General features: G+C 67.0%; 41 protein-coding genes and 3 pseudogenes. 18 read left to right on the top strand and 26 right to left on the bottom strand.

What is annotated here, in order from left to right; all coding sequences use genetic code 11:
- Window positions 1-88: 88 nt before the first annotated feature.
- The 3 genes from ABZV91_RS24385 to ABZV91_RS24375 form a co-directional block, all read right to left on the bottom strand.
- A complete protein-coding gene (locus ABZV91_RS24385) occupies window positions 89-1,579 on the bottom strand; it encodes a class I SAM-dependent DNA methyltransferase (protein ID WP_355245933.1) in 1,491 nt (496 codons plus the stop codon).
- A 167-nt stretch (window positions 1,580-1,746) separates the two neighbouring features.
- Window positions 1,747-2,076 carry a hypothetical protein gene (locus tag ABZV91_RS24380; RefSeq protein ID WP_355245931.1) on the bottom strand — a complete coding sequence of 110 codons (330 nt, stop codon included), beginning with the start codon at window positions 2,074-2,076 and terminating at the stop codon, window positions 1,747-1,749.
- A 159-nt stretch (window positions 2,077-2,235) separates the two neighbouring features.
- A complete protein-coding gene (locus ABZV91_RS24375) occupies window positions 2,236-2,523 on the bottom strand; it encodes a hypothetical protein (protein ID WP_355245928.1) in 288 nt (95 codons plus the stop codon).
- 32 nt (window positions 2,524-2,555) lie between these two features.
- Between ABZV91_RS24375 and ABZV91_RS24370 the strand changes: the two genes are divergently transcribed.
- The 4 genes from ABZV91_RS24370 (at window position 2,556) to ABZV91_RS24355 (ending at window position 5,253) form a co-directional block, all read left to right on the top strand.
- Window positions 2,556-3,434 carry a helix-turn-helix transcriptional regulator gene (locus ABZV91_RS24370; protein WP_355245925.1) on the top strand — a complete coding sequence of 293 codons (879 nt, stop codon included), beginning with the start codon at window positions 2,556-2,558 and terminating at the stop codon, window positions 3,432-3,434.
- A gap of 2 nt (window positions 3,435-3,436) precedes the next feature.
- Window positions 3,437-3,640 (top strand): DUF397 domain-containing protein, encoded by a 204-nt coding sequence (locus tag ABZV91_RS24365; protein ID WP_355245922.1) that lies wholly within the window; start codon window positions 3,437-3,439, stop codon window positions 3,638-3,640.
- Window positions 3,641-3,789: 149 nt separating this feature from the next.
- Entirely contained in the window at window positions 3,790-4,344 is a 555-nt protein-coding gene (locus ABZV91_RS24360; protein WP_355245919.1) for a hypothetical protein, read from the top strand.
- Between the two features lie 234 nt (window positions 4,345-4,578).
- Entirely contained in the window at window positions 4,579-5,253 is a 675-nt protein-coding gene (locus tag ABZV91_RS24355; RefSeq protein WP_355245916.1) for a hypothetical protein, read from the top strand.
- 19 nt (window positions 5,254-5,272) lie between these two features.
- On the opposite strand, the gene ABZV91_RS24350 is transcribed toward ABZV91_RS24355, so the two are convergent.
- Together ABZV91_RS24350 and ABZV91_RS24345 are read right to left on the bottom strand one after the other, a co-directional pair.
- Window positions 5,273-6,541: a restriction endonuclease subunit S gene (locus ABZV91_RS24350; RefSeq protein ID WP_355245913.1), complete on the bottom strand. Its 1,269-nt coding sequence runs from the start codon at window positions 6,539-6,541 to the stop codon at window positions 5,273-5,275.
- Window positions 6,538-9,294 (bottom strand): DEAD/DEAH box helicase family protein, encoded by a 2,757-nt coding sequence (locus ABZV91_RS24345; protein ID WP_355245910.1) that lies wholly within the window; start codon window positions 9,292-9,294, stop codon window positions 6,538-6,540. Before ABZV91_RS24345 ends, ABZV91_RS24350 begins: the two co-directional genes overlap by 4 nt.
- A 344-nt stretch (window positions 9,295-9,638) precedes the next feature.
- Here ABZV91_RS24345 and ABZV91_RS24340 point away from each other — a divergent pair, with 344 nt between their 5' ends.
- The gene (locus ABZV91_RS24340) at window positions 9,639-10,214 is read left to right on the top strand and encodes a Uma2 family endonuclease (protein WP_355245907.1); all 576 of its coding nucleotides are present in this window, start codon (window positions 9,639-9,641) and stop codon (window positions 10,212-10,214) included.
- 102 nt (window positions 10,215-10,316) lie between these two features.
- On the opposite strand, the pseudogene ABZV91_RS24335 reads toward ABZV91_RS24340, so the two are convergent.
- Window positions 10,317-11,938: pseudogene (locus tag ABZV91_RS24335) on the bottom strand (FAD-binding protein).
- Window positions 11,939-12,041: 103 nt separating this feature from the next.
- On the opposite strand from ABZV91_RS24335, the gene kstD reads away from it, so the two are divergent.
- Both kstD and ABZV91_RS24325 read left to right on the top strand, forming a co-directional pair.
- Window positions 12,042-13,730: a 3-oxosteroid 1-dehydrogenase gene (gene kstD, locus ABZV91_RS24330; RefSeq protein ID WP_355245904.1), complete on the top strand. Its 1,689-nt coding sequence runs from the start codon at window positions 12,042-12,044 to the stop codon at window positions 13,728-13,730.
- Window positions 13,731-13,751: 21 nt separating this feature from the next.
- Window positions 13,752-14,615 carry a MaoC/PaaZ C-terminal domain-containing protein gene (locus ABZV91_RS24325; protein WP_355245901.1) on the top strand — a complete coding sequence of 288 codons (864 nt, stop codon included), beginning with the start codon at window positions 13,752-13,754 and terminating at the stop codon, window positions 14,613-14,615.
- Between the two features lie 98 nt (window positions 14,616-14,713).
- On the opposite strand, the gene ABZV91_RS24320 is transcribed toward ABZV91_RS24325, so the two are convergent.
- The 3 genes from ABZV91_RS24320 to ABZV91_RS24310 form a co-directional block, all read right to left on the bottom strand.
- Window positions 14,714-14,842, bottom strand: a complete 129-nt coding sequence (locus tag ABZV91_RS24320) for a hypothetical protein (protein WP_355245898.1) — start codon at window positions 14,840-14,842, stop codon at window positions 14,714-14,716.
- A gap of 62 nt (window positions 14,843-14,904) precedes the next feature.
- Window positions 14,905-15,660, bottom strand: a complete 756-nt coding sequence (locus ABZV91_RS24315) for an alpha/beta fold hydrolase (RefSeq protein ID WP_355245894.1) — start codon at window positions 15,658-15,660, stop codon at window positions 14,905-14,907.
- Between the two features lie 182 nt (window positions 15,661-15,842).
- Window positions 15,843-16,784: a MerR family transcriptional regulator gene (locus tag ABZV91_RS24310; RefSeq protein ID WP_355245891.1), complete on the bottom strand. Its 942-nt coding sequence runs from the start codon at window positions 16,782-16,784 to the stop codon at window positions 15,843-15,845.
- 158 nt (window positions 16,785-16,942) lie between these two features.
- Between ABZV91_RS24310 and ABZV91_RS24305 the strand changes: the two genes are divergently transcribed.
- The 3 genes and pseudogenes from ABZV91_RS24305 to ABZV91_RS24295 all read left to right on the top strand — a co-directional run bounded on the left by ABZV91_RS24305 (window position 16,943) and on the right by ABZV91_RS24295 (window position 18,108).
- A complete protein-coding gene (locus ABZV91_RS24305) occupies window positions 16,943-17,323 on the top strand; it encodes an inorganic diphosphatase (protein WP_355245888.1) in 381 nt (126 codons plus the stop codon).
- Window positions 17,324-17,411: 88 nt separating this feature from the next.
- Window positions 17,412-17,882, top strand: a pseudogene (locus ABZV91_RS24300) (MBL fold metallo-hydrolase); the annotation flags it as partial.
- A gap of 82 nt (window positions 17,883-17,964) precedes the next feature.
- Window positions 17,965-18,108, top strand: a complete 144-nt coding sequence (locus tag ABZV91_RS24295) for a hypothetical protein (RefSeq protein WP_355245935.1) — start codon at window positions 17,965-17,967, stop codon at window positions 18,106-18,108.
- Between the two features lie 43 nt (window positions 18,109-18,151).
- Here ABZV91_RS24295 and ABZV91_RS24290 read toward each other — a convergent pair whose 3' ends face one another.
- The gene (locus ABZV91_RS24290; RefSeq protein WP_355245886.1) at window positions 18,152-19,345 is read right to left on the bottom strand and encodes a hypothetical protein; all 1,194 of its coding nucleotides are present in this window, start codon (window positions 19,343-19,345) and stop codon (window positions 18,152-18,154) included.
- A 104-nt stretch (window positions 19,346-19,449) separates the two neighbouring features.
- Here ABZV91_RS24290 and ABZV91_RS24285 point away from each other — a divergent pair, with 104 nt between their 5' ends.
- Window positions 19,450-20,109, top strand: coding sequence for a class I SAM-dependent methyltransferase (locus tag ABZV91_RS24285; protein ID WP_355245883.1), 660 nt, complete (start codon window positions 19,450-19,452; stop codon window positions 20,107-20,109).
- A gap of 36 nt (window positions 20,110-20,145) precedes the next feature.
- On the opposite strand, the gene ABZV91_RS24280 is transcribed toward ABZV91_RS24285, so the two are convergent.
- The 4 genes and pseudogenes from ABZV91_RS24280 to ABZV91_RS24265 all read right to left on the bottom strand — a co-directional run.
- On the bottom strand, window positions 20,146-20,748 hold the full coding sequence (locus tag ABZV91_RS24280) for a 2'-5' RNA ligase family protein (protein WP_355245880.1): 603 nt from the start codon (window positions 20,746-20,748) through the stop codon (window positions 20,146-20,148).
- A gap of 201 nt (window positions 20,749-20,949) precedes the next feature.
- Window positions 20,950-21,534, bottom strand: a complete 585-nt coding sequence (locus ABZV91_RS24275; protein ID WP_355245877.1) for a flavin reductase family protein — start codon at window positions 21,532-21,534, stop codon at window positions 20,950-20,952.
- On the bottom strand, window positions 21,531-22,490 hold the full coding sequence (locus ABZV91_RS24270; protein WP_355245874.1) for a hypothetical protein: 960 nt from the start codon (window positions 22,488-22,490) through the stop codon (window positions 21,531-21,533). Before ABZV91_RS24270 ends, ABZV91_RS24275 begins: the two co-directional genes overlap by 4 nt.
- Window positions 22,491-22,568: 78 nt before the next feature.
- Window positions 22,569-22,733 (bottom strand): annotated as a pseudogene (locus tag ABZV91_RS24265) (helix-turn-helix transcriptional regulator); the annotation flags it as partial.
- 206 nt (window positions 22,734-22,939) lie between these two features.
- Between ABZV91_RS24265 and ABZV91_RS24260 the strand changes: the two are divergent.
- Window positions 22,940-23,176: a hypothetical protein gene (locus ABZV91_RS24260; RefSeq protein ID WP_355245871.1), complete on the top strand. Its 237-nt coding sequence runs from the start codon at window positions 22,940-22,942 to the stop codon at window positions 23,174-23,176.
- Window positions 23,177-23,643: 467 nt separating this feature from the next.
- Here ABZV91_RS24260 and ABZV91_RS24255 read toward each other — a convergent pair whose 3' ends face one another.
- The 12 genes from ABZV91_RS24255 to ABZV91_RS24200 form a co-directional block, all read right to left on the bottom strand.
- Window positions 23,644-25,254, bottom strand: a complete 1,611-nt coding sequence (locus ABZV91_RS24255) for an FAD-dependent monooxygenase (RefSeq protein ID WP_355245868.1) — start codon at window positions 25,252-25,254, stop codon at window positions 23,644-23,646.
- Between the two features lie 259 nt (window positions 25,255-25,513).
- Window positions 25,514-25,990 (bottom strand): hypothetical protein, encoded by a 477-nt coding sequence (locus ABZV91_RS24250; RefSeq protein WP_355245865.1) that lies wholly within the window; start codon window positions 25,988-25,990, stop codon window positions 25,514-25,516.
- Window positions 25,987-27,261 carry a DUF58 domain-containing protein gene (locus tag ABZV91_RS24245; RefSeq protein ID WP_355245863.1) on the bottom strand — a complete coding sequence of 425 codons (1,275 nt, stop codon included), beginning with the start codon at window positions 27,259-27,261 and terminating at the stop codon, window positions 25,987-25,989. The genes ABZV91_RS24250 and ABZV91_RS24245 overlap by 4 nt, the downstream gene beginning before the upstream one ends.
- Complete coding sequence (locus ABZV91_RS24240; protein WP_355245860.1) at window positions 27,258-28,220, bottom strand: MoxR family ATPase; 963 nt, start codon at window positions 28,218-28,220, stop codon at window positions 27,258-27,260. Before ABZV91_RS24240 ends, ABZV91_RS24245 begins: the two co-directional genes overlap by 4 nt.
- A 27-nt stretch (window positions 28,221-28,247) precedes the next feature.
- The gene (locus ABZV91_RS24235) at window positions 28,248-28,742 is read right to left on the bottom strand and encodes a hypothetical protein (RefSeq protein ID WP_355245858.1); all 495 of its coding nucleotides are present in this window, start codon (window positions 28,740-28,742) and stop codon (window positions 28,248-28,250) included.
- The gene (locus tag ABZV91_RS24230; protein WP_355245855.1) at window positions 28,739-29,773 is read right to left on the bottom strand and encodes a DUF4129 domain-containing protein; all 1,035 of its coding nucleotides are present in this window, start codon (window positions 29,771-29,773) and stop codon (window positions 28,739-28,741) included. The genes ABZV91_RS24235 and ABZV91_RS24230 overlap by 4 nt, the downstream gene beginning before the upstream one ends.
- 333 nt (window positions 29,774-30,106) lie before the next feature.
- A complete protein-coding gene (locus tag ABZV91_RS24225) occupies window positions 30,107-31,300 on the bottom strand; it encodes a lipid-transfer protein (protein ID WP_355245852.1) in 1,194 nt (397 codons plus the stop codon).
- Between the two features lie 49 nt (window positions 31,301-31,349).
- Window positions 31,350-31,775, bottom strand: coding sequence for a MaoC family dehydratase (locus tag ABZV91_RS24220; protein WP_355245849.1), 426 nt, complete (start codon window positions 31,773-31,775; stop codon window positions 31,350-31,352).
- The gene (locus ABZV91_RS24215; RefSeq protein ID WP_355245846.1) at window positions 31,772-32,710 is read right to left on the bottom strand and encodes an OB-fold domain-containing protein; all 939 of its coding nucleotides are present in this window, start codon (window positions 32,708-32,710) and stop codon (window positions 31,772-31,774) included. The genes ABZV91_RS24220 and ABZV91_RS24215 overlap by 4 nt, the downstream gene beginning before the upstream one ends.
- A gap of 240 nt (window positions 32,711-32,950) precedes the next feature.
- The gene (locus ABZV91_RS24210; protein ID WP_355245844.1) at window positions 32,951-34,120 is read right to left on the bottom strand and encodes an acyl-CoA dehydrogenase family protein; all 1,170 of its coding nucleotides are present in this window, start codon (window positions 34,118-34,120) and stop codon (window positions 32,951-32,953) included.
- Window positions 34,111-35,169 (bottom strand): acyl-CoA dehydrogenase family protein, encoded by a 1,059-nt coding sequence (locus ABZV91_RS24205; protein WP_355245841.1) that lies wholly within the window; start codon window positions 35,167-35,169, stop codon window positions 34,111-34,113. Before ABZV91_RS24205 ends, ABZV91_RS24210 begins: the two co-directional genes overlap by 10 nt.
- A gap of 26 nt (window positions 35,170-35,195) precedes the next feature.
- The gene (locus ABZV91_RS24200; RefSeq protein WP_355245839.1) at window positions 35,196-37,373 is read right to left on the bottom strand and encodes an acyl-CoA dehydrogenase family protein; all 2,178 of its coding nucleotides are present in this window, start codon (window positions 37,371-37,373) and stop codon (window positions 35,196-35,198) included.
- A gap of 141 nt (window positions 37,374-37,514) precedes the next feature.
- Here ABZV91_RS24200 and kstR point away from each other — a divergent pair, with 141 nt between their 5' ends.
- The 6 genes from kstR (at window position 37,515) to ABZV91_RS24170 (ending at window position 45,472) form a co-directional block, all read left to right on the top strand.
- Window positions 37,515-38,159 carry a cholesterol catabolism transcriptional regulator KstR gene (gene kstR / locus ABZV91_RS24195; RefSeq protein WP_030524112.1) on the top strand — a complete coding sequence of 215 codons (645 nt, stop codon included), beginning with the start codon at window positions 37,515-37,517 and terminating at the stop codon, window positions 38,157-38,159.
- Window positions 38,160-38,457: 298 nt separating this feature from the next.
- The gene (gene otsB / locus ABZV91_RS24190; protein WP_355245835.1) at window positions 38,458-41,010 is read left to right on the top strand and encodes a trehalose-phosphatase; all 2,553 of its coding nucleotides are present in this window, start codon (window positions 38,458-38,460) and stop codon (window positions 41,008-41,010) included.
- 451 nt (window positions 41,011-41,461) lie between these two features.
- On the top strand, window positions 41,462-42,352 hold the full coding sequence (locus ABZV91_RS24185) for a zinc ABC transporter substrate-binding protein (protein WP_355245831.1): 891 nt from the start codon (window positions 41,462-41,464) through the stop codon (window positions 42,350-42,352).
- 27 nt (window positions 42,353-42,379) lie between these two features.
- Window positions 42,380-43,354, top strand: coding sequence for a metal ABC transporter ATP-binding protein (locus ABZV91_RS24180; protein WP_355245828.1), 975 nt, complete (start codon window positions 42,380-42,382; stop codon window positions 43,352-43,354).
- The gene (locus ABZV91_RS24175) at window positions 43,355-44,221 is read left to right on the top strand and encodes a metal ABC transporter permease (protein ID WP_355245825.1); all 867 of its coding nucleotides are present in this window, start codon (window positions 43,355-43,357) and stop codon (window positions 44,219-44,221) included. It abuts the gene before it with no gap.
- 81 nt (window positions 44,222-44,302) lie between these two features.
- Window positions 44,303-45,472, top strand: coding sequence for an acyl-CoA dehydrogenase (locus ABZV91_RS24170; RefSeq protein ID WP_355245822.1), 1,170 nt, complete (start codon window positions 44,303-44,305; stop codon window positions 45,470-45,472).
- Window positions 45,473-45,620 lie beyond the last annotated feature (148 nt).

Below are 45,620 nucleotides of genomic sequence, written 5' to 3'. Positions count from 1 at the left end.
TACGAACGGCGCGCCGACATCCACCAAGCACTACTGAGCCTGGCCTGCTCGGTCATATGCCTCCGGAAGCTCATTCTGAACTGATCTTTTAGTCCGACGCCCTGGGCGCCGCGGCCTGCTCCAACGCTGCCGCCACCGCTTCGAACTCCGCCAGCGCGGCGGTCAGATCTTCGACGATCTCGCGGGCGATGATCTCGGGCGCGGGCAGGTTATCGGTATCTTCGAGCGACTCGTCCCGCAAAAATGTGATGTCGAGGTTGGTCTTGTCCCGGGCGATGAGCTCGTCGTAGGTATACGACTTCCAGCGCTCGGACTCGACCCGTTCGGCACGGTCGCCGCCGGACAGGTAGGCGGCGACGAACTCGTCCAGGTGGCGACGGCGCAACGGGTTCTGCTTGAGGGTGAAGTGCTGGTTGGTCCGCAGGTCGTACACCCACAGCTTGCTCGTCCAGGTCTGCTCCGACGCGGGCTTCTTGTCGAAGAACAGCACATTGGCCTTCACGCCCTGGGCGTAGAAGATGCCGGTGGGCAGCCGGAGAAGAGTGTGCAGATCGAAGTCGTCCAGGAGCTTGCGCCGCAGGGTTTCGCCGGCCCCGCCCTCGAAGAGCACATTGTCGGGCAGTACCACCGCCGCGCGACCGTTCATATCGAGGATCGTCATGATGTGCTGCAGGAAGTTGAGCTGCTTGTTACTGGTGGTGACGACGAAGTCGGTGCGTTCGATCTCCCGGTCCTCACGCACCTCACGCCCGTCCGCGCCGACCATCGTGAGTGACGATTTCCGCCCGAACGGCGGGTTGGAGAGAACGACGCTCCACCGCTGCCCGGGATCGGCGGTGAGCGCATCCCGGACCTCGATGAGCGAATCGCCGTTCGGGGTGCCGATGCCGTGCAGCAACAGATTCATCGCCGCGAGGCGGGCCGTACCGTCGACCAGCTCGAAGCCGGTGGCGTAGTCGTCGCGCAGATGGGCCCGCTGGGCGGGAGTGAGGTTTTCGGCGCCCCGCGCGGCGTGCTCATGCGCTACCAGCAAGAAGCCGCCGGTCCCGCAGGCCGGGTCCACAACGGTGTCACCGGGCTTCGGGTCGATCACGTCGACAATGCCCGTGATCAACTCCCGTGGGGTGAAGTACTGCCCGGCACCCGACCCTTTATCGGAAGCGCCCTTGGAAAGCAGCTCCTCATACGCGTCACCTTTGAGATCGGTACCGGACGCCGACCAGTTCTCCTTGTCGATGAGGTCCACGATGAGCCGCTTCAGCTTGGCCGGGTCCTGGATACGGTTCTGCGCTTTCCGGAAGATCGTGCCGAGGGTGCCGGACTGCCCTCCCAGTCCGACCAGGATCTTCGTGTACTCGACCTCGAGGTCAGTGCCTTCCGCGTCGAGCAACTTCTGCCACGAGTACTCCGCGGGAACAATGCGCTGGGGGTTGAGCCGGCGCGTCTCCCGCTCGTGCGCCATCTTCAGGAACAGCAGGTAGGTGAGCTGTTCGGTGTACTCGATAACCCCCACGCCGTCGTCCCGGAGGACGTGGCAGTAGGACCACAGTTTGTCTACGAGGCGGCGCGAGTCGGTCACGATCGGAAAGTCTCGCACGAGCCACCGACCCCGAATCCCGGTACCGCTGTATTCGGTGGCCTCCGCCGCGAAAGGTATCGCCTACGGGTCCTTCAGTGGTCGGCACAACGCGATCGTGAGACCGACCAGGCCGGCCACCAGCAGTACCAGCACCAGGTCGTCACACATCAAGTTCTCCCCCGTTCGGGATCCGCGCCGGGCCATCGATACCCGCGCGGGTAGAGCTGGACCGGCGTGATGAGCGCGGCGTTCTCGGTGATGAGGTGGCGGAGGTCGTCGGCGTGCTCGAAGTTCGGCACCACGACCGCTTCGGCTCCGGCCTCGGCCGCATGCCGGGCCAGCGCGTGTATGGCGAGCCGGGCGACCGTATCCGTCCTGACCGTGTACACCAGCCGGTATCCGTGTCTGTCGGCGAGTTCGTGCAGATCGATAGGGATAATCGGGAGGTTCAGCCGGATCAGGGCGACCGCCGACGGCAGCGGGCCCCGGTCAGACACGGCGCTCCTCGGCTACCTCCGCCCACCGCCGCATCACCTTCACTAGATGCTCCAAATGAACGAGCGTCGGTACCGCCCATACGGCCCCATCCGGAATATCGGTCTCACCGCGAACTCTGGTCGGCAGCCCTGTCGCACACATGATTCCCCGCTCCTGGATCAATTTCTGGTATGCACCCGGCGCAGGGTCCGCTGAGGGGTTATGGTGTCGGTGCGCCCTTTACCCAATCGAATTGACCACCAGTCTTCGGCAACTCCTGGCGTCGAACTGGTGTCTCCCAGGTGGCTCTGGGAGTGGCCTGCACCGGGTGCCCCCTCAGTAGAACTCTGCGGCAGCGGAATTGAGAAGCCGTACAGCAGTAAAAACGAGGGGAAGTTCTGGAATTCCTGCACAACCATTGCAACATTGCGTTTTCCGGGACTCGGCTTCCACATGGAGGCTTCCATATTGCAAGCATCCGATTAACAAAGGTAACTACATGGCAAACGGATCCACGCTTCCGCGCCGTGCTCTGGGCCGGCAGCTGCGGAAACTCCGTGAAAGAGCTGGTCTCACGCAGTCCGCTGCATCCCGGGTGGCCGAGGTATCGCCGCAGTCCTACGGACGGATCGAAGACGGCCGACAGACGAAAGTCACCGATCTCGGACTCAATGCGCTGGCGAATGCCTACAACGCCACGGACGAAGAGCGGAAGCTCCTGCTCGACCTCGCCCGGGAGATTCGAGAGGCAAGCGCTTCGGGTGGGGGATGGTGGAGGGCTTACGCCGATGCCATCGCCGCCGGGTTCGATCATTACCTCGCGTTGGAAGAAGCTGCGAACTGGGTGACCACCTGGCAGACCACAGTGGTTCCAGGTCTGCTCCAGACACGCGACTACCGGCAGGCGATCACCTGGGCCACCAACCCAGATCAATCGCCGGAGGAGGTCAACCGGACACTGGACTTTGCCGCACGACGCCAAGACCTTTTGGAACGTTCAGAATTCCGATTCGAAGCCCTGCTCTCCGAGGCGGTCCTTCGTTACAACGTCGGCAACTCGACCGTGATGGCCGAGCAAGTGAAGCATCTGCTGGAACGTTCCGATGCGCCGGGTGTTGAGATACGGCTCGTTCCCAACAGCGAGACTCGACCTGTCGGCTTGGTATCCCGTTCGTTTCACCTGTTCAGCTTTCCTCCGCTGCCCACTTCCAAGCTCCAGGAGCCTCCCGTGGCCTTCATGGAGGGATTCACCGGCTACCTCTATGTAGAGCGCGACATAGAGGTCACCAAGTTCTCCCGTGAAGCTGAGCGCATCCGGCATGTAGCGTTGTCGGTGTCGGCATCCAGGGACCTGATGCTGCGGATCTTGAAGGAGTAGAAATGACCGACCTTTCTCGGGCCGCATGGTTCAAGAGCAGCCGTAGCCATGGGGGGAGCGAATGCGTCGAAGCTGCCCACCTGGATAACGGCCATGTCGGTGTGCGGGACTCCAAGAACCCCACCGGCCCGGCCCTGATCTTCACCCCCGGCGAGTGGGACACCTTCCTGGCCGGCGCCAAAGACGGCGAGTTCGATCACCTCTGACCAGATGCAGAGAACCCCGACTTCATCTGGCGAGAGGTCGGGGGCTCTCTTCCACTTGGCTTGAGGATGGCGGAGAGCGCACAGGGAACTGGGGTCTGGGTACGCTGCGATAACCAAGTTCGATCAGCGGCAAGGGGAAGGATCGACCAGTGGATTTCGATGAAGCCGCCCAGCAGCACTCAGCGTGGGTGGAGTGGTCACGCCCGCAGCGAATCGCCGAGGCAATAGACCATCTGTTCACCGACACCCTCCCGGCAGTGCCCACGGACTGGAGGACTCACTCCGGTAAAGCTTTGGGCCCCATGCCTCAGGGCGTGGACCGGTACAGCAATGAGATGGCGGGCAATTGGCTCAGCGAAGCGTTCCGCTACTTCTTCCCCGATGACGATGCCCTGACGGAGTCGGACAATGCCGAACTCGTGAACCAATTCATCTGCTACATCGGTGATTACTTCGTTCGACACTGCGACGGCCGATGGGTCAATGATCCCGAGGCGAAGGTACTTCACGAATTCGGTCCGGCGATTTGTTACGACTGGACCACTGACATCGACTACCCGGTCAACCTGTTGTTCGATGCCGCCGAAACAGATGGGTTCATCTGCGTGACCCTGGAGTGGTACTCGCGCACAGTTGAATACGCGAAGGCGCATGGCCTACCCCACGAACAGCTCGAACTGGAGCGGAACCACGGCCTCGGCTGACAGGGGTCCGGGGGGATGGTCAGTGATGACGAGCTTCGCCGACGAGGTATCGAGCAGGCTCGTAGAGAACAGCGAGAAGCGTCCAAGCGGGCTCGGGATTCGAACGAACGTGGACGTTGGTTCCATCGAGGAATGGCGGAGCTACGCGGCGAAACACGCGACCACGGTTGGCGCCATGAGCAGCCCTTGAAGTTGCGACCAGGACTCACACGAGTCCACGACACCGCCCGGTCCGTGAACGAACTCGGCGGCCGCGACTTCACCGAATACAAATGGGGCGAGAACGTCGGCGGCGATCTCACTATGGCGCAGCTCGCCAAAGACCGCGAAGCCCTCCGGCAGGACCCGAATGCTCGTGGTACCTGGGTGCTCGTACAAGGGGCAGCCGATCCGGCAACCCGTCGCGAGCTCGATGCCCTGGCCCAGGACTTTCCCGGGCGCTTTCATATCGAGGAGATCACCCAGCAGCAAGCAGTCAAGGCATTGCGGCTTGGGCGAGAACTCGAGCGCACTCGCGACCAACTGGAGCTGGTCGACTCTTCCAAACTGCGTAGCCAGCAGCGAGCACGAGAGCGATACGAAAAGGCACAGGAGAAGGAACGCACCCGGGAATCGGCTCGGCGTGCGGTGGAGCAGCAGCAACGCGCACGCCGAGAGCGAGAAGCCGTCGAACTGGCCCGGCAGAAGCAGCGCGAAGCCCTCGAACGCCTGAAGGGGAGCGCCCGCCGGAACCAGGAAGCCATCGCACGTGGCGAGACTCCGCCGATGACCGCACGGGAAGCAGCGGACATACTCGCCGTCTCTCGGCCCACTCCGGGAGTGATGTCGCCATTCCGGGAACCTCCACGGCCGACTCGCAGTAGCCGCGACGGACCTACCAGGGAGCGCGGGTTGGAGCGGGACCGTTGACTCGGGCCTACTATGCCAATCAGGCAGGTACCAGATCCGCTTCCAGCAAAGTTGGGTTCGCGGCATCTTCGGTCAGTCGGCCAGAGAAGGCTGCGGCCAGGAGCGAGCGACGGAGCCCCTGTGACCGTTTAAGTTGACTTTCGATTTCTCCCTTGAGTACGTGGACGGCCTCGATCAACTCACGGCATGAACTTACGATTGACAACTGTACATCCGGGGAAGGAATCTCGATTTGAATCGACGCGAGGCGTGCCCGACCGAGGTGGTTTATACCGACACCGCGCGCGGCCGGCATAAACCGGCCAGCTCGCGCCTCCGCTAGCAAAAATTTCTGAACGAACTCCGGGTCCGCCGAGTGGCACCGGACACGGAGCAAAGTATTCTGGAAACAGACATCTGCGGGTATTCCGGAATAAAGCGCAGACTTCCCGACCTCGGCGGCACTGCCCGACGCTTCGGTCAGCAGGATATCTCCGGAAATAAGGCGATAGGTCTGCTCCTCGGTCTCGGTAAAATGCATCTCCTTGACATCGTCCAGTCGCAGACTGTCCCAGTCGACATTCGCGGCACGTAGATAAGGACGCATTCGGTCGCCACTGTGGTTTTTGGGTGATCGCTGACGGCCGAGACGGACTTCCGCAATTCCCTGCAGTTCGACCCGCTCCGCGTTACTCAGACCATGTGTTAGATTCCAGAGCCCGGCAGTGAGGAGCGCTTCGCTACGTGCAAGCGCAAGCCGAAGATTTCTATCAGCAGCATCGAGGCGGGAGAGGTGGTCTTCGAGGATTTCGACAATGCGACGTTGTTCGTCGAGTCCGGGAAGAACCAGCGGGATAGATCGCACATCAGCACCCGCGACTCCGGACTGGCCAGCGGTTGTGCGTATCCGTGGTTCTAGATGCCTGCGAACAGCCGGGGACTGCAATTGATAGTTAACGAAGCGTGGGTCGGCGCGGCGGTCGTCCAGGACGACCCGAATCAGTTTGTCAGGGTGAATCACATACTGAGCATGTGCTGGCACGACCCCGGCAGTACCAACCAGTGCGCGGCTGCCGTTGTACCGGGTTATCAGCAGGTCACCGGGCGCAATCGAGAACTTTTCGATTTGCTCGGGCGTGAGTCCCTCAACGAAACGTGAATCGTCCAGATTGACTCGCCCCGCCCGGACGGCCGAGATTCGCAGTATGTGTGAACTGGAGTCGCTCGCCTCGTCGGTCGGACGCTTGGCGAAGATTCCATTCCGGACGCTCAGCGCAATCTCTCCAAGCGAAGTTGTCGGCCAGCTCACGCAGTCAACTCCGTATTCAGTTCGTCGATGAGGTCGGCGGTACGGTCACCGAGGTCGCGGAGGGCACCGTCCGTACCGCCGCGTTCGGTGAAGGGGGAATCGTCCAGGTCTTCGGGTCCTATCCCCGCCGACGCCGCGATGACCGAGACCATGCGGTCGAGCCACCACCTTTCCGTTTCGCTGAATACGACTCCCGCCTGCTCCTGCTGGGCGAGCCATCCGGCGTACCGCTGCCGGACCCGATCAGCGTAAGGGACCAGTTCATCGTCCACACCGACGGTGTACCGGACCAGCGACACCAGATCCGTCAGCGTGCGGTGGTTGTTCAGCACCGAACCGCCCACGTGCACTTCGAGAGCGGAGTAAGCGTTCCAGATGATGTCCGGTGTCCAGTTGTGCGGTGGGCGGGCGATGCGCTCGGCGAGTTCCTGGATATCGCGGAAGCTCGCGCGGCGATCCCGGGCTTCGGAGAGAAGCTGGATCGCGGTGATCTCGTCGCGGTGTTCCTCCAGGTATGCACTCCAGGACTCGACCACCGAGCGAGCCCGGGACGTATCGACCACACCGTGCGCGTCGAGTAGAACATCCTGGCTGACCTGATCGATGATGCGATCGTGCGTGCGCCGGAGCTCGAGAATGCGATTGCGCAGTTCGGGGTTGGCGGCGATCGGCTCGATCGCACGGTCCAGGAGATCGGATACCGTCGTGCCGTTCTTCACCGCTTCGGCTTGAACGTCAGGGTTCACGGCGTCTACGAGGCCGCGGACGATATCGCGCACCGGTGTGCCGGCGACCTGGTCGAGTTCGACACGTTCGGGATCGGTGAGGTCGATTTCGAGTTTCGCCAGGCGAGCGGCGAGGGTGGCGGTCTCGTCCTCGGTGAGGTTCAGTGCGGCGGCTTTGTCCAGGAGTTTCTTCAGCGAAGCCTTGCGTTCGCGGTTCAGCGGCGGATCGACGAAGTCGTGCTCGGTGACGCCGATGGCGTCCACGATCACGAATTGGGTCTTCTTCTCGGCATCCGGCGTCACCGACTGGTAGTCGGCGGGTGAGATGGTCCGGGCGCCACGGCCCTTCATCTGCTCGAAGTACTGGGCCGAACGCACATCACGCATGAAGAAGACGCACTCCAGCGGTTTGACGTCGGTGCCGGTGGCGATCATGTCCACCGTGACGGCGATACGCAGGGTGGGGCTGGTACGGAATGCCTTGAGATGCCCTTTCGCGTCCCGGGCACTGTAGGTGATCTTCGCGGCGAAATCGTTTCCTTTCCCGAAGACGGCCCGCACGGTGGTGACGATTTCCTCCGCGTGCGCGTCGTCCTTGGCGAAGATCAGCGTTTTCGGCACGGTGGTCCGGCCCGGGAATATCTCGGTGAACAATCTGTCGCGGAACGTCTCCAGGACGGTCCGGATCTGCGAGGTGCTGGTCACCGCGCGGTCTAGTTGACCGGAGGTGTACTGCACGTCGTCATCCAGCATTTCGAGCCGTTCGGCCCGGGTCCGACGATCGACCTTCGGTACCACGGTACCGGCCTCGATCAGCGAACCGTTCGCACTGATCTCGGTGCGAATCCGGTAGATCTCGAAGTCGACATTCACGCAGTCGGCGACCGACTGCGGATAGGTGTACTCCGACACCATGTTGCGGCCGAAGAAGCCGAAGGTCTGTTTACCGGGAGTCGCCGTCAAGCCGACGATATGTGCGTCGAAGTACCGCAGCACGTCCTGCCAGACACCGTAGATCGAGCGGTGCGCTTCATCTACGATGACCAGGTCGAACGTCTCCGGCGGCAACTCCGGGTTATAGGCGACACTGACCGGCACATCGGGAACGTAGGCGTCCAGGTCCGGATCGTCGGTATCGGCGACCTCTTCACCTTGCAGCGATTTGAACACGCGTTGGATCGTCGAGATCACCACATTGGACGACCCGAGCAACCCGGCCTTGGTGAGCTTGTCGACGTTGTAGATCTCGGTGAACCGACGGCCGTCGTCGGGCGTGCGGTAGTTCTGGAACTCCGCGAGGGTCTGATCCGCCAGGTTGTTGCGGTCGACCAGGAAGAGGATGCGCGAGAATCCGGCGTACTTCAGTAGCCGGTAGGACTGGGTGACCGCGGTATAGGTTTTGCCCGCGCCGGTCGCCATCTGCACCAGGCTGCGGTCGTGTTCCTGTTCGCGCAGGCTCTTCTCGACCCCACGGATCGCATCGATCTGCGCCGGACGCAGCCGTGCGGTATCCAGTTCGGGCAGCGAGCGGATCTTCGCGCGCCAGGTGGGGGCCTGGGGGTTCAGCTCGGCATCGCGGAGAATCCGCGCCAGGGTCGCCGCTTTCGGGAAATGGAAGAGCCTGCGGGAACGGGGTTCCGGGTCGAATCCGTTGGTGAACTTCAGTTCGGTGCCGCTCGCCTCGAATACGAACGGCAGGCGACCGTCGACCGTCAACGCCTTCAACCGAACATCGGCGGGCAGCCCTTCCGCGTACATCGACGACTGCCACTCCACGCCCGAAAGTGGGGTGCCCATCGGTTTGGCCTCGATCACGCCGACTACCTTTTTGTCGACGTAGAGCAGGTAGTCGGCGCGGCCGTGTCCCGGTGCCATCGTCACCTCACGCACCACGACCCCCTGCGCGGCGAACAGGTTCAGCTCACGCTTGTCCTGCACCACCCAACCGGCAGCGGCGAGTTGGGAGTCGATCAGCACTCTGGCCCGCTGCTCTGCGGCAAGACGCTGGTCCGCAGGTCTGTTGCTCATATCAATCGAAGATATCGGAGGACAACCACTTTCACGGCGCGATCCGCGCACCGCACCTTTCGGCTCGTCGACCATCAGGCCGCCGACTGCACGGATTGGTCAGGCTTGGTCCGATCGAAACGTTCACCCAGGGGCTGCCCGCCTGCTTGTGGTCACGGCGGAAGCGCGGGATGTCGGCTCGGGTCGGATGGACCGGCTCGATCGCCGGCCCCACCCGGTCGGTGCGGCCGGTCGGACAGGCGGACAGTCACGCGGAGCTCATCTCCTCTTCCGGACGAATCCGCAGGTTAGAATCATGACAACACTGCGGTGAATGCGGTCTCGATCAGGCTGGAGGTGGTCCGATGGCAATGCCCGCTCCGGGACTGGACCGGTGGACTGCGGCGGATCTCGACCGTATGCCGGCAGACGGATTGCGATATGAGGTGTTGAATGGCCAACTCGTCGTGAACGCTGCTCCCAAACCCCGCCACCAGTGGCTGATCCGTCGGCTCGGCAGAGCACTCGACGATGCGGTACCCCCGGACTGGGTGGTGCTCGAAGGTGTGGGAGTGCTGATCGGCGATGACGAGCCGATCCCGGACCTCATCGTGGCCACCGGACCGATTCCCTGGGATGGCCGCGGGGTGCCGGTGGAGCAGGTGCGGCTCGCGGTCGAAGTGGTCTCCGGCTCCACCACCTTGGCCGACCGGATGACGAAACCGGTGCTCTATGCCGCCGCCGGAATACCCCACTACTGGCGATTCGAGATCAATTCCTTCCGGGGCCGTCTACCCGCCGAGGATCTGCCGGTCCTCTTCGCGCACTCTCTGGGGTCTGCCGAGAGCTACGAACTCACCAACCGCGCGTCGGCGGGCGATGTGGTGACGCTGAAGGCCCCGTTCGACATCACGCTCGACCCTGCGACTTTGCTGCCCTGACCGGTGCCGGGGTTCTCAACGCTCCGGGCACAGGGCAGCCGTGAAATATCGCCCGGCTCGCCCTCGTATTTGTGACCACCGAGCATGGTGCCGGGACCTGCGCTAACTCGCGCGGACACCTTTCCCACTGTCGCCTTCCGCTACCGGCACCTCACCCGCCGCGCTCCGCCCCGCCCGCCGGCCGGAGAAAATGCAGTCCGACAGCGAAAGCCCGCTGACGTAGGGTTCACACAGATACCCGCGGCCGTCCGGCCCGCCGCGTAAAGGCCCGGGATCTCGCCGCCGTGGGTATCGCGGACCGCCCCGGTCTCCTCGTCGACCGCCAGCCCGCCGACGGTGAACATCGGGCAGGGGTTGGTCAGGCTCGGTTCGATCGAGACGTTCAGCATCCAGTACGGGCCGGCGCCCACCGGGCGCACGTATTCGGCCGGTTTGCCCACCGGGTCGGGGGCGCCGGTCGCGTAGGCGCTGTTGTGCGCGGCGACGGTGTCCCGTAACCCCGCCGGATCGACACCCGCGGCGGCGGCGACCTCGTCGAGGGTTTTTCCGCGTTTGGCCTTCCGGCGCATCACCTCGAACTGCATCCGCTGGAACCAGGCGGCCTGTGGTCCGATCTGGGAGATGGCGGTACGCATGAGCGCGTCGTCGGCGAGCAGCCAGCCGATACCGTCGTGCCGGTTGATCAGGGCGTCGCCGACGGCCGCGCCGTAGCGGGTCTCGTCGATGACCCGCTGTCCCTTTCCGTCGACCAGCATCGCGCCGGCGAACGAACTCGGTGGCAGCAGGAATCGCCAGGCCGAGACATTGCCCATTCGGTCGGTCGCGGCGCCTACGCTGCGGCCCAGTTCGATCCCGCTGCCGTCGTCGCCGGAACTGCCGAGGGCCAGCCCGTTCTTGTAGGCGGGCGCGTGGGCGTGCAGCATCTCGCGGTTGGCGATGAAACCGCCCGCGGTCAGCACCACGCCGCGCCGGGCCAGCACTCGGAGCGTGGTCGCGTACCTGCGGTCCAGCCGGGCCAGTCGTTTCTCCAGTGCCCGGCGCAGCGGCGGGTAGTAGATACCGGGTTTGGCGGCGATCGCGGCCAGCCGCGCGTAACGAGCCTTGACGCGCCCGGGCGCATCGCGCAGGCTCCGGCATTCGACTCCGACGACCGCGCCGGTGTCATCGGTGACCAGGGCGGTAGCGGTGGTCAGTGTTTCCACCCGCACGCCGCGCTGCTCCGCCGACCGGGCCAGCGGCGCGAACAGCTTCTTGCCGGAGGTGCCCCAGCCTTTGACCCGGTGGCCGCGCTGAGCGGGGGTGATATCGGCGAACGCGCCGGAGATCTCGCTGCCGGAGTAGTAGAGGTAGTAGTCGTTGTTCGGGTAAGAGGTCTTGTACGGGCACAGCGATGCCTCGAACGGCACCCCGTGCCCGGTGAGCCAGTCGATCATGGCGGGACTGTCGTCGACGAAACGCCGCAGTGTCGCCGGGGAGACCGCGTCACCGACCTCGCGTTCGAGGTAGGCCAGCATGAGTTCCGGGGTGTCCTCGACACCACCCGCGCGCTGCACCCAGGTGCCCCCACCGGCGTAGATGATGCCGCCGGAGAGCGCGGTCGCGCCCCCTCCGGTGAAGCGGTCCAGCACGAGTACCTGCGCACCGTCCTCGGTGGCCTGCAAGGCCGTCGCCGCGCCGTATCCCACGACCACCACGTCCGCGGCCAGGTCCCATTCGTGCGCCATCTACCAACTCCACCACAAACTGAAACGAGTTTCCCTGCTGTTTACGCTGCAGAACAAGTCTTCTGCCAGACAACATAGACCAACAGCGCCATCATTCTATAACGTGTTCTACATGAACGATCGGGAATGCGATGTGGTGGTGGTCGGCAGCGGCGCCGCCGGGATGACCGCCGCCCTCACCGCCGCGCACAACGGGCTGAGTGTGGTGATCCTGGAGAAGGCGCCGTACTATGGCGGATCTACCGCACGCTCGGGCGGCGGGGTATGGATCCCCGGCAACAAGGCCCTGCGCGAATCGGGCGGTCCCGACGACCGCGAGGAAGCGCGCAGGTATCTGCACAGCATCATCGGCGACGTGGTCCCCGCCGAGCGGATCGATACCTATATCGACCGCGGCGCCGAAGCCATGGATTTCGTTCTCGCGCACTCGCCGCTGAAGATGACCTGGGTCAAGGGCTATTCCGACTACTACCCCGAGGCTCCCGGCGGCCGCGCCGGTGGGCGGTCCTGCGAGCCCAAGCCGTTCAACGCCAAGATCCTCGGCGACGAGCGGTTCAATATCCATCCGCCCTATTCCAAGGCGCCGCTGAACGTGGCGGTCACCCAGGCCGATTTCGTCCGGCTGAACCTGATCCGCCGCCACCCGAAGGGCATGCTGCGCGCCCTGCGCGTCGGGGCGCGCACCTACTGGGCCAAGTTCACGAACAAACATCTGATGGTGATGGGCCAGGCGGTCATCGCGGGGATGCGCAAGGGCCTCATGGACGCGAACGTGCCCCTGCTGCTCGACACTCCCATGACCAAACTTGTCGTCGAGAACGGCAAGGTCACCGGCGTCGAAGCCACTCACAAGGGCGAAACGGTCACCTTCACCGCACGCCACGGCGTGGTGCTCGGCAGCGGCGGGTTCGAGCACAACGCCGAGATGCGCGCCAAGTACCAGCGCGAGCCGATCACCACTGAGTGGACAACCGGTGCCGCCACCAACACCGGTGATGGCATCGTCGCGGGCATGGACGCGGGCGCCGCGATCGGCTTCATGGAGGACGCCTGGTGGGGTCCGACCATCTTCAAGGGTGGTAAGCCCTGGTTCGCGCTGTCCGAGCGCAATCTGCCGGGTTCGATCATGATCAACCCGAAGGGTGAGCGGTTCGGCAACGAGTCCGCGCCCTATGTCGAGGCCGTGCACACCATGTACGGCGGTGAGTACGGGCAGGGTGAGGGCCCCGGCGAGAACATCCCGACCTGGCTGGTCTTCGACCAGCGCTACCGCAATCGCTATATGTTCGCCAGCCTGCAGCCGGGCCTGAAGTTCCCGTCGCGCTGGATGGAGAACGACCTCATCGTCAAGGCGGCGACCCTTGGGGAACTGGCCGAGAAGATCGGCGTCCCCGCCGACAAACTCGCGGCCACGGTGGAACGCTTCAACACGTTCGCCGAAACCGGTAAGGACGAGGACTACGGCCGCGGCGACAGCCAGTACGACCGCTACTACGGCGATCCGACCGTCAAACCGAACCCGTGCCTCGCGGCGCTGATCCAGGGACCGTTCTACGCGGCCAAGATGGTGCCCGGCGATCTCGGTACCAAGGGCGGCCTGGTCGCGGATACCGCCGCGCGGGTGCTGCGCGAGGACGGCACCCCGATCGAGGGCCTGTACGCCTCCGGCAACGTATCCACCCCGGTGATGGGCCACACCTACGCGGGCCCCGGCGCCACCATCGGACCGGCGATCGCCTTCGGCTACCTCGCGGTCCACGACATCATCGACCGCAAGAAGTCCGCGGCCTGAGCCGATCCGAGGAGAATCTGTATGCCCATCGATCCGAACGTCGCGCTCGGCGCCGAACTCCCGAGCAAGGAATTCTCCTGGACCGCCTCCGATGTCCAGCTCTATCACCTGGGCATCGGCGCCGGTCACCGCTGGACCGATCCGGCCGAACTGCGCTACCTCGACGACCGGGAACCGCAGGTGCTGCCCACCTTCGCCACCGTCGCCCACACCCTGCGCGATACCGACCCGCCGAAGGTGAAGTTCCCCGGCGTCGATATCGACCTGGCCAAGGTGGTGCACGGCTCGCAGGAGGTGCAGGTGCACCGGCCGCTGCCCGCCACGGGTAAAGCCACCCGCACCGGCCGGATCAGCGAACTGTGGGACAAGGGATCCAACGCGGTGATCGTCCAGGAGTTCACCGTCACCGGTTCCGACGGCGAAGCGCTGTGGACCGAACGCTCCTCCATCTTCGCCCGCGGCGAAGGCGGATTCGGCGGTGAGCGCGGCCCGAGCAGCAAGGCCGAACTCCCCGATCGCGAACCGGATTTCGACGTCACCACCGCGACCCTGCCGCAGCAGGCCCTGCTCTACCGCCTCTGCGGCGACCGCAACCCGCTGCACTCCGACCCGGAATTCGCGAAGGGTGCGGGTTTCCCGGCGCCGATCCTGCACGGTCTGTGCACCTACGGGATCGTCTGCAAAACCGCCACCGATACGGTGCTGGACTCGGTCGCCGACCGGGTGACCGGGTTCAAGGCGCGGTTCGCCGGAGTGCTCTTCCCCGGGGAAACCCTGCGCTCGCGGATCTGGCGGGAACCGGGACAACTGATCATCAGCGCCACCGCCGTCGAACGCGACGGCGCCCCGGTGCTGGGAGATGTGGTCCTCACCTACGCCGACTGACTCCGATCGAAGAGCGACCTCACTGTGCCCGGCGGATCCTACGGGGGGTCTGCCGGGCACAGTGGGTGTCCGGTGGCGGCGGGCTGTCGACCCGCGGCTCAGCGCCGCGCCCGATCCAGGAGGATCAGCGGGACCGCGGCGGCGACCAGCACACATCCGATCAGGCACACCGAGTAAGGGCGGATCCCCGCGTCGAGGACAGGTCTACCACTGATACGCCGCCGCACCCGGTACTACTCAGGCACCGGGACGGATACACCACCCGGGAGCCGACCCGCGGCACGGCAGGCTACCGCGAACTGAGGAAGAACTTCCTGGGGCAATCCGTGGAGAGCGGCCCGCCGCGCAGTGCCGAGTCGATCAAGTCCTGGAACGCCCCGTCCTGGGGTTCGTCGCGGTGCGTGACATGGCGGCCGGAACAGAACTGCTGGACGCTCGCGTTGACGGCCCCGGGCAGGTGCAGGCGTTCGGGCCCCTCGTTCTCCGAATACAGGTGGTATGCGGGAAGTCCGGGCGGCAACGCCGGTGGTGTGTTCAGTTGCTGGAGGAACTCCGAAGCCGGGGCGATATCACGGCAGCCGGGAAAGATGGGCGCGCAGAGAAACCCGAGCGGCTCGCCGTAGTTCGGGGTGCCGAAGTCGAGATAGGTTCCCACCGAATCGCTTCCGCCGAGGAATTTCACATAATGCCGCTGCGCCAGCCCGCCCATGGAGTGCCCGACCAGATCCACTCGCCGGGCACCGGTGGTCCGCCGGATATCGGCGACCTTGTCGGCCACCACAGCCGCCGAATCCGCGATCCCCTCGGTCCCCGAAGACCCGGCGGCAGCCGCGGGCAGCACCATGGAGTAGGCCCGGTAACCGCGGTCGGCCAGTTCCGCGCGCAAATTCTCGAGGATGCCGCGGTCTGCGTCGAAACCACCGATGACCAGAACAGGATTCCCCGGCGCGGGCTCGGCGCGGGCGAAGCCGAGCGGCAGCGCCGCCACCACGCAACCCAGCGATACGACAGCGAATCGGACGAGGACAGCGCGCACAGTTTTCATGAACCTGCTTCCCGGAGGCTGAATGGCCGCTGCGCCGGCATCCCGGACCGCGCACAGCGTCGACCGACGCCAGGATGCTAGTGCGGTAGTCGCGCAGGTTTCGGGAGGCGCGACGGGATCGCCGGAGCGGCCGGCCGAATATCATCTCGCGGCACAATTACCTCCCGGCCCGGGCAATTCGCTCAGCCCTGCCGCACGGATTCGCGAAGCGCACAAGCGAACCAGGCAAACACCGGGGCCAGATCCGGCGGTGACGGCCAGTCGTTGACCGTGGACACCAACTGCCAGTACCGGGCGACCCGGGGATCGTCGGCCACCTCCAGCCTTTCCAGGATCCAGCCGCGGAATGCGCCGTCGTCCGGCCTGCCGAAGGTCTCGGCATACCGCCCGGCCAGCCGATCGACTATCGGGAGCGCCGCGGCCGAGCCCGGGTCGATACCCGCTTCCAACGCCCCGGTCACCTCCTCGCGCACAGACTCCGTCAGCTCGTGGTGCAGTCCGGTGTCGTCACCCGCGGCTCGTTCCTTCGCCTGGTATTCGGCCATCCGGCGCACCGCGGCGCGAAAGTTCTCGTCCCGCACCAGTGCCACCAGGTCCATCCATGCCGTGACCTGTTCGGTGGTGGGCTCGGCCGGTAGGTCCGGCATGGTCGAGCGCAGCAACGCCACGACAGCGGGGTTCGCGTCGACCGTGCCGAAGGTTCCGTCCACGAAATCGTGGACCAGGCGGTGTCGTTCGGCTGCGGACAGGTTGACCAGTTCGTGCATCAGTTCCATCTCCTGCGGATTCGAATCCCGGTCGGCCACCGCTCGCACCACCGCACGCCGGAGTCGCAGCGTGCGGATCTGGACCTCGAGGGCGTCCGCGTGCGCGGCCGCCACCTCACGCAGGGAGGTCTCGTGGGCCAGGATCGCCCGCACTGTCGCGAGGTCGATATCGAGCGCGCGCAAAGTGCGGACCAGCTCCAAGCGTGCCAGCGCGTGGGTGTCGTAGAGCCGGTAACCGGCCGGGCTGTGGGCGGTCGGCGGGACGATTTCCCGATCGGCGTAGAACCGGATGGTTTTCACCGAGAGTCCGGTCCGTTCGGCCAGGGCCCCGATCGTGTAGAGCGTCTCGTCGTCCATGGGCACCAGCCTGCTGTCTCCCCCGGGGGGAGACACAAGACAATTCCCGAACGCGACAACGCAGACGTGCGCACACCGCCGCGATCGCCCGATCAGCTGCCGATGGTCACCACCGCCGAGTAGCGAGGCGGTGTCCTCCGGCTCGGTAGTGTGATCCGGTGACAGATCGGAGCCCGGAACATGATTCGGTATCGCTCGCCCTGGCCCGCCCCTTCCTCGGCCGGACCGTCGATCTCACCTTCGACCGACCGTACGGAAGCCTGCACCCGCGCTGCGGATTCCGCTACCCGGTGAACTACGGCTACGTCCCCGGCACGCTCGCGCCGGACGGTCAGGAACTGGACGCCTACTATCTCGGTCCGGACGAGCCGCTGGCCACCGCACGAGGCAGCTGTATCGCGATCGTCCACCGGCTGTACGACGATGACGACAAACTGGTGGTCGTCCCGCCGGGAAGCCCGGATCTCGAGGACGCGGCCATCGTGGCCGCGGTCGAGTTCCAGGAGAACCACGGTGAGTACGTGATCGTGCGACGGTGAACCCGCAACGGGTGCGGACCGAGCGCCCGTCGCTGCTCGGAGCAGAGAAAGCGGCGCGCGCGGTGGCGGCGCCGGTAGGTTCGCGCTCGTGGAGATCGTGCCCGTATCACCCCGGCTGACAGCACTGCGATTCGCCGACACCAACGACCTGAATGTCTACGTGTGGGACGACGGCGGAACGATCACCCTGATCGACGCCGGACTGCCCGGTTCCCTCACCGAGATCGACAAGGGACTCGGTGCGCTCGGGTTCGCGCCAGAGGCCGTGCGGCGGGTGGTGCTCACCCACGCCCACGACGATCACATCGGGTCCGCGGCCGATCTCGCTGCCCGTGGCGCCGAGATATGGGCCCACCACGCCGATGCCGATATCGTGCGCGGCCGGCGACCGCAACCGTCTCCGGTGCTGCGTGACTGGGAACGTCCTATCGCCGAGGCTCTCCCACCGGGCCCGCGGCCCCGTCCGGCTCCGGTCCACCGCGAACTGCGCGCCGGCGATGTCCTCGATTTCGGTGGCGGCGCGGAGGTAGTCGAGGTTCCGGGCCATACGGCCGGCAGTATCGCGTTGCATCTCCCGCGCTATCGATTGCTCTTCACCGGTGACACACTGGCGAACGTGCGGGGGGGTCACCATGCCGGGAGTGTTCAACCTCGACAGCGCCGCCGTCGACGCGGCGGCGGACCGGCTGGCCCGGTTCGATGTCGATACCGTCTGCGTCGGCCACGGCGAGGTGGTGACCGCCGCACCGCTGCGCGCCTGGCGGGCCGGGCGGTCGGTGCGCTGATCGCGGCCGGACCATCCGTACCGGCCACGCCCCCGTGCCTTCTTCAGAAGAGCCGCTGGAAACCCGGCGACGCCAGGGCCAGACGTAGCGTGTCGTCGTCGCGACAGGAAAGCGTGAGCTCGTACCGGTCCGGAGTCCGGGCTTCGCCGGAGATACCGTCGATCCCGGTGGAGGTGGTGACCTGCCAGCCCAGTTGTTCCCAAATCCGCAGGATCAACGGCAAGTAGGCCTGTGGCCGGTCCGGTGGCGGTGGCTCGAGGAAATAGCGGGTTTCGAGCCGATCGACCTGGTAGATGTTTCCGGCGTCGTCATCGCACGGCAGGAGTGTCTCCCCACCCGGGCCGTCCTGGGGTCGGGCGTCGAGCTCGCCGCCGAGTGCGTCGAGCAGTTCCGCGAGGATTTCGCGGATGCGGGCGCGGGCGGTGTCCTCGGTGAGTTCGCGGCTCCACACGACCGCTCGTGCCGCTCGCACGGTCGACAGCGCGGCGACCCGCTGCCGCAGTTCATCCGGAGTGACAGGCGTGGCAGGCTCGGGTGGAAGGTCGCGTTCCAGCTCGAAACCCTCGCCCATCAGATCGTCGAAAGTGCGGCCGAAGTCCATGGGCCGTTCCATATCGCCGCCGTATTCCCAGCCGACCGTGTCACCGGGCAGATCCGGGGAGGCGAAGTAATTGGTATCGCCCAGACCCTTGGCGATCAACATCGCCCGGTCACCCGGGATCCGTTCGTCGGTATCCCAGTTCCGCACCGATCCGGACAGACCGAGCTCGTCGTAGGTCTGCATGTCCCGGGGCCGGGCCGGACCGAAGGAGACGCCGTCGAGGTCGGTGAATCCGGCATGGACCATACCGAGGAAAACCCGCAGCGGTTCCGGCAGCGCATCCCAGTAGGGCGGCACATCGGCGCCGAAGGTCGCCGGATCCCAGCCGATACGGAACTCGTGCGGCTGGAATGGTTTACGCAGCGCGTACAGCAACACCCAGTCGCCACGCAGCAGACAGACGCGCACATCCTCGAGGCATTCGGCCAGCACGGCACCGAACCGGGGCACCAGCTCGAACATGTCCAGATTCCACAGCGCCACCGCCGCAGCGCTCCGGACGCGCGGATCGCGGGCACCGGCGATCGGAGCCCACTGTGCGGGGACGTGCGCGGCGGCGGAGGTCCCCGGTTCGACGAGCAGCGCGGAGCCGGCACCGAATTCCGCTACGACCCGCGCGAAGTCCACAGTGTCCACGCCACGCATTGAACAGCAGGGGTCCGACAGGTGCCGCGCGATCCTCGGTATTCGCCCCCGGACGTGCCACCATGTGGTGACCAGGCCCCAGGGAGGTGACGGCATTGCCCGGACAACAGGGAGACCGCACCGGTGATCCGTTCGGCGGCAGACGACCCACCAGCCACGAACGCAGTACCGGACTACCGTGGGACACCTCATATGTAGACGGGCCGGCCCCATGGGATACCGGCCGCCCACAACCGGCGGTGGTGCGCCTGGCCGCCGAGGGCGGTTTCACCGGATCGGTACTCGACGCAGGCTGCGGGACCGGCGAGAACGCACTGCAGATCGCCGAGGCAGGGCTGCCGGTACTCGGGTTCGATGTGGCGGAAACGGCTCTGGCGGCAGCCCGGGAAAAGGCGGCCGACCGAGGAATCGAGGTCGAGTTCGTCGTCGCCGATGCGCTCGAACTGGGCGGAATCGACCGCGGATTCGACACGGTGCTGGACTGCGGCCTCTTCCACACCTTCGATACCGCGGAGCGCCACCCCTACGTCGCGAGCCTGGCCTCGGTGACCGCGCCCGGTGCCACGCTGTACCTACTCTGCTTCAGCGACGAGGGCCCCGACCTCGGCCCCCACCCGGTGAGCCTCGAGAAACTGAACGCGGCCTTCACCCCCACCAGCGGCTGGAGTATCGCCGCCGTCGTACCGGACCGGATAGAAACGCGATTCCACGAGCACGGCGCATCGGCCTGGTTGGCGACAATAGACCGCGTCTGAACGGGGACACGGCGGAGATGCCGGTCGGCTCGAACGCTAGATCGGTCTGCCGAGTGGGATTCGCTCGATCAGGTCCCACGAGTACCCGACCCGCCGGCGGTGGAGCAAGACCATCGACACCTCAGGGATAGCCACCCTCACCATTCGCGAACTCCGGTTGACCGTTGCCACCGCTTCATCCACTTCAGGAGGCGCGATCCCGTCCGAATTGCCGTAGGCAACGGTCACGTGCGGGGGATGCCGCGGCCGTGGAGCATCCAGCTCGGAGACCGCAACGGTGTACTCCGCCCCCAGCTTCGCCCGCAATAATCCGATCTTCCCGACGGGTGTCACATTGAAGATCAGCGCGGTGGACACCCGCTTCAGCGCACCGATGGTCAAATCGAACGGAGCCACGTCGCCAAGCCTGCGCCGGGCACTGGTCTTTACCGCGCGAAGTCGGTCGGGAGTCAGCTCAGCCGATCCACCGATACGGTCGACGGTGAGATGCAGGCTGTCCAGCGGCACCGGATCATACTGCGGAAAGGCAAGTCGGCTCTGGCAATCGGCGGCCGCCGAGCGCAACGGTGCCGAGTTGTCGAACGTCAGAAACCAGTAATATCCAACTACTCCAAGCGGCTTTGTCCAGTGGTTTCTCATCTGACCGCGGACGGCGACTCCTCCTGTTGCACCGGATCTCTTCCGATTCGGCATCGGTTCTCCGACGTGCCGCAATCAGGCCACAGATCGTCGCCAACCCGGGGTACAGACGCCCGCGAGCCGCGAGATGCCGAACCCATTCGGTGACCCGCTCGCACCGGAACTGTTGGGTCTACGGGCGTACTCCCGGTGCTTCTCTATCTACTTTCGGAAGTAATCCATCGTCCACATTTCGTGTCCTGCCGTAGTGAATCGATTTCCGGTCTGCTGCATGACCGGACGCACAGCAGAAATAGGGGTTCCATCCGGATGTAGGAACTCCGGATTGAACCAGGCTGCTTCGACCTCACCGATGAAGGTGACGTGGTCACCGGCCAAATCGATGCGTGCGATAGTCCGGCAACTCATCCAACCGATACCGGATAAAACAACCGGCCCGTAACCCGACATCTCGAGGTTCCAATCGATCCCACTCGCTCGCAGCTTCTCCTCGGTCGAACCGAAAGGAAAGCGCGAGTATTTGGCGCCCAGCTTCCAGACAGCCTCCAATTGGTTCGACACCGGGACGCTCAAAGCAAAGCCCGGGGAGGACGTCATTGCGCGGCACGTATCCCACTCTTTGAACACGGCTACTGCGACATGTTGTGGGTCTGTCGAAACCGATGTCACGTTGGAGACAGGGATCAGGTTCGGCCTACCGTCATGGGTCGAGGTTCCGATCAGGTATGCAACCCGAGGGGCGAGTAACCGGTGCGCTCTGGTCGCGAATGCATTCTCGGCCATCATCCGACACCTCCGATCACCGTTTTGAACTCTCGAATCGCGTCGTCCAACGCCTTGCCTGATTCGTCTCCAGACCACCCTGCACGGAGGTCGTGCCACACTCGGTCGATCCCGACAATCACTTGCGGGATCCGCTGACCATGCGGAGTCTCCAGCACGCGCCACAAGCTTTGGAGCGCGGCATCCGGGCCTTCCAGATGGAGCAGGGATCGAGCCGAGTTGATCTCGGCCAGAGTGAGCGTAGCGGGCCAGGTATCAGCTTTCGCCGGAGCATACATACCGATGGTTTCACCGGCTTCGATCAACGCTCTCGACCAGTCTCCGAGATCCGCGTGGACCATAGAGTTGTAGTAGTGGTGGCGAGCAAGTGAGAACGAGAACGTGGCCCCGAATTGCGTCAAGGCTTCACCGTCCGAGGACCTCGAACGCTCATCACAGGCTCTTGTCAGCGCTTCGTGCGCCGAGTCCTTGTCCCCCATCTCGGCGTAAGCGCGCGCCGCCAATCCGGACAGGCGAGCCGCGGACAACCCGTACGGGTCACCAACCCTTTCGATCACCTCGAGTACGTCGTTCGCCGTCCCCCACCACGAATGAACCATCGCCCAGGTGCAGTACGCCCACGTGATCAGAGACCGATGCCCGGCCAGCTCGGCGAACCGTACCGCGATCCGTGACTGAATTACCGCAGCTTTCGGTTCGGCCAGATCGTGCGAGACGGAGCCCAGGAGTGAACACGCCGCGGCCATCAGCACATACTCCGTGGCCACGCGTCTCAGATCACCGGCGGCACTCTCGACGGTCGTCGCTTCCACCGCGGGGCGGTTCAACAACCCATTGAGACTCGATGAACTCTGTGCGGCGTTCAGCACCACATCCTGCAATCCAGCGCCGGCGACCGCGCCGACTCCGATGGCACGGAGCGCATTCCGTCGGTTCGTTTGCTCTTCTCCTTCGCTCATGGACGGCATCCGGTCTCTCGGTAGACGCTGAGCTCGCAGGCTCGAGGCACGCTGCCGAAGCAGTATCAGACGTCCACCTGCGTTCAGTATCGCGTCGATTGCCGCTATCAACTCACGCGACGGCAGATTGGCGTCCTCCCACTCCGCCATCGAGACGTATTGCCGGGAGTAGCCGATCCTGCCCGCGAGTACTCGCTGACTCATCCCCGCTTCTGTTCTGAGCCTCTTTATCTCCCGAGCCAGTTCATCGGCGAGAGCCGCGGCCCTCGACGGGTGTGGAGCTGCGGCCGCTCATCGAATTCCCCTCCTGCTCATGGACTCATTCTGGCCCAGTGCCTTGTATGGCAAGCCGGCTTTCGGCGACTTGCTACCTTCCGGATCGACCAGGCAGCGAGTTCCCTCGAAACAGAAAAGACGCGTATACGAGCAAGATCGAGGAGCGAGCGACCATGACAGAGCAGCCGAACGATCCGGGCTCGGCCCTACCGATGAGAGGCCCGATCAGCAATCAGGCCATCGCGATCGCTCGGTCGCTCTGGCACGCTGATCACGGCACCGATCGAGCGCTACTGGAACGAGTCGCGGCCGGGCTGCGCGCACCCGAGTACTCGGGTGAGTTCCACCCGCAGCGCGATATCGATCGGATTATCGCCCGGTATCGAGCGACCCACGGCCGTGTCCGCTGAAGGCGGCACGGTGTGGCCGCAGTGCGCCGATCACGCGGTCCCGTGGATCACGGCCGGCTTGCTGGAGTGGAAACGCAGCACGCGGCCAGACCTCTGGGTGCGTTGCCCGGAATCTCTCTTCTGCCTCAGGGGGGCACCGGTTGTGGGCGGGCATATCGGTGATCACGAGCGCAACGTCTCGGGTCTCTGCCCGTGGATCGGCGTGCGAGTCGTGGATTCCGCGCCTGGTTGCGGATGTGGGCCCCATCACAACCAGGCAGTTGCGGATCGTCCTGCGCGTGGACTACCGGCCGAACGGGATGATCCGCTCGGTCGGTTGCCCGGGCAGCGGCTGCCGGGAGATCGTGCGCTTGGTGCAGGGCCGAATCGGCCCGCATGCCGGGCCGTGCCCATGGGTGGGGGTCGCGGTGATCGACCGCGGCCCGCACCCGCCGACCTTGCGAGGCGGTTGCGGACCCCTACCTGTATCAGGCTCCTGGCTCGGCGGCGAGGGCCGGCGACCGACTCGGCGCACCGAACCAGCCGGTAAGCGCCGCACGAAGCCCGTCCGCCGCGAGATCGGCCGGTTCGCCGACAGTCGCGGCCCAGGCGATGTGGGCGTCCGGGCGGATCAGTAGCGCGTCGGCCGGACGAGCATCGGTGGTGGCTGTCCGGATAGCGACGCGGTCCTGCCACTCCCGGGCGACCTCACGTATTTCGGCTCGGTCGGCGAGATCCAGCAGGACCGGTCGTGCGGAGCGCAGGAGGTCGGCGACACTGGTCTCGCCGGACAAGGCGAGGTCCGGGGCGAACGTACCGGTCAGCGGATGGTTGTTCGGGTTGGGCAGGTCGTAGCGGACATCGGTACCCGCGATGAAACCGGCCACCCGGCGGGCGGACTGCTCGTCACCCAGCAGTTCCTGGACCACCTCCCGCAGCGCGTCCGCGGCCGGGTCGAGCCCGCGCCGCAATGCCACCTGGGCGCGGGTCTGCCGCAGGGCCCGAGCTCCCGCGTAATGGCGTTCGGTGTGGTAGCTGTCGATCAGTCCGGGTGGGGCCCAGCCGTGGATATCGGCGGCGAGTTTCCAGCCGAGGTTCACCGCGTCGAGCAGACCGGTGTTGAGTCCCGACCCGGTCGCGGGCAACAGGTGGGCGGCGTCGCCCGCCACCAGGATCCGGCCGGCGCGGTAGGTCTCGGCGTGGCGGTCCTTGAAGGTGAAGCGCGCCAATCGCAGCGGTTCACCCATCGGAATCTCTTTGCCGAGCACTCGGCGCACGCTGTCCCGGAATTCGGCGAGGGTCATGGGCTCGTCGTCGGCGATATCGGTGGACTCGTCCTCGGTGGTCGAGAACATCAGCGTGTCCGGGGTCGGCGACCCGTATCCGAAGGCACCGTGTGCGGTGCGGGTGAAACCGGTGGTGATCCGGCCGAGGCCCGGCCCTTCGAGATCGCCGTTGTCGAGACGGGTCACCGAATCCGGCACGGTGACCTGGCACACGCGGTTCACCTCGGGGTAGGTGGTGCCGGTGAACGCGATACCGGCCATCTCGCGGATCCGGCTGCGCCCGCCGTCGCAGGCGACCAGGTAGCGCGCGGTGATCCGGTACGGACCGTCGGGGCCGGACACCTCCGCCGTCACCGAGGTGTCGTCCTGATGTACCCCGACCACCTCGTGGCCGCGGCGGATATCCGCGCCGAGTTCACCCACCCACTCGGCGAGCAGTTCCTCCAGCCGTGTCTGCGGCAGCGGTAGCCCGCGCAAAGGCGGGTCCACCATGCCGGTGAGATCGACGTGCACACCGCCGAAGGGGTAGCGGGGCGGCGGTTCGGGGGCGGTCACGGCCGCTTCGACCCGCTCCAGCAACCCGCGGTAGTGCAGCAGTTGCAGGATCTGCCCACCCAGCCCCTGGGCCTTCTGCGTGGTCCTGGGCTGCGGGTACTTCTCCAGGAGCAGCGGGCGCACGCCCGCCAGACTCAGTTCGCCGGCCAGCAGCAGGCCGGTCGGGCCCGCGCCCACGATGACGACCTCGGCCTCCACCTCCGGCCGCTGCTCCGCGGCTCCGCACTCGTGTCCCTTCGCCGACGACTGCACTCGCACCTCGCAAACCCTTTCTGTCCCACGCTTGTGGGCTCGGCCAGCGAGTATGGGGCACCACCCGGGCCTTGCCGCAAGCCCCCGGGTCGGCTATATCTTGAAAGGGGCGGGGGTCGAGATCACTTCCCGTCGTTCGGAGTACCTGAAGGCCGGAAACTCCTCCAGTTCCTCCTCGGTATCGAAAGTGCCCGCCATCAGATCGGCCATCGAGCGGGTCGGTTGTGACGGAAGTCGGTAGCTGTGACCGCGCATACGCAGCAGATCAAGAGGATACTTCCGCGCCTGACGCCCCGGGCTGCGCCGCAGCCGGCGGCCGTCGACGCGCCGTGGTGATGCTGTAGGTGAGGATCGACGACAGCAGGATCACCAGCGCCGGGGCGACCACCGGCGCCCATTCCAGTTCGACCGGCAGCAAGGCCGCTCCGCCCGCCGCCGCGGTCCACACGACCGCGCCCACCACCGAGGGAAGAGTGGTGGGGACGACGCCGCGCGGCGCGGTCACGGTCGCGATGTTCAGCAGGTAGGTGGTCGCCACCAGACCGGCCGCGGCCGCCGCGACCAGGCCGGTGTCGGAGAGCGCGAGCACCCCGATCACCAGCAGCACGGCGCCGACCGCCGCCCAGCGCCACCACCAGCCGACCACCACCAGCACGATCGCGGCCGGGGCCGCCCACGGCTGGATCAGGGCGACCAGCAGCACCAGCAGCGTGCCGGACAGATGCGCGAGGAATTTGATCATCGGCGCACCCGGATCATCCGGCGGTGCTGCGGCAGCAGGCGCATGGTCTGGTCGAGGCGGGTGTCAGCCGCCCACGGGACGACGTCGACCCCGATCGTGCTCATATCGCGGTACATCGACATCCGTTCGAGCTGCCACATCTTCTCCATGGTGGGGTCCAGGTCGCCGGCGAACGGGCTGCCGCGCAACACATCCACCGCCACCACCACGTGTCCGCGTTTGCGCAGGTCGATCAGTGCCAGAGCGAACTGGGTGTCCAGCAGGGTGGTGAACGCGACGATGATCGCGCCGAGCGGGACCGCGGCGTAGGGCGCCAGGGTGCCGGTGGTGGGGATGTACTCGTCGCCGACATCGAGCACGGTATCGACGATGCGATAGAACTGCCGGCGGCCGATATCGGGACGCAGCCAGCGCGGCGACCGACCCAGGCAGACGACAGCCGTGCGGTCACCGGCCTGCAGCGTGGACTGCACCACCTGCGCCGCCCCGCGCACCGACAGCTCGAGCGCGTCGCTGGCCGGCCCGGGCGCCTGCTGTGAGGTGTCCACCAGAACGACGACGTCGGCGGAACGGTTGGTCAGGCGTTCGGTCACGTACAGGCGGCCGCGACGGGCGCTCACCGCCCAGTTCACGATACGCAGCTGATCACCGGGGGCGTAGGCGCGGATATCGGCGTATTCCACGCCCGGACCGTGCCGGCGGGTGAGGTGTACGCCGAGCCGTTCGGGAAGTTCGGTGCGTGGCAACCGCATCCGCTGCGGATCGGTGATCGGGTAGACGTAGATCTCCCCGGCGGGCAGGGTCGCGGTGGCCAGTGCCATCCCGGCCGGGCTCAATGCCTTCACCCGCACTTTTATCGGATACCGGCCCCAGCGCGCCGCCGATACGGTCAATCGCAGCCCGGCCGGCGCCACCCCGGAGTCCGCGGATTCCTCCACTGTCACCGTCATCCCGTCCACCACGACCGGCTTACAGCGCAGCAGCGCCTGCCCCTGATCGACGAAGGCGGCGATGGTGACCGTGACCTCCTCGTTCTCGAAACACCGCTGGGTACCGCCGCCGTCCACCTGGATCCGGGTGCGCGACACCTGCCAGGGCGCGCCGGCCAGCACACCGAGCATGGGCGAGGCGAACACCACCAGCTGCCAGCTGCCCGCGACCACCGCGACCAGCAGCGCGACGGCCGAGGCGATGGCCAGCAGGTAGGTCAGCGGGGCGGGACGCCAGCGGAGGCGGGCCTCCACCGTGGCACTGGCGTCGCGATGTCTCATGGCGTGGCGGCGCGGGGAACCGGCAGGCGGCGCAGCAGCTCGCTGATCACATCCTCGCCGCGGATGCGCCGCACCCACATCTCCGGCCGCAGGGTGATCCGGTGCGCCATGGCCGGGATCGCCAAGGCCTTCACATCTTCGGGGACCACGAAGTCACGGCCGTTCAGCAGCGCCCGGGCCCGGGCCATCTGCACCAGATCGAGTTCCGAGCGCGGACTCGCGCCGACCTCGACCTGCGCGTGGGCCCGGGTCGCGCTGGCCAGCGCCACCACATAGCCCACCACGTCCGGATGCACCGAGACGAACTCCACCGCGTGCCGCATTTCCAGCAGGCCCTTCGCGTCGATCACCTGGTTCACCCGGGGCTCGGCCGCACCGCGTTCGAGCCGGCGGCGGATCATCTGGGTCTCGTCCTGCTCGGACAGGTAGCCCAGGCGCAACTGGATGGCGAACCGGTCCAGCTGCGCTTCGGGCAGCGGGTAGGTCCCCTCGTATTCGATGGGGTTGTCGGTGGCGAGCACGATGAACGGCTGAGGCAGCGGGAAGGTCTCACCGTCGATGCTGACCTGTCCCTCCGCCATCGCCTCCAGCAGCGCCGCCTGGGTTTTCGGCGGGGTGCGGTTCACCTCGTCGGCGAGCAGCATATGGGTGAACACCGGGCCCCGGCGGAACGTGAAACGCCCGGTGGACATGTCGTAGATCGTGGAGCCGAGCAGATCCGCGGGCAGCAGGTCCGGAGTGAACTGCACTCGGGTGAAGTCCAGGCCGAGAGCGGCCGCGAACGACCGCGCGATCAATGTCTTGCCCAGTCCGGGCAGGTCCTCGATGAGCACATGCCCGCCGGACAGGATCGCGATCATGATGAGCTGTAGCTCGTCGCGTTTGCCGACCACCACCCGGGAAACCTCCCGGAGCACGGCCTCGGTGCGTTGGACGGTCGCGTCCAAGGGCATCGTCATGTGTTTACTCGCAATGGGTCGACCCGTTCACATTCTCTGAAGGCGGCTCAGGATCTCGTCCAGAGCCGCGCGGCCCGGCGCGGGCGTGTTCTGGTCACGCAGCGCCGAATCGGCCGGGTCCACCCAGCGCCACAGTTCGGCGCCGAACAGATGGATCCCGGCACTTTCCAGCGCCCGCCGGTTCTTGCTGACCCGCAGACCGGCGGACAGTTGGAACTCCTTGGCCAGCAGCGGCCGCAGATGCCGATCCCAGTCGGCGCGGCTGCCGTCGGCCCGGTCGACGAGCATCTCGGCACGGGCATGCCAGTGGCGCAGCATTTCGGCGGGCCCGTTCTCCATCTCGTCGGCGAGTTCCTTTTCTCTCTTCTCCGGGCGCAGCAGCACCCAGACGAAGCAGCACAGCGCGATCGCTACCGGCACCCCGGCCGCGATCAGTACGAATTCCCGGGCCCGCAGGACGGCGGCCACCTCGAGTCCCGCGACGGCGACGATCGCGGCGACGACGATCCAGGGTCTGCTCATCTCGGCCCCACCCCGCTCGGCACACCGGTGTGCGGCGGCAGGGCGGGCGGATAGCCGCCGGGATCCGGGGCGGCCGATACCGCCGGGTCCGGGGTGCTCTGGAGGTCGGAGAGCGCGACGCGCAGCAACTGTTCGGCCCGCATCCGCTGCCAGGACAGCATGGAATGCGGGCTGAACCGGGCCTCTTCGAACAGCGCGACCAACTCCCGGGCCGAGGCCTCGTGCAGCGCCCCGTGCTCGAACGCGCGCGCCAGCACCTCCATGGGTGTGTCGGAAGCCAGCGGGGCCAGACCGCGCGCGTAGACCAGGCCGCGTTCCATCGCCAGGTAGCAGGCGATGATCGCGGCGCGCGGGTCCTGTCCGGCCGCGTTCATGGCGGCCAACCCCATCTCGGCGGCTTTGACCAGGGTTTCGGTATCGGTGGTGGGCAGATCCCCAGCCGCCGGCAACTCGTCGTCGGGTTCCTCGGCGCGTTCGCGCCGCTGGGTGTTCACGGTGACGACGACCAGACCGGTCACGGCCACCGCCACCAGCGTTGTCGCGGCCGCCGTGGCCAGGAGCAACCCGGTTCCGGTCAGGACCGGCTGATCCTCCTCGGTCCCGGGCGGCACCGCGGTGGGCTGGGGGGCGGGGGAACCGGGCGGCGCGGCCGGAACCGGTTCGGCGACGCGCTGGAGCCCGATGAAGTAGACAGCGAACACGATCGCCGCGAGGACACCGACAAGGGCCAGCAGGAACAGCACGGCCAGGCCGAACCGGCCGAGCCGCCAGTGCGACTCGGTATCGGAGTCGAGGTCGGGCAGGGCCAGCGGAAGCCGATGCTGGGAGGCGATCACGCCGGCCAGCAGCACCACGATCGAGACGGTGAGCAGCACCGGCATCAGCACCACGGTGAGGGCCGAGGACGCGTGGCCCGCCGAACCGCTGCTGTCCGGCATACCGGGGATATGCCCACGCAGCGCGATGACAGCGCAGAACAACAGCGCGAACACCGCCACAATGCGCGCGATCAGCGCCCGCGACCCGGCCAACCCGATACCTCGAACCTGCTCACTGCCAAGAACAGCCACATGTTTACATGCCCGATGGTCGGTCCGGGAGCAAATCAGCAATATGAAATGACGAGTTTTTCACGTTTATCAGCCCCTTGTCGGCAAACCTTCTGCCCATTGCGGGATCGACAGTTATATCTTGTTCCCCGCTGTGAATACTCACAACCTCGTCGAAGACACGGTGACCGATTCCCGATGTCCGAATCCACCCGCTCAACTCGGACGTCGAACACCCGCCACCCCCGATCGGCGTACCGGACGCGGGGCGGCGGGCGTCTATGACGGTTGACAGGGCAGCCGGGGACGGCCCGGCTACGCGGCCCGGTCCGCGCTCAGCACCAGCCCCGAGGTCGGCACCCCGGTACCGGCGGTGACCAGGACGTTCTCCACTTCGGAGACCTGATTCACCGAGGTCCCCCGCAACTGGCGCACTCCCTCGGCGATGCCGTTCATGCCGTGGATGTACGCCTCCCCCAACTGCCCACCGTGGGTATTGATCGGAAGTTTTCCGCCGATTTCGATAGCCCCGTCGGCAATGAAATCCTTCGCCTCGCCGCGCGGGCAGAAACCGAGTTCCTCCAGCTGCATGAGGACGAACGGGGTGAAGTGGTCGTACAGAATTGCGGCCTGCATATCGGCGGGCCGCAAACCGCTCTGCTCCCACAGCTGGTCGCCGACCAGACCCATTTCCGGCAGCCCGGTCAGGGCGTCGCGGTAGTAGCTCGTCATCACGTACTGGTCAGCGCCGCTGCCCTGCGCCGCGGCGGTGATCACGGCCGCCGGGTTCGGCAGATCCCGCGCCCGCTCCACACTGGTCACCACGATCGCCACGCCGCCGTCGGATTCCTGACAGCAGTCCAGCAGGTGCAGCGGTTCGGCGATCCAGCGCGAATTCTGGTGATCTTCCAGGGTTATCGGCTTGTTGTAGAAGAACGCGTTCGGGTTCACCGCCGCGTGCCTGCGATCGGCCACCGCGACCCGGCCGAAATCCGCCGAGGTCGCGCCGTAGACGTGCATGTACCGCCGGGCCACCATCGCCACCTGCGCCGCGGGCGTGCCGAGACCGTGCGGATAGGACCAGCCGGCGTCGATACCCGAGGAGGTGGGCGCGGCCGCCAGCGAGGTGGAGAACTGCCCGAACCGGGACACCGACCGCTCGTTGAACGCCCGGTACGCCACGACCACATCGGCGACCCCGGTCGCCACGGCCATTGCCGCCTGCTGCACGGTCGCGCACGCCGCACCGCCGCCGTATCCGATATGGCTGAAGAACTTCAGCTGCGGGATGCCGACCGCCCGCGCGACCGCGACCTGCAGGTTGGTATCCATCGTGAAAGTGGTCAGGCCGTCGACGTCGGCCGGGGTGAGCCCGGCGTCGGCCAGCGCCGCGGTCACGGCCTCGGCGGCCAGCCGAAGTTCGCTGCGGCCGGATTCCTTGGAGAAATCGGTGGCGCCGATCCCGGCGACGGCCGCCCGGCCGGACAGGGGATGTTGCGAAGTACTCATGCGTTCCTCATTCCGCGGGCTGGACACCGACTGTGCGTCGTGGCTGCGCTCACGCCCCGCCTCCGGCGCCCGGTACGGTCGCGACCACCGTGGCGACGATGTGATCGCCCAGGCTGTCCTTGCCGACGACTTCCAGACGGACGTCCTCACCGTCGAGTTCGACGACCTTGCCGGCGAGGGTCAGGGTGTCGTACGCGTACAGCGGCACCCCGAGGCGCAACGAGATGGATTTCACCACGGTGCTCTGCCCCGACCAGTCGGTCACGAACCGCTGCACCAGGCCCGTATCGGTGAGGATGTTGACGAAGATGTCCTTCGAACCGCGTTCGATCGCCTTGTCCCGATCGTGGTGCACGTCCTGGAAGTCTCGGGTGGCCAGCGCGGTGCTGATCACGAATGTCGGATCGGCGTGGATCGACAGTTCGGGCAGTTCGGTCCCGACCCGGACCGCGGCCGGATCGAATGTGGCGGTCATGGGTTCACCTTCCAGAACGGCAGCACCGTATCGTCGTCGAGCTTCTCGAAATCGGCCACGACCGGCTGCCCGACCTCGACCTTGTCGGGCTCGATACCGCGCAGTTCACCCAGCATCCGCACACCCTCGTCGAGTTCCACCAGCGCGACCACGAACGGCAGGTCCCGGCCCGGCACCTTCGGCGCGTGGTGCACGACGTAGCTGAACACCGTGCCCTTCCCGGCGGATACCACGTAATCGATCGGTTCGGACTTGTCCTGCCAGATGGCCGGGATCGGGGGATGGCGCAGGCTTCCGTCGGGCAGCTTCTGGATCCGCAACTCGCCGGCCTTCGTACCCTCCCAGAAGAATTCGGTGTCGTGGGAGACCAGCGGCCGCACCCGCTCGGCGGGCGCCGGTTTCGGAGCTGCCCCGGTGCCCGGCGCGAACTTCAGGATGCGGAAGAGCATCTCGGTGACGAGTTCGTCGCCGACGTACCAGCTGGTGCGGTAGGTCAGGAAGAAACCCTCGCCCAGCCCGGTACGTTTCGGGCCCTTGATGCTGTCCAGCGCGCTGGTGATGCTCACCTCTTCGCCGGGCCGCAGATAGCGGTGGTAGATCTGCTCGCAGTTGGTGCCGACCACCGAGGTGTACCCGGCGGAGTCGAGCAGCGCGTTGGTGGCCTCCATCGGATCGTCGGACGGGCGGCGGCCACCCAGCCCCAGCATGGTCCATACCTGGGCCATGGCGGGCGGGGCCACGATCCCGTCGAAACCGGCGGCCTTCGCGGCGGCCTCGTCGACATAGACGGGGTTGCGGTCGCCCAGCGCCTCCACCCAGTTGTTGATCATCGGCTGGTTCACCGGGTCGCGGCCGGGCCGGGGCGCGCTGGCCCCGGCCGCCTGGATCCGCTCCGCGGCGGCGATGATCGCTTCCGGAGTACTTGTGTCCGGCACGCACTGCTCCTTGTCTGTTCGTCCCGCCCCCGGGGCGGGGTCGAGGCCCTGTCGACCCGGGGTCTTCACTCCGCTACTCGTCGCTGTGCCGCTTCGCTCCGTCGCTCCCCCGCCGGGCGGGCCCCGGCCGGGCGGCGCAACCCGATGGTTCGTCGTGGAGGTACGTCGTGACCGGCCCGGGACAGGTCCCGGCACTGCGAGGCTCGACGGGCTCCCGGCTCTCGCCGGCCGACCGCGACGTCAGCGGGGCACGCGTGGCAGTTTCAGGCCCGCCGAGGCGACGAGTTCGCGCATCACCTCGTTGACACCGCCGCCGAAGGTCACCACCAGGTTCTGCTTCGTCCGCCGGTCGAGCCAGGTCATGAGCTCGGCGGTCGCGGGTTCGGCCGGGTCACCGAAGCGGCCGATGATCTCCTCGGCCAGCCGGCCCGCCTCCTGCAACGATTCGGTGGAGAAGATCTTGGTCGCCGAGGCGTCCGCGATGACCTGCGAGGGGTCGATATCCGGATCGTCGGCCGTGGCCGCCACCTGCCAGTTCAGCAGCTCGTTGAGCCGGGTCATGGCATGGATGCGGCCGAGCGACGCGCGGGCGTCGGCATGATCGAGCACGCCCCGCGGCCGCGCCCAGTCACGGACCCGGTCGTAGAGCTGTTCGATCTTGCCCGACGGTCCCAGGCTCACCCGCTCGTGATTGAGCTGGGTGGTGATCAGGCGCCAGCCCCTGTTCTCCTCGCCGACCAGCATGTTCGCCGGAACCTTGACGCCGTCGAAATAGGTGGCGTTGGTGTGGTGGGCGCCGTCGGCGGTGATGATCGGGGTCCAGGAATAGCCGGGATCCTTCGTATCCGCGATCAGGATGGTGATCGCGCGGTGCCGGTCGGCCACCGGTCCGGTCCGGCAGGCCAGCCAGATGTAGTCGGCCTCGTGCGCGCCGGTGGTGAAGATCTTCTGTCCGTTGACGATCCAGTCACCCGAATCGTCCCTGGTCGCGCTGGTGCGCAGGGCCGCCAGATCGGTGCCCGCCTCCGGCTCGGAGTATCCGATGGCGAAATGGATATCGCCGGACAGGATTCCGGGCAGGAACTTCTCTTTCTGCTCCTGGGTACCGAACTGTTGCAGCGTCGGGCCGACGGTCAGCAGGGTGACCAGCGGTAGCGGGACATCGGCCCGGGAGGCCTCGTTGTAGAAGATCTGCTGTTCGACCGGACCGAAACCCTGGCCGCCGTACTCCTTGGGCCAGCCGACACCCAGCCAGCCGTCGCGGCCCATCCGGCGCACCACCTCGCGGTAGGCGTCGCCGTGCCGGTTGACCGCCATGGCGGCGGACTCCTCCGGCGTGACGAGGTCGGCGAAGTAGGCGCGCAGGTCGTCGCGAAGTTTGCGCTGTTCGCTGGTCAGATCTATGAACACCCTGCCCCCAATCGTTCGAGCCGCAGCGCGGCGCCGCCCAGCCAGCGGGCGAGGTCCTTGGACTGTGAGTAGTAGCGATGCATCGAGTGGGTGACATCCACTCCGATACCGCCGTGCAGGTGATGACATTTCTGCATGGCACGCGGAAGTTCCGCGGCGACAGTGTAGGCCAGCACGTTCAGATCGTCGTCGATCCGCTCTTGCCGCTCCGGACTCGAATCATCCTGCCCGAGAGCCCAATTCGCCGACACCGCGGCCACATGCAACGTCCGGGACACCACATACAGGTCGGCGATCTGCTGGGCCACCGCCTGGAATTCGGCGAGTGGCCGGTTGAACTGCTGCCGCGTGCCCACGTGAGCGGCGGTCAATTTCACCGCACCCGAGAGCAGACCGTCGGCCGCCGCGCCGATGGCGGCGAGCACGAACCTGTGCAGCCGCGGGCCCGCATCGGGCAGCAGCCGGTCGGCGGGCACCTCGACCCCGTCCAGTTCCACCGAGAACTCGGCGAGTTCGCCGGATACGGCCGAGGGGGTGACGGACAGTCCCGCGGCATCCGAAGCGACCACGGCGACCCCGGAATCCGTCGTCACCAGCAGCCAGCGCGCCTGGTCGGCACACGGCACCGCCACCTTGTACCCGGTGATCCGCACCTTGTCGCCGGTCACTTCGGCCTTGGTGGTGGGCTCGGTGGTCAGCGGCGCGCCGGGTTCGCTGATGGCGGCGGTGAGCACCGCGCCCTCGGCGACCGCCGGGAACACCTCCGCGGCCACCGCCTCGGGCGCCGCCCCCAGCAACGGCAGTACGCCGAAACCCAGGGTGGGCAGCGCCGGGGCGGCCACGGCGTCGGTGGCCAGTTCGGTCAGCAGCACCGATACGGCGTCGATGCCCATATCGTCACCGCCGAACCGCTCCGGGAGCGCTACCGACAGCAGGCCTGTCGCCGCTATCTTGGGCCAGAGTCCGGCGTCGCGCGCCGCCTCCCGCTCCAGTAGTCCGACGACGACCTCGGCCACCGCCTCTTGAGCCTCGTCTCGGGTGAAGTCCACGTTCTGCTCTCCAGTCGTCGCACGAACTAGCCGGCCGCGTCGCGGGGTAGTCCCAGAATCCGCTCGGCAGCCACGGTCAACAGGATCTGCTCGGTTCCCCCCGCGATCGACAGACAACGGGTGAGCAGGAATTCCGAGGTCTCCTCGGTGGTCCGCGCGCCGGCCGGACCGGCCACCTCGACGGCGAACTCGGCGACCGCCTGCCGGTGCAGCACGCCCACGAGTTTGCGCACACTGCTCTGCGCGCCGGGGTCGGCGCCGGCCAGGATCCGGACCGCCGCACGCTGTTCCAACAGCAACCCCGCGATGGCGTCGGCGACGAAACCGCCCAGCCGGTCGTTCAGCAGCTCCGACCCGCGTCCGGTCGCCGGCAGCTTCGCGATCAGCTCCTCGAGCGCCGGGCCGATGCCGTTGCCACTCATGGCGACCCGTTCGGCCGACAGCGTGGAGCGGGCGATCTTCCAGCCGTTGCCCAGCGCGCCGACCACGCAGTCGTCGGGGACGAAGACCCCGTCCAGGAAGACCTCGCTGAACCGGGCCTCACCGGTGATCTGCACCAGCGGCCGGATATCGATCCCGGCGCTGCGCATATCGACCAGGAAATAGCTGATGCCCTTGTGCTTGGGCGCGCTCGCGTCGGTGCGGGCCAGGCAGATGGCCCAGTTCGCCTCCTTGGCCAGCGAGGTCCACACCTTCTGGCCGTTCAGCACCCAGCCGCCCTCGGTGCGTTCGGCGGTGGTGCGCAGCGCCGCCAGATCGGAACCGGCCCCCGGTTCGCTGAACAGCTGGCACCACACCACCTCCCCGTGCAGGGTCGGCCAGGCGAACCGCTCGATCTGCTCGGGGGTGCCGTGCTGCAGCAGGGTCGGGATCGCCCAGCCGCCGATGGTGAGATCGGGCACGGTCAGCCCCGCCCGGCGCAGTTCCTCCGAGATCACCAGCCCGGTCATCGGATCGGCGCCGCGACCGTAGGGCCGCGGCCAGTGCGGCATGATCAGCCCCGCGTCGGCCAGCGCACCGCGCTGCTGCGCGGCCGGCAGCGCGGCGATCCGCGCGACCTCGGCGGCGAGTTCGTCGGTGGCCGGCTCGGTATCGGCCTCCCCGCCGGCCAGCGCCGCGTCGGCGAAGACCCGGTCCGCGCCGGTGGTGCGGCGGCTACCGGCCCGGGTCAGCTCGGTGACGCGGGTCCGCCAGTACGCGGCGCCGCCCAGCAGCTGGCGCAGCGCGGTCGCCCGGCGCAGGTACAGGTGGGCGTCGTGTTCCCAGGTGAAGCCGATCCCGCCGAGTACCTGGATGCAGTCCTTGGCGGTGTCCACCGCGGCGTCCAGGCTGATGGCGGCGGCTATGGCGGCCGCGATCGGCAGTTCGGCGCCGCCGGAGTCCACCGCGGCGGCCGCGTCGGCCGCCACCGACCGGATGAGTTCGGTGCGGCACAGCATCCACGCGCAAATGTGTTTGACCGCCTGGAACGACCCGATCTGCCGCCCGAACTGCTCGCGGACCTTCGCGTAGTCGACCGCGGTGGTCAGGCACCAGCCGGTCACACCGGCGAGTTCGGCCACGATCAGCGTGACCAGCAGGTCTTCCACCGCGTAGTCGGGAGTGAACACCGCGTCCGGGTCGACCCGGACCTCGGTGCAGCGGACCCGGGCCAGTGGGGTGGCCAGGTCGAGCGGCTCCAGGACTTCGAGCTGCAATCCGGGCGTCTCCGGGCCGAGCAGGCACCAACGCCTGCCGTCCGCGGTGTCCACCGGCAGCAGCACCGCGGTTCCGGGCGCGGCGCCGAGTACCGAATGCCAGGTGCCGCTGAGCGTTCCGGCCTCGTCGAGGACCACCGCCGGACCGTCACCGGGCGCCGTCCCGTCCCCGGCGACCGTGTCCAGCGCGATCCCGCAGGGCTGCTCCTCGGGCAGCCACCCGGCGGTCACCAACCCGGCGACCGCCGTGGTCAGCAGCGGGCCACCGACCATGTCGTGTGCAGCCTGTTCGATGAATACCGCCAGATCGGAGACCGATCCGCCCGCGCCGCCCGCCTCCTCGGCCACCGCCACCCGGAAGATTCCGAGATCGGTCAGCGTTGGCCAATACGTACGCCAGAAGCCGGTCGCGTCGGCCCGCATTGTTGCAATCGGTTGCGCCGCTGCTGCCCACCCGCTCATCGACTGTTGAACGGCTTTATGCTCGTCAGTGGTGGCGATGGTCACAGTCCATACCGCCTTTCCGGCGTGACTCCCACACCTAGAACATGTTCTAATATCCACGGTGGGCGGAAGTCAAGAGAAGCTCGCACCGCATCGCCGCACGCGCTCACGTCCGCGACACGTCACGGAAAGGAAGTCCACTCCATGGCCAGCCCCTCCCGTTCCCAGCCCGGCGATCCGGGAGCGGCGACAGCCGCCCCCGTCACCACGCTGCGGGAGGACGAACTGAGCTCCGCGGCGCAACGCGAGCGCCGCAAGCGGATCCTGGACGCCACCCTCGCGCTCGCCTCCAAGGGCGGTTACGACGCGGTGCAGATGCGCGCGGTCGCCGAACGCGCCGATGTCGCAGTCGGCACCCTGTACCGGTATTTCCCGTCCAAGGTGCACCTGCTGGTCTCGGCGCTGGCCCGGGAGTTCGAGCAATTCGAGGGCAAACGCAAACCGCTGGCCGGTCAGTCGCCGGAAGAGCGGATGCACGCGCTGCTCTCCCAGATCACCCGGATGATGCAGCGCGACCCGCTGCTCACCGAAGCCATGACCCGCGCGTTCATGTTCGCCGACGCCTCGGCCGCCGCCGAGGTGGACCGGGTCGGCAAGGTGATGGACCGGGTCTTCGCCCGGGCCATGAACGACGGCGAACCCACCGACCGCCAGCTCGCCATCGCCCGGGTCATCAGCGATGTGTGGTTGTCGAACCTGGTCGCCTGGCTCACCCGCCGCGCCTCCGCGACCGATGTCTCCGAACGGCTCGAACTGACCGTCGACCTGCTGCTCGGTCAGCGCTCCTGACCCCTGCGCCACCGCATCGGGCGGCCGGATCGGCGAGAGCTCACCGATACAGGTGGGACATGGGGATTCCGGACATTCGCCGCACTGTCGGGCGATTCGGAAAACCTCGCGATCCGGCCCCCGCGCCGGTGAAGTCGGGCTGCGGATTCCGCGCCGGCCGACCCCGGACGCCTCTTCACCGGCACGTCGAGCCGGGGACACCCGCCAACACTTCCCGCCGAATCGGATCAGCGAACGTGACACAGTATTGTCATGCGCGCCCCCTCTTAACGAAAACTCCGATCAATAGGTTGGATGTGTGAGCGCACAGGATCTGCCACTGGAACTCCGCCGAGCGCTGTCGACGGTCGCGCGCGTCCCTCGGCTGCTCGTCGCATCGGACTACGACGGGACACTCGCTCCCATCGTCTCCGATCCGGCCAAGGCGTACCCGCACGGGGAATCCGTGCGGGCATTACGCGCGCTGGCCGGTTTGTCCGGCACCACGGCCGCGGTCATATCCGGCAGAGCGCTGCGTGACCTCGCCGCACTCTCCCGGCTACCGGTCGAAGTGCAGCTGATCGGCAGCCACGGCTCGGAATTCGACGTGGGCTTCGTACACGCCATCGACAGCGACGCCAGACAGTTGCTGCGGGAGGTCGTGACCGCCCTCAACAAGATCGCCGCGGAGCATCCGGGCGTCACGGTGGAAGCCAAACCCGCCAGTGTCGCGCTACACGTGCGCAACGCCACCCCCGAGATCGGCCGTCGCGCCCTCGGCCAGGCCCGCCAGGGCCCGGCCTGCTGGGTCGGTGTGCAGGTCACCGAAGGCAAAGCCGTGATCGAACTGGCCGTGGTGCCGACGGACAAGGGTTCGGCTCTCAGCACGGTCCGCCATCAGGAGAGCGCGTCGGCGGCGGTGTTCTTCGGCGACGACGTCACCGACGAGAAGGCGTTCCGCGCGCTGACCGGGCCCGATATCGGCATCAAGGTCGGCGAGGGCGAATCGCTGGCCAAATACCGGGTCGACAGCACCGAAGCGGTCTCGCACGCGCTGGCCTTCCTGCTCGAGGAACGCCGCACCTGGCTGGCCGGCGCCAGCGCGCCCCGGATCGAACGGCTGACCATGATGGCCAGCCCGCGTTCGGTCGCACTGGTCACCCCCGATGCCACCGTCACCTGGTTCTGCCACCCGGAACCGGATTCGGCCGCCGTCTTCGCCCACCTGCTGGGCGGTATGGACGCCGGGCACTTCTCCATCACCCCGCAGCGGCCGGGCCTGCCCCTGTCCCAGCGATATGTCGACGGCACCATGACCGTCGAGACCCGCTGGGCGAAATTGCAGGTCACCGACTATCTTCCGCACGACGTGGACCCCGACCGCACCGATCTCACCCGGGTGATCACCGGTACGGCTCCCGCCGAGATCACCTTCGCCCCGCGTCCGGAATTCGGCCAGGTTCCGGTATCCATCCAGGTGGAAACCGACGGTCTGCGGGTCTGGGGTACCAACGACCCGGTCGTGCTGCGCGCCCCCGGCGTGCAGTGGCAGATCCACAGCGACGGCGCCCACGATTCGGCCACCGCGGTCGTCGACCCGTCCGGCGGCCCGATCGTGCTCGAACTGCGTTGCGGCACACACGATCTGACCCCCGCCGCCACCGGCGAGGCCGAACGGCGGCGGATCGCCGAACTGTACTGGAAGGAGTGGGCGGCGACGCTGGACCTGCCCGCCCTCAAACCCGATCTGATGAAACGGTCCGCGCTCACCCTGCGCGGGCTGGTGCACGCGCCGTCCGGATCGATCCTCGCCGCGGCCACCACCTCGCTGCCCGAAGATATCGGCGGCGTCCGCAACTGGGACTACCGCTACTGCTGGCTGCGCGATGCCGCACTCACCGCCAGCGCCCTGGTCTCGCTGGGGTCACTGAACGAGGCCGAACAGTATCTGGAATGGGTACACCGGGTGCTGGAAACCCTGCCCGGCCCCGAACGGCTGCACCCGCTGTACACCATCTACGGCGAAACCCTGCCGCCGGAGGCCGTGATCGACCAGCTGCCCGGCTATGCCGGATCCCGGCCGGTGCGGGTCGGCAACGCGGCGAATATGCAGGTCCAGCTGGATGTCTTCGGCCCGATCGTGGATCTCATCACCAGTCTGGCCCACGCCCGGGAGAAGCAGGGCACCACCGATCCGCGCAAGGTGCTGCCCGACGCCGACTGGGAACTCGTGCACGCCATGGTCTCGGCGGTGCAGCGCCGCTGGACCGAACCCGACCACGGCATCTGGGAGATCCGCGGCAACCCCCGCCACCACGTCTACTCGAAGGTGATGGGCTGGCTCACGGTCGACCGGGCGCTGACCCTGGCGGAGAAGTTCGACCGCCCCGTGGACGGCGACTGGGCGCCACTGCGCGACACCATCGCGGCGGAGGTCAAGGCCAAGGGCTGGAACGACGAAGTCCAGTCCTACACCGCCGCCTACGACGGCACCGACCTCGACGCGGCGACCCTGCACATCGGACTCAGCGGCCTGATCGATCCCAGCGACCCGCGGTTCGCCGCGACGGTGGTGGCCACCGAGGCCGAACTGCGCAGCGGATCCACGGTGTACCGCTATCACCACGACGACGGCCTGCCCGGCGGCGAGGGCGGATTCCACCTGTGCGCCGCCTGGCTGGTCGAGGCCTACCTGTTGATCGGCAAACGGTCCGACGCCGAGGCGCTGTTCGCGCAGCTGGTGGATGTGGCCGGACCCACCGGGCTGCTCAGTGAGGAATACGACCCGGTGGCGGAACGCTCGCTGGGTAACCATCCCCAGGCGTACAGCCACCTGGGTCTGCTGCGCTGCGCGCAGTTGCTGGGGAAGTAGGGTCGATCGCTCGACGAGTGAGGACGGCGGGGCGCACTGTGCGGCCCGCCGTTTTCGTGGGTGCGGGGTGGTTGGGGTGGGTCGAACATACGAACCACTCGCGACCAGGGGGAAGTGTGGGGTTGCTCGCCGGCGCACGACCGTGCAGCCCCTCCCCTCGAGGCGAGAAGAGGCGGACCACTCGCCGGCCCAAGACATGCCGGACCCCCTCGCGAAGGTGCTGTGTTTTTTGGCGCGCCTTCGGCGCGCGGGGTTGAGGCCCTTGGAGGTGTCTCGTAACACTCGACACATGGGGTTGCGTCGGCGGTCGGTGTTCAGGTGGGCAGGGGCTGGCGCTTGGAATGCTCCGGCGGTGAAGGGGCGTTAGAACTGGGCGGTCGGTTCAGACCGTCCCACCAGGGCTGCTAAAGTAAAACGGAAACGATTTCCATTAACCATGGTAGGTATTGCCGTGTCACCTCACTATGTCCGTAGCTCGCTGATCCTCGCTGTGGGGGTGGCGGCGGTCGCGACGCTCACCGCCTGCGGCGGTGCCGGGTCCGATTCCGGTAAACCCTCGGTGGTGGCCTCGACCAATGTCTGGGCCGATATCGCGAGCACCGTCGCCGGGCCCGATGCCGAGGTCTCCGCGATCATCTCCGATCCCTCCGCCGATCCGCATTCGCACGAGACCTCGGCATCGGAATCCGCGCAGCTCAGCGATGCCGATCTGGTGGTGTACAACGGGGGCCACTACGACGAGTTCGTCACGAAGGCGATCGAGGGTCGCGGCAAGCGCACCGTCGAGGCGGTCGCCGCCCGGGACGAGGCCATCCGGGACGATTCGAACGAGCATGTCTGGTACGACATGGACACCGTCGCGCTGGTCGCCGGACGGATCGGCGAACAGCTCGCCGAGATCGATCCCGCGCACGCCCAGGACTACGCCGACCGGGCGGCACAGTTCGCCGACCGGATCGCACAGGTCGGCGCGAGTACCGAAGCGATCGCGGCCGACCACCCCGGTCGCCCGGTCCTGCAGACCGAACCGCTGGCGTACTACCTGCTGCAGGATGCCGGTACCGTCGACCGGACGCCCCGGGACTACCAGGAGGCGATCGAGCAGGAAACCGATCCCTCGCCCGCGGCGGTGGCCGCCACCCGCGATCTGATCACCGGCAAGCAGGTCGCGGTCCTGGTCTACAACGTGCAGACCGAGGACAAGGTGGGCCGGGAGCTGCGCGATGCCGCTGTCGCCGCCGGTATCCCGGTGGTAGAGGTGACCGAAACCCTGCCGTCCGGAACCGATTTCGTAACGTGGCAGACGCAGAACGCCCAGGCGCTGGCCGAGGCCATCGGCTGACGGCACCCGAGGAACGGATGAATCGATATGAGCAGCGATATCGCCTCGACAGCGCACCGTGCCACGACGGCCGGTGACGGCAGCGTCGCGGCCGAGCGCTTCGACGACTCCACTCGGCCCACACCGGCACCCGCCGTACGGCTCGAATCGGCCACGCTGGCGTTCGGCGACCGCGTCCTGTGGCGGGAACTGGATCTCAGCGTCGCCCGGGGCGAGTTCATCGCGGTGCTCGGCCCCAACGGCTCCGGCAAGACGTCACTGCTCCGGGTCCTGCTCGGCCAGCTCGCCCTGAGCTCGGGCAGTGCCCGGATCGCCGGCGCCGCGCCACGCGCGGGCCACCCGGCCATCGGTTACATACCGCAGCAGCGCACCATCGACGCGGGAGTGCAGTTGCGCGGTGTCGACCTGGTCGGCCTCGGCGTGGACGGACACCGCTGGGGACTGGGTCTGCGAGCGCGCGCCGAGCGCCGGCGCAAGGTCGCCGCAGCCATCGCCGATGTCGGTGCGGAGAGGTTCGCGAAGGCCCCGCTGGAGAGCATGTCCGGCGGCGAACAGCAGCGGTTGCGAGTGGCGCAGGCGCTGGTCGGCGACCCCGCGGTCCTGCTCTGCGACGAACCACTGCTGAGTCTCGACCTGGCCAGTCAGCAGCTGGTCTCCGGACTGATCGACGCCCGGCGCCGCCACCACGGCACGGCGGTCCTGTTCGTCACCCACGAGATCAACCCCATCCTGCCGCTGGTGGATCGCGTCCTCTACCTGGTCGGCGGGAAATTCCGGATCGGCACCCCGGATGAGGTCATGACCTCCGCGGTGCTCTCGGAGCTGTACCAGACCGAGGTCGACGTGCTGCGCGTCCGGGGCAGGCTGGTCGTGGTCGGCACCGGCGACACCATGGATGCCCTCGGCACCGCCGGCGCGCACTGCCACGGCGAACCCGGGACCCCGCACGCCGGTGCCCCCCTGGCCGAACTCACCCAGCGATCGGGACAGGCGAACGGATAGATGGACAAACTCTCCGATGTGCTGGGTGACCTCTTCGACGTCCAGACCACCGTGCACCTGCTCGGCTACGACTTCGTCCAGCAGGCCGTCGTCGCGGCGGCACTGCTGGGCCTGCTCGCCGGGGTGATCGGACCACTGATCATCAGCCGGCAGATGTCGTTCGCGGTCCACGGCACCAGCGAGCTCTCGCTGACCGGTGCGGCTGCCGCGCTGCTGGTCGGCGCGGGGGTCGGGCTCGGGGCGATCGCCGGTTCGGTGGTGGCGGCCGTGCTGTTCGGAGTGCTCGGCACCCGAGCCCGGGAACGCGATTCGGTGATCGCGGTGGTGCTGTCGTTCGGGCTCGGTCTGTCGGTGCTGTTCCTGTGGCTCGGTCCCGAACGCGCGGGGTCGAAATTCTCGCTGCTGACCGGACAGGTCGTCAGCGTCGGTTTCGGTGGGTTGACGCTGCTCGCCACCTGCACCGCCGCGGTGCTCGCCGTCCTGGCCGTGGTGTATCGCCCGCTGCTGTTCGCCAGCACCGATCCGGAGGTCGCGGTGGCCCGGGGTGTTCCGGTGCGGGCACTGTCCATCCTGTTCGCGGTGATGCTCGGGATCACAGCGGCCTTCGGTGTCCAGATCGTCGGCGCCCTGCTGGTGCTCGCGCTGCTGATCACTCCGGCGGCCGCAGCGGCGCAGCTGACCGCCGACCCGGTGCGCGCCACCGTGCTGGCCGTGGTCTTCGCCGAGATCTCCGCGGTGGGCGGCATCCTGCTGTCACTGGCGCCGGGCGCGCCGGTCTCCACCTTCGTCACCACGATCTCGTTCGTGATCTACCTGGTCTGCCGGGTGATCGGGGCGCGGCAGCGACAGGTCGCCCGGGTCCGCTGAGCAGCTGCGGGCAGGTGCCTTCAGTCGGGGCGGCAAAGTTTCGTATGCTCGTGCTCAACGCCCCCGGACGAAGGTGACCACATGATCGACTTCACGATTCCCGCCGAGCTCGCCGCCGAACGTGACCGGGTCCGCGCATTCGTCGCAGACAAGATCGTGCCCTACGAGCGCGACCCCCGCCTCACCTCCCACGGCCCCACCGACGAACTCCGCCAGGAACTCGTGGAACTCGCCCGCGCCGAGAAACTGCTGACCATCCAGGCCCCCACCGCCCTCGGCGGCCGCGGCCTCACCCATGTGGAGCAGGCCGTGCTCTACGAAGCCGCCGGGTGGTCGACCCTGGGCCCGGTCGCCATGAACTGCGCCGCCCCGGACGAGGGCAATATGTTCTTGCTGTCCAAGATCGCGAACCCGGAACAGACCGAGCGCTATCTCCGGCCGGTCATCGACGGCCACCAGCGCTCGGTGTTCGCCATGACCGAACCCGACGGCGCCGGCTCCGATCCCGGCCAGCTCGCCACCACCGCCACCTTCGACGGCGAGAACTTCGTCATCGAGGGCCGCAAATGGCTGATCACCGGCGCCAACGGCGCCAAGACCTGGATCATCATGGCGCTGCTCGGCGAGAACCCCCACCTCCCCGCCGGCCCCACCCTCTTCCTCACCGACGGTGACCGGCCGGGCATCGTCATCGAACGCACCATGAACACCATGGACCGCAACTACGTGGCCGGGCACTGTGTGGTCCGCTTCGACAACCTCACCCTGCCGAAGTCGGCGCTACTCGGCGAAGCCGGCCAGGCCCTGCGCTACGCCCAGCTCCGCCTGGCCCCCGCCCGCCTCACCCACTGCATGCGCTGGCTCGGCGCCGCCGAACGCGCCCAGAGCATCGCCATCGACCACGCCCGAACCCGCACCGCCTTCGGCAAGACCCTGGGCGAACACCAGGGTGTCTCGTTCATGATCGCCGACAACGAGATCGCGCTGCACCAGTGCCGGCTGACCATCTGGCACACCTGCTGGCTCATGGACCAGGGCGAGAAGGCCCGCCACGAGAGCTCGATGACCAAATCGTTCGTCTCCGAGGAACTGTTCAGGGTCGCCGACCGCTGCGTCCAGATCCTGGGCGGTATCGGTGTCAGCGACGAGACGGTGGTCGAGATGATCTTCCGCGATATGCGACCCTTCCGCCTCTACGACGGCCCCACCGAGGTCCACAAATACGCCATCGGCCGCAAGGTCCTGCGGTAACTGCTGTGTTTATTTGCGGCGCCTGCGGCGCCGCGGGGTCGAGGCCCCCTCGGTCCGCCTACGTCTCGGGCGCGGTGATCCCGGTGGACGGCGGTATGGGCATGGGGCACTGACACCCCGCATCCCTTCAGAACAGATCGAAAGCCGC

It is taken from the genome of Nocardia sp. NPDC004568 (genome assembly GCF_040609955.1).
Classification (GTDB): Bacteria; Actinomycetota; Actinomycetes; order Mycobacteriales; family Mycobacteriaceae; genus Nocardia.
This window is presented reverse-complemented; position numbering and strand designations above follow the sequence as displayed.

Excerpts from the sequence above, each read along its gene's own strand:
- ABZV91_RS24220 (WP_355245849.1), bottom strand. The coding sequence starts at position 31,775 with ATGACCGCCACATTCGATCCGGCCGCGGTCCGGGTCGGGACCGAACTG.
- ABZV91_RS24340 (WP_355245907.1), top strand. The coding sequence starts at position 9,639 with ATGGCAATGCCCGCTCCGGGACTGGACCGGTGGACTGCGGCGGATCTC.
- ABZV91_RS24235 (WP_355245858.1), bottom strand. The coding sequence starts at position 28,742 with ATGAGCAGACCCTGGATCGTCGTCGCCGCGATCGTCGCCGTCGCGGGA.
- ABZV91_RS24280 (WP_355245880.1), bottom strand. The coding sequence starts at position 20,748 with ATGAGAAACCACTGGACAAAGCCGCTTGGAGTAGTTGGATATTACTGG.
- ABZV91_RS24225 (WP_355245852.1), bottom strand. The coding sequence starts at position 31,300 with ATGAGTACTTCGCAACATCCCCTGTCCGGCCGGGCGGCCGTCGCCGGG.
- kstR (WP_030524112.1), top strand. The coding sequence starts at position 37,515 with ATGGCCAGCCCCTCCCGTTCCCAGCCCGGCGATCCGGGAGCGGCGACA.
- ABZV91_RS24170 (WP_355245822.1), top strand. The coding sequence starts at position 44,303 with ATGATCGACTTCACGATTCCCGCCGAGCTCGCCGCCGAACGTGACCGG.
- ABZV91_RS24375 (WP_355245928.1), bottom strand. The coding sequence starts at position 2,523 with ATGGAAGCCTCCATGTGGAAGCCGAGTCCCGGAAAACGCAATGTTGCA.
- ABZV91_RS24175 (WP_355245825.1), top strand. The coding sequence starts at position 43,355 with ATGGACAAACTCTCCGATGTGCTGGGTGACCTCTTCGACGTCCAGACC.
- ABZV91_RS24310 (WP_355245891.1), bottom strand. The coding sequence starts at position 16,784 with ATGGACGACGAGACGCTCTACACGATCGGGGCCCTGGCCGAACGGACC.
- ABZV91_RS24275 (WP_355245877.1), bottom strand. The coding sequence starts at position 21,534 with ATGATGGCCGAGAATGCATTCGCGACCAGAGCGCACCGGTTACTCGCC.
- ABZV91_RS24260 (WP_355245871.1), top strand. The coding sequence starts at position 22,940 with ATGACAGAGCAGCCGAACGATCCGGGCTCGGCCCTACCGATGAGAGGC.
- ABZV91_RS24370 (WP_355245925.1), top strand. The coding sequence starts at position 2,556 with ATGGCAAACGGATCCACGCTTCCGCGCCGTGCTCTGGGCCGGCAGCTG.
- ABZV91_RS24180 (WP_355245828.1), top strand. The coding sequence starts at position 42,380 with ATGAGCAGCGATATCGCCTCGACAGCGCACCGTGCCACGACGGCCGGT.
- ABZV91_RS24345 (WP_355245910.1), bottom strand. The coding sequence starts at position 9,294 with ATGAGCAACAGACCTGCGGACCAGCGTCTTGCCGCAGAGCAGCGGGCC.
- ABZV91_RS24270 (WP_355245874.1), bottom strand. The coding sequence starts at position 22,490 with ATGAGCGAAGGAGAAGAGCAAACGAACCGACGGAATGCGCTCCGTGCC.
- ABZV91_RS24250 (WP_355245865.1), bottom strand. The coding sequence starts at position 25,990 with ATGATCAAATTCCTCGCGCATCTGTCCGGCACGCTGCTGGTGCTGCTG.
- ABZV91_RS24315 (WP_355245894.1), bottom strand. The coding sequence starts at position 15,660 with ATGAAAACTGTGCGCGCTGTCCTCGTCCGATTCGCTGTCGTATCGCTG.
- ABZV91_RS24365 (WP_355245922.1), top strand. The coding sequence starts at position 3,437 with ATGACCGACCTTTCTCGGGCCGCATGGTTCAAGAGCAGCCGTAGCCAT.
- ABZV91_RS24245 (WP_355245863.1), bottom strand. The coding sequence starts at position 27,261 with ATGAGACATCGCGACGCCAGTGCCACGGTGGAGGCCCGCCTCCGCTGG.
- ABZV91_RS24240 (WP_355245860.1), bottom strand. The coding sequence starts at position 28,220 with ATGACGATGCCCTTGGACGCGACCGTCCAACGCACCGAGGCCGTGCTC.
- ABZV91_RS24325 (WP_355245901.1), top strand. The coding sequence starts at position 13,752 with ATGCCCATCGATCCGAACGTCGCGCTCGGCGCCGAACTCCCGAGCAAG.